Genomic DNA, 57,671 nt, shown 5'->3' with positions numbered 1-57,671 from the left:
GCACAACGTTTTGAGCAACAGAAGGTCCTGCATTGTTGACAACCAATTTATATATCAGTTCGCCACCAGCAACCACTGATGTGGCCGGGGTTGTTTGGACGGTTTTTACAACTGATACGTCTGCTTGGTTTAAAATAGTTATCTGGTAATCCTCAACTTCACCCCAAGTTGTCTCAGGCTGTTCTGAAGCCAGGGAAAGAAAATTCCCAAATCTAAAGCGAGCAAAAGTTGGTGTAGAGGTGATGGCTGATAAAGGCACATTCACAGTTAAATTGATAGTACCTGAGATATTTCCTCCAGCGAATGCTGGTATGAATTGATTTGTTGAAATCCTTTCACCCTCATCCTCCTGAAAAACACCATTTCCATTCCAATCAATCCATGCATTCAGGAAACCGAATACTGAGCCTGGCACAACATTTACAAAATTATATGTGACGGGTATTATTACAGTTGAGCCCACGATAAGAGTCGGAAAATTAACCCCATCATCAAAATTGTCAGCATCTGCATTTGCAGAGGGTTGATAATTTGGTTCAGGATCAACCGCATTTCCTAAGTACATGTAATTCAAGTATTGCGTGTTTGCTGCATTCTTAAATAAATTAATCTCATGAAATACAGCTCCATAAGTTAATGGTGCATCCCCATAATCCCTGGCGCGCACATAAGTGTAAGAACTTACTGCATCATCGTTTGTTGTATTAAAGCCATTCGTATAGGATGGAGGCTGAACATTAACATTAAAACCATTCTGCGGAGTTCCGATGGAAGTATTCTCGGCTACCTTGTAGGCTATGGTAATATTACCCTGACTTGCACCCGGAATTTCCTGATTCTGAATGGCAAAATAGGTCCTTAAACCGGAATTGTATGTCCAGTCAAAATAGCCAAGCCATGTACCTCCAAGTGCAGCAATGGGATCAGCATTGTCCGGAACACCTTTCGACAAGGTGATGACCAGTCCCATTTCCTGATTTGTCACCAGATGCAATGGAGTGATTCCGGTATTACCGACATTAAAAGAAAGCGTCCCAGTTCCGTTAAATTCGGCTGGTAATAACGGCGCAGGGGCAACAATTCCCTGGTTTACATAAGGATTCCAGCTTTGTGCATTTGAAATTAGTGCTGAAATAAAAATAATAATTGTAAAAAGTCCCCTCCTCATAGTACAATGTTTTATTTAGTTTATAAAATAATCAAGCTTTTCCGCGTCTACGTTATTGTCAATGCGGATTTCACCACCACTTCCTTCAACAATTTGGGAAGTAATAGTGTAAATGCCAACGGTTTGTCCTGCATCCCACTTGGCGTTGAATCCAAAGTATGAAAATCCTCCGGCAGGAATCACTGCGGTGGTGGTGAAAATATGATATGTTGCATCGTCTGAATAACTCCAATCCGTATTATTAAGAGGGGTAGTTCCAAGCATTGGTAGGGTAGGATCATAAGGACCATCTAAAATCCAACGTGTGTCTTTCGGAATCCTGACAGTAATCAAACCATTGGTGTTAACATTATTCAATTCAGTAATCCTGACGGTAACGTAAAAATCAGTCGGTCCATTCATCACATTAGGCACAGCTGTGATAATTGGTGTAACATCAGGAAGTGGTGCTAACAGCAGGTAAACCGTCGCCTGATCACAAGCTTCAGGAGTACCATCATCGCAAACCTCGTACACAAACTGGTCGGGACCGTAATAGCCCGGTTCAGGCGTGTACACAAAGTCGCCCGCCAAGGTCACCGTAACTGTCCCATGTTGTGGCTGTACCAGGATCCCACTGAAGATCTGGTCGTCCCCTTCAGGATCGTAGTCATTATCCAAAATATTACCCAAAATCGGATCGTCCTGTGTGCCGATGTAACTGTCATCTACCGCAAACGTGTAGTTCTCACCAAACGGATTCGGGTAAATGTCGATCGTCACTATCGCTTCATCGCAATAAACCGGTGTGCCCAAATCGCATACCTGGTAAGTAAAGCTTACCTGGCCGACAAAGTCCGTGTCCGGATCAAAGGTGAAGGTACCGTCTGCGTTCAGCGTCAGCGTACCATTGGCATCTGCGCTCCCGCCGTCTACCAGCGTGACACTGGCCGGATCCAAATTGCCGTCCGGATCCCAGTCGTTCGGGATCACCGTCCCCAAAACAGGGGTGTTGATCAAACCCTGGTAGGCATCATTCACCGCTACCGGCGGATTGTTGTCCTCTGTGGGTATAGGAATCACCGTGATCGTTACCACCGCCTGGTCGCACAACGGCGGGGTGCCGTTGTCGCATATCTCGTATACAAAACTAACTACCCCTACAAAGTCCGTCTGCGGAGTGTACAGGTAACTGCCATCCGGATTGAGTACTAACGTCCCGCTCGACGGCGGTACTACCGGGGTTGTGTTGATCGTGACCGGATCGCCGTCCGGATCAAAATCATTCGTCAATACATTCCCCGGTACAGGCGTATTAATTAAGGTGTTGTTCACATCGTCCAACGCTACCGGCGGGCAATTGGTCTCAATGCAAACTGCCTGAACCGGTTCCCCGTATGGAGGATTACTAGTGCCTGGAAAATATTCCCAGTTAAATTGTTCAACTTGCTCGTCTGAAGGATAAGATTCAAGCAATGGATCAGGGTCAACCAATGTAATGACTACCCCATCACTTCCTATCAACCATCCTGAAGTCCCCTCTTCGTTAAGTTCCCACACAATACTTGGACAAAAGTCAGTGATCCCAATAAAGGAAGGATCTGAAACTTCAAAACAGATCGAAAATAATTTTGTCCAACCGGATGTGGAAATGTCAATGGCGTTTGCCGGGTTATCCAATTGAATAATCCCATTGATATACTCGGCTGGGCCTGAAAAATTAAACAGGGTCGGGCCAGATGATGCGCCGCCGGTGGTTTTAAGCGGAAATTCAGGAGGATTAGCTGATTGCACAAGTCCGCCCTGAAAATCTGAAAAACCAATCAATTCAAGGACATTATCATCATAAAAAAATCGGGCATTCATCCCAAACAATTGCTGTCCCTCTGTATCAGAATTAAACTCAACATCTAGACAATACGTTTGCGCCTGGCAATCAAATTCTGGGTTAGCAAAACGAACAGTAATTACAGGGTTTTGAGCCGATGCCTGAAGACCCATGATTAACAATGAAATCAGCATGATAGATACACTGATTCTTCTGTAAGAAAGTCTCACGAGGCCTGTAAAATTGCATAAAAAGCGTAAATTTCTTTCCATAAATATAGGGTTTTGTATGGTAATACTATGTAGAATTTTCAAATTCCATCAATTATTTCTCTGATACTGATAAAGGTATTAATGTGCAAAAATAGTATTCAATGACTAAGTGTTTAAAATATTTAAATAAATTATAGATTTTTAATAATTTGAACAGATTATCAAATGACCTGTCTGCTCAAATTTCTACAGTTAATTTCTTGGTACACTCGTAAATTTTCCATTGTTGAACTCCCACATTACGCGGTCATTAAAATTGTTATCTCCATTCATATTATAATCACTGTTGGAATATCGGCCAAATATACCATTGGCCTCCTCCCAAAAACTTCTATCATCAAAGGTGATGTCGGTATCTGATTGAGCATTGACCACTTGTCCGCCATTACCTCCATACATGGCATATTTACCAGATAAAATTTCCTTCTGACGGGCATAAAATCCAAACCCGAAAGGATCATTCAGGTAACTTTGTTGTATACGGAAATCATAAATGATCTTTCCATCAACAATTGCAACAGACTCATGAGACATTACAATCAGGTGATTTCGATGCTCAACAACCACCCAGTAACTTGTATTCATATTAACATCACAGCAAGCCGGGCCTCCTCCAACAAACTCAATTGTACCGTCTTTGTGCAACAAAGCAGCAGCCTGGCAAACCGGTCCGCCTGTTCCTGCAGGATTATCACGTAAGGAAACAAGCACCCAGTCAACAACTGTAGCTGGGTAATTTGCATCGCCATTCAATGGATCACCACCGGAATCATAGTATTCTCCTTCATTTCCATTGTAGCTCCATGGTGGAATATTATAAGGCTGACCTGGAGGAGAATAATATGTTCCATAGAAAAAGTCACTATACATTTGACCCGGTAGTACCTTCAAAAAATTCAAAGTGGTACGCATTGGTAACGTATATATTGATTGACCATCCGGTTTAATTGCAGAGCCTTCAAGATAAACATAGGCTTCAATTTCGACCAGCGGCGTGATTGTAAAAGTTGCTGTATGGATTGAAGTCTCAAAACAGTGATCATTTACCGTCCATGTTACTTCCACAGCGCCACCCTGGTAATTTGGTGCTGTCGGAATACCCGGGTTGGTGCCAAACGTCGGGGTACACCCGCCGCTGACACTGAAACCGCCTAACCATGAAGCAAACGCCTGGTCTGCAGCTTCCTGAGAAGTAAAACTACAAGGTGGAATAATTAGATCTTCCACTTCAGCAATAACAACACCTGGTGGTGGATTAATGGTATAGGTTGCCGAATATGTCGAACCGGGATAGCACTGATCGGCTATCGTCCAAGTAACTACCACACTGCCGCCGCAATAGTCAGGGGCTGTCGTGATGTCGGGTGTGGAGGTCGGTGTGCAGCCTCCACTCACTCCTGCCGTGAGAAGCCATGCATCAAAGTCTGCCTGGACTTCGGTCTGATCGGCAAAATCACAGGCATCAACGGTCTTGTCTTGAGCTTCAGTCACGGTGAGGGCTGATGGTGCAGTGACGGTATAGGTCGCTGAATAAGTTGAAGTAGCATAGCAGTGATCGGCTATCGTCCATGTGACCACCACACTGCCGCCGCAATAATCGGGGGCTGGCGTGATGTCGGGTGTGGAGGTCGGTGAACAGCCTCCACTCACTCCTGCCGTAAGAAGCCATGCTACAAAGTCTGCCTGGACTTCGGTCTGATCGGCAAAATCACAGGCATCAACGGTCTTGTTTTGAGCTTCAGTCACGATGAGGGCTGCCGTAGCTGTGACGGTATACGTCGCTGAATAGGTTGAAGGTGTATAACAGTGATCGGCTATCGTCCACGTGACTACCACGCTGCCACCGCAATAGTCGGGGGCTGTCGTGATGTCGGGTGTGGAGGTCGGTGAACAGCCTCCACTCACTCCTGCCGTAAGAAGCCATGCATCAAAGTCTGCCTGGACTGCTGTCTGATCGGTAAATTCACAGGAGTTGACAGTTTTATCCGTAGCTTCGGTCACTACGACGGCTGATGGTGCAGTGACAGTATAGGTCGCTGAATAAGTTGAAGTAGCATAGCAACGATCGGCTATCGTCCACGTGACTACCAAGCTGCCACCGCAATAGTCGGGGGCTGTCGTGATATCGGGTGTGGAGGTCGGTGAACAGCCTCCGCTCACTCCTGCCGTGAGAAGCCAGTCTGCAAAATCTGCATCGACCGCTGTCTGATCGGTAAATTCACAGGCGTTGACAGTTTTATCCGTAGCTTCGGTCACTAAGACGTCTGAAGGTGCAGTGACGGTATAGGCCGCCGAATAAGTCGAACCAGCATAGCACTGATCGGCTATCGTCCAAGTAACTACCACACTGCCGCCGCAATAATCGGGGGCTGTCGTGATATCGGGTGTGGAGGTCGGTGAACAACCTCCACTCACTCCTGCCGTGGCAAGCCAATCTGAAAAGTCTGCATCGACTGCTGTCTGATTGGCAAAAGCACAGGAAATAACGGTCTTGTCTGTAGCTTCGGTAATTATTAATCCAGGAGTTGCATCTACCGTGAATGTAGATGAACAAATATCGCTGCTGCAAGCATCTGAAGCGATAAAGTTGAACTCCAGATTTGCTCCAGAGCACTCAACATTTATTGGGAGGACAGGAATATCCGCCTTATTATCTGTGACATCACAACCGCCCGTAAAGGTGAATCCATCAATCCAGGTCAAATAGGCTGCCTGGATATCAACTAATGAAGTACATGAATTCAAAGCAATTGGTTGAGAGCAATCAACTTCTATTTGAGTTGCAACTGTCCAGTTGTAAGTAATGCTTACCTCGTCGGCCTGATTGCCGCAGACGTCGGTATAGTTCGCCCTCCACGTCTGGCTGAAACTGCAGCCTGTATTGGTCACTCCATCGGTGGTCACCGTTGGGGTGATCGTCCCCTCACAGTTGTCACTACCCGTGAAGACTGGTGCTGTGATCGTTGGATTACAACCAAAATATTGATTTGTAGCTGTAGTCGTAATTAATGGTTTCTCTGTATCAATAATTTCAAACATTTGTACACAACTGGAGCTATTTCCGGAAGGATCCTTCACCGTCCAGGTGCGGCTTACTATAATCGGGCACAAACCTGAAGTAACATCAATATAGGTCACAGTGACAATCCCGCAATTGTCTTCTGCTGTCCCTGGGAAATCATTAATATCAGACAAAACAACCAAAGTTTCACTGAATGAAAAACCTAAAATAGCATCAGTAGTGCACCCTTCGATGAAATCATCCCCGGTAAAATCCGGAGGGCATATTGAAATCACAGGGTTCTCGTGATCCTCCACATCCGTAATCACAGTAAATGTGTTGTTTCCAGGTGATTCATCATTTTCAGCATTAACGGTAACAGTATTACTTACGGGACTGCATTGATTGATGCTAACCACACCTTTAATATATAAGGTAAAACTTTGATTTTTGACCAGGCTATTCTCAAGCTGATAATTTCCTGGCCAGGTTTCAAAGGTTCCATCAAGTGTTAGCGCATAAAGTGGATTCGGGAAGGCAGTTATGATATCTGTAATAGTAATATTCCTTGCCAATGCAGGTCCATCATTGGTAACAACAATTCTGTAAATCAGCTCACCACCAGCATTTACCGGAGTTGTTTCAACAAATTTTTCAACCCTGATATCAGCAATTCCAGCAAAAACAGTTTCATCATCCTGACGAATAAATTCTTCATCATTGAAGGTAAAGGATGCAGTGGCAATATTATCAACCTGGCCGGACAATAAATCTTCTTCGGTTACAGTGTAGTATGTTGTAATTGATTCTGCATTGGGTGCTCCTGGCAAGAGACTAACTATAGTCTGTTCCAGGTTTGTGAGTGGGTCAGTTACCAATACATTAAATAATATTGCATTGCTGGTATTTGTAACAATAATTTCATATTCAAGAATGTCCCCGATATCGTTGTATTCACTAGCCAGGTTATCGCCATTGACAGCAGCGAGTTGCTTTTCAATAGTCAGGCAAACATTGAGGATGGTCACTTCTGCCGATACTGAACAACCTTGGCTGTCGGTCACTGTTACAGAATAAGTTCCTGCAGCAAGACCTGCAGCAGTCGGATCATTCAGATCGGGGTTATGGCTCCAAACGTACGTATAGGGTGCAAATCCGCCACTAAGTGTAACCGTTGCAGAACCATCTGAAGCACCGCATGATTCATGGGCAATGTTCATCTCGCTGAATTGAGCTGACATCTGTGAAACAGAGATGGTAAGCGTTGATGTGGCTGTCAATCCGTTAGGGTCTTCAATGAAATAGACCACACTAAATATACCGGTGTATTCTGCCGCCGGAGTATAGGTAAAGGTACCGTTAAAAACCAGCTCCCCTCCTATTTCTGAACCCCATTCTATTGATCCTTCTTCTGTTGATGGAAAAGTGACCGGCAGAAATACAAGATCGGAATTTTCGAAATCCGGATGTGCATCATGCAAAGCAACGGAATTGGTAAATGTTCCACACGTTTCATAATAGTATGGCTCGGCTACCGGAGGGTTGCATTCAGGAATGCCAACTGTGCCTGTGTATGTTGCTTCGCAACCATCGGCATCGGTCACGGTAACGGTGTAGGTTCCCACATCCAGTCCGGCGATGAATGAAGTGGTCTGGCCTCCTGGCTCCCAAAGATAAGTGTAGGGTTCTACTCCGCCACTTACTATAGCATAGGCCTCCCCATCTGCCACCAGACACGTCCGGTTGATCACCGTTACCATGCCTTCCATGTCCGGTGCAGTCTCAACCTCTATGCCTCCGAGGGTTGCTGTACAACCCAAAGCATCTTCCACAATCACAGTATAAGTACCGGCTGCAAGACCGGAAATATCCTTTGTGTCAGCAGTATAGCTGCCAGGGCCTGTCCAGCTGTAAGTAAAAGGTTCCACACCATTTTCTACAATAAGTTCAATTTCTCCTGTGTTGCCTTCACACCAGGAGGTATTACGAATAATTGCGTAAAGTTCTATTTCTTCTTCAGGTTCATTGATCTGGATGCTTGAAATTGCCGTGCATCCCTTGGCGTCGGTGACCTCAACCTGGTAAGTTCCTGCAGAGGCTGTCAGGAACGAAGAAACCGTGCCTTCTGACCATAAATAGCTGTAAGGAGGAGTACCTCCAACAGGATTCGCCTGTGCTTCCCCATCATCGCCCCCACGACAGGTCACATCCTTGATCAAATCCACCGTAACACTCAGCTGTGTGGGTTCCTGGACAGGGTCGGAAGTTAACACCGCTTCACAGCCGTTAAAATCTGTAACCGTCACGGTATAAGTTCCAACACTCAGGTCAGTAATATCTTCTGCACCAGCGGTAAAACCGTTTGGCCCTTCCCATGAATAGGTGTAGGGTGTAACTCCTCCGGTGACTGTCAGGTTGATGCTGCCATCGCTGCCGCCAAAACAGGAAACGTCGGAGTTCAGCATCGATAATTGAATCTGGCCGGGCTGGGTGATCGTGAAACCGGCAACTGCAACGCAATTCTCTGCATCGGTTACAGTTACGGTGTAAGTTCCGATGGTCAGACCTGATTGATTCTTTTCTGCAGGTTCAAGCCCGGTTCCAATATCGGTCGTCCAGGAATAGCTATATGCGGCAGTTCCGCCGGTTACGGTGATTTCGATTGCCCCGCTTGCTCCGCCAAAGCATACATTGTTGGTAACACTCCCCGATACGCTCATCAGGGGCGGCTGGTTCACAGTTGCACTGGTTTGTGCTGTACAGCCTTTGGCATCGGTTACAAGAATTGTGTATAAACCGGCAGGCAGGCCCATCAGGTCTTCTAAAACTGATCCATTCGACCAACTAAAAGTGTAAGGCTCTGTTCCGCCTTCCACTGTGATGTCAATGCTTCCATCCGACCCTCCGTAACAACTGACATCTACTTTCAGGGTTACCGAAACATCCAGCAGGGATGGTTCGGTCAGGGTAAAAATGGCTGTAGCGGTACAACCGTTGTCATCCACCACAGTGACGTCGTAATCACCTGCAGTAACCCCGCTAAGATCCTTGGTTGTCGCTCCGTTCGACCAACTGTAGGCAAAAGGGCTTGTTCCCCCTTCGATCGTCAGGGTGATCGCACCATCAGCTCCTTCAAAGCAACTGATATCTGTCGTCACTCCGCTGGCAACCAGTTCGTCCGGCTCAGTGACCTGAATATCCTCACTTTCGTAGGTACATCCTTTCGCGTCGGTGATGGTCACACTGTAGGTTCCGGCGACAAGCCCGGTAATGTCTTTCGAGGTGGCGCTGTTGGACCATACATAGTGATAAGGAGGTGTACCTCCGGAGACGCTCAGGATGATCTGTCCGTCAGAGCCGTCATTGCATCCCACATGTGTGGGAGTGGCAATTGCTGCAAGTGCTGCTGCAGGCTGTGTGATCGTGATCGTTGCTGATGCCGTGCACAAATTGTTATCCGTCACTGTGACCATATAAACACCAGCGGTAATAGCTGTAAGATCCTGCGTATCCCCGCCGAAAGGAGAACCATTTTTGGTCCAGGCGTAAGTAAATCCGGGCGTCCCACCATTGACAATCAGATTAATGCTACCGGTGCTTTCGCCAAAACAGGAAACATTTACCCTGGTATAGTCCAGCGTCAATGGATTGGGCTGGGTAACCTGGGCTGATGAAGCACTAATGCAACCATTGACATCGGTAACCACAACCGAGTAATTACCGGTAATGAGGCCTGAAATTGTGTGCGAAAGATCATTGGTCGTGTGCGACACCCCATTGCTCCAGGCATAGGTAAAAGGAGCCGTACCACCTGATGTTATTTTCGCGGTAACTGTTCCATCTGAACCTGATGAACAGGATACGGGTGTTGCAACTGCCGAGACTACCGGACCAGGTAAGTCAATAATAGTAAAAGTTTCCTCTGTGGTACATCCGGTATTCAGATCCGTGACCAAAACAGAATAATTGCCTGAAAGAAGGTTTTCAATATCCTGCGTGGTTGCTCCGGTATTCCAAAGGTAACTGTAGCTTCCTGTTTCGGGGTCAACTGAAAGGTTGATGGATCCTAATGCCTGACCGCAGGCTGCATTATTGATATTTGCAGCTGATACGGCTGGGGGAATTGAGACACTCACGGTAACGGAGGCCGTAGCAACGCATCCATCAGCATTGGTCACCTCCACGTAGTAATCACCACTCATTGCAGAGGTGGCATCGTAAATCACCGGATTGGCGCTGGTTGAAGTGAATCCGCCAGGGCCGGACCAGCTATAGCTGTCTCCACCGCTCGCATACAAAAACAAGTCGCCACCTTCACATACCGGATCGGCTGCCGCTTCAGCATCTACCGTGATGACATTTACCGGAATACATGTTTCTTCCGACGTTCCGCAAATGTTGTGGGCCACAACACACACCTTGTAGGAACCCACAGGAACACTACCCCAGTCAATGATAACCGATGGTAATGGTCCGGTCCCTCCGGCAGGATTGATGATTGCACTGTTGTAATAATTCGGCGGGGTTTCAAAATCGAGGATTGACCATTCATAGGAGGTAACATCCGGGTCAGGATCAACTGTCAAAATACTTTCATCATCGCTCTGACAAACAGTGAGGCCTTCGCAACCCTCCGGTGCTAACAAGGTGTAGGGAGCCGGAGTAAATGTACAACCTTTTGAATCGGTGACCGTGACGGTATAATCAGTATCTTCGGTGATATTGAGCCCTGTCCGGTTTTTCGGGTTCAAACTCCCCGGCAGATCTGCCCAGTCATAAGTGTAAGGCGGCGTTCCTCCGGTAACCGTCAGGGATATGCTCCCATCACCGAAACAGGTTGGCTGAACAATCGTCTCATCAACCTCAATCTGAGAAGGTTCGTTGATGGTGACATTCGTTGAGGTTTCACAATTATTGGCATCTTTTGCCCATATCGTATAGGTTCCAGTGGCCAGGCCGGTAAAACTGCTGTTGCTTCCATAGCTGCCATCATTCAGTTTATATTGGTAAGGGGGAGTGCCTCCTGAAGCAAATCCTGTAACAGATCCGTTGCTCTGGCCATAACAAACCACATTGCTTTTGTTTGCTGTTAACGAAAGGACCGGAGGCTCAATGATGGTTTGATCTCCTAAATTAACAACACAGTCAGTATTTGCTAAATCTCTAAGTTGAACCGTGTAGGTATCAGCACCCAAAACAGTGAAGTTATATGGAGCTTCCGGGGTGACAGCATACCAATCGGTATTGTTAATTGACGTTTGGTATGTACCGTAGCCACCCAGCGGTAAACTTACGGTGATTGTACCATCTTCCTCTCCGTTACAGGAAACATCAGTAGTTTCTACAGAAGCGCTTAAAACTTCCGGCTCGGTTATGGTTTGATCCCCTAAATTAACCACACAGTCAGTATTTGCGGCATCTCTCAGCCGCACTGTGTAAGGGGCAACACTCAAATCAGTAAAGATTTTTGGATTTTCCGCTGTTACTTCGAACCAATTGGCATTGTCGATAGATGTTTGATAAGTACCATAACCACCCAATGGTAAACTCACGGTGATTGTGCCGTCATCCTCTCCATTACAGGTAATATCGGTTTTCGTAACTGTGGCGCTCAAAACTTCCGGCTCAGTGATCGTATAATCGCCGAGACCAACCTCGCACTCGGTGGCATTTGCATCCCTGATCCATACTGTGTAAGTACCTGCCGATAGCTCTGAAAAAATACCGCTGCTTTGCCATGAGCCTTCATTCAGGCGATATGCATAAGATCCGCTCCCACCGGTCGGGGAACTCACAATTATTTCTCCATTATTTCCGCCGTTACAGTCCAAATCTGACTTGGTTACTTCACCGCTCAGAGGTATGGTATAGTTGATAATCAATTGAGGGCGGCTTGATGGTGTAGCATATTCTCTTGATGCGAAAATTTTCTCCCGGTTTATGGCCACTTCTGTTTCAAACTTTAACAACACCCCGTAATTATCTTCATTCCCCGACACCCACTGCTGGGCAAGTGATGTCAGATCCCAATCATAAACACCCTCTCCGGCAACTGAAGTTGTTGATTCAGGTGTGGAGTTGAAATCTCCGCCTGCGGTTGTCCAAGGGGTTCCGGTCATCCGGTCATTCCAGGTCACGTTCCCGCTGGCGCCACTGCAACTTCCTGAGCCTTCATCCCAAGCATTGGTCAACTGGTGAACGCTTATCGGGTGTGATTCAACATTCCCCCCTACTTTGGTCATTCTCAGGGTGGCTCCTGTAATCACTGCACTGGCAGGTATAGCGGACAGATCGAATTGTAAAAATATCCTGTTTTGATATAAACTGTTGAGGTAAATGACATTACAGGCTCCGAAATTCAAATCTGGAGTATAAGTCCATACATCTGCGTCTGCTGCTGATGTCAAATTCTCACCGTAAACCGGGTTGCAAGGATCACCTGCTTTAATGGCAACTCCGCTGATACTCCATGGTTTACTCCCTGTCCAGCTCCAGCTCATCGTTGTGGAAGTACCACTGAGAGCATCTGTTCTACTACCGGCTCCCCATGGCCCATCAGCACCTACCTGTGCATCAGTATCAATATTCCAAATTGAAGTCTGACCTGAAGTAACATTGCTAACATCCTTTGCTTTTTCGATTGCAAGAACCGCAAAAACCATATCTCCTTCTGAAGACTCAATGGTAGTATTACCTGATGATGCAGTCCCACTGCTGGAGTTGAAAGTCCCAAGCGGATTGTTCAGATCAACGCCGAAAAGTGTCATTACACCAACAACAACCCTATGTTCACCTCCTAATTTTTCGTGATTTACTGTGAGTAAATTAATCCCCTCATCAGGGTTTAGAAGATAATAAATGTATGTGTATGCATTGTTTGTTACCCTGCTTCCCAAAAGGGTCAAATCATCTCCATTATATGTAACACCGTAAACATCTCTCTCCCTTGAAGAAATTCCAACAATCATCAAACAGCTACTTCCATTCCCTGTCTCATGATCAACTGCAGTGGTGGTTGCATCTTTAGCACCAACCGCTGTTGATATTTCATCAACCGTTATTTGGCTGTAAACAGGATCATTTAATCCTAAAAGCAGGAGAATTAAAGTTGTTAAAAACAGAATCTTAGGTATTTTCATCAGATGACAGCCTGAAATTATTTCTATATTTTCACGACACATATAAATTCTTTTCATAATCGAGGTTTTTTGAGTAATAGGTTCATTTCATTTTTTTAATTTCCAAGGCCGGTTGGTTTGGCCGGATTAGGATTCAGGTAAACCAGGGTCACACTGGTTGTGGCAGAACAGCCCTCTGAATCGGTGACGACTACCGTGTAGGTGCCTGCTACCAGGTTGGTGAGGTCTTCCTGATCCTCCTGACCTGTGGGCACTACTCCACCGTTGGTGGCTGTCCAGCTGTAGGAATATCCCGGCGTGCCGCCGTTCACGGTCAGGGCAATCGCTCCGTCGCTGTTGTAAGGATTTTCGGCGTCGGGCGGACAGGTAGGATTGGTTTTTACTGTGTTTAAACTGATCGTTGATTGCTGACTAATGGTCACCTGCAGATTTGCTGTGCAATTGTTGGCATCAGTAACGGTGAGCGAATAGTTGCCGGCAGCCAGGCCGCTGAGGTCCTCCTCCGTCGAGGTAAAGCCACCCGGGCCTGTCCAGCTGTAGCTGTATGAGCCTGTGCCACCGCTCGCTGTCACATTGATCGCACCGGTTAACTGCCCGTAGCATCCCACATCCTCCTTCGAGTCAAGCACTACACTGAGTGCTGCGGCAGGCTCGGTCACCGAAATTCCGCTAAGGGTTTTGGTGCAGTTTTTCGAATCGGTAACGGTCACCGAATAATTGCCGGGCGCCAGGCCGGTTCGGTTCTGGCTGCTGTTGCCGTCATTCCAGAGGTAGCTGTATCCGGGTTTGCCGCCGCTTACGCTGAGTGAGATTTGCCCGTTGTTGAATCCTCTGCACGAAACATGGGTTACCGACGGTGTGATCGAAATGTCATCCGGCTGGGTCACTATCACCTCTTTAGTCTCCTGGCATCCTTTGCTGTCGGTCACCGTAAGGTTGTAGGCGCCGGCTGCCAGCCCGCTCAGGTTGGCCACTGTGGCAGTGAACCCGCCAGGGCCTGTCCATGCATAGGTAAAACCAGGGATGCCGCCACTCACCGTGGTGCTGATGCTACCCGTAGTGCCACCATGACAAATCACCGGAGTGGGAGTTGCCATGATAATGATCTGAGGAGATTGACTGAGGGTTACATTAAAACTTGCCGAGCAACCGCCATTCTCTGAAACATCAACGGTGTAACTGCCAGCCTGAAGACTTGCAATGGTGAATGGTGATGAAGGGGCAGTGCCTGATCCCGAACCGCTTTCAGTCCTGGTCCAGCTGTACGCGTAAGGTGCGGAACCACTGGAAACCGTTACCGTTATTGCACCACCGTTGGGCGTATTATAACAGGGATTGGTTACCGTGGATGAAACAGCAAGATTGCAGGTAACCGTCACCGACTCAGTATCAAAAGTCACTCTGCCACATAAGTCCGTGATCGTAACTGAAATCTGGCAGGTAACCGGTGAAGGAGTTGCTCCGGGAGTAAAGGTAACAGACTGAGAATTATTGTCGGGGGTAAAAACTCCATTGCAACTTGCCGACCACTCGATAGTGTAATTGTTTGGATCTGTTCCTGGGGGAAAACTCACTGATAAAGCTGTCGGATCTCCTGAAAAGATCGTGGGGGGTAAGCTCGAAATGGATGGCAGGACAGTCTTTGAGGAAGAGGTATAAAATGCAAAATTGAAAAATGCACGCTGTGCGGCGACACTGGCCGGATGATTACCCAACTTGGAGATATCGTGGCTGGCTTCGAGCATCACCATTCCGTTGTTGGAATCACCAAATGCAGGCCCCCAGGCGATGATAGCAGGAAAGTGTTTTGGATCATTGGATGCACGCTGTGGATGGTCAGGATCATAAACCCCTACTTTTGTGTTTGGCCACCAGCCCGCTGAAAGTGGAATGAACACCTGTTCGCTGCCGTTCTGCATAGCTGCATCAACCGTACCCAAGAACTGCATGATCGGATCCGTAGGATAATCGTAGGAGTAAGGAACTGTTCCATTGCTGTGATTACCCCATAGAATCAGGGCATTTTCAAAATAAGGGCCACTTCCAGAAGCAATCTGGTTTTTATTCGCCAGAAAGTTGGTTTGCTGAGAGGAATTTGCTGGATTGAACATGTCCTCAAGCGCACTCCCTGCATGACATCCCAGCCAGATAGCGCCTTTACTTTCCTGTATCCAGGTATAAAGATTACCGTGGGTTAACCAAACCGGATCGGCATGAGGCATCGAAAAAACATCGTCGCATTCGTTCAGCTCTGCAGGCGTTTTCCAGTTGGATGGGTCGCCTCCATAAGCAGAGGCAGGAATACCTGCATTTACAAAAAACTTTTGCGCAATCTTACCATTTTGAAAATCCAGCGTAAATCTGGGAAGATTCAAAAAAGTCATAAAAACCGGCACTGTGATCGGCGAACTGGTTGTAACACCAACAACACCCTGGTCTATCCATTGATTAATGATCGTGTTGACTTCATCAGAACGGTATTTCTTTTCAATGATGAATGGCCCGCCTTTATAAGCCACTGAATTGTAGGTAAAATCGTTACCGTCTTTTAATTTTTCCGGATTAATCACCCAATACACCGGGCAACTATTCTCCAGCAACGCATACAGCATACCGTAGGGCTTCAACCCATTGCCAATGTTCTGAGGTGTAACCCCCATGTTAACAATGAATGAACCTGCAGGAATGGTTATATCCTGAGTTGTCTGAGCAAACAAGAAGCTGGTTCCTGAAAATATCAGGATAACCATTAAACGAAAAATCAGCCTTACATGCTTCTTTGTAAAACCGAATTTTTTAATAATGTTTTTCATAACTTGTAGCTTGTAGATAATGTATTCGATTTTCACTATTTAATTTACTTCATACTCTTTGTAATCCAGGGACATTTAACTTTGTCTTCGATTCAGAAAAATGAATTGAACTGTCGTTATTTAATTGTTCAAACTTGAGATTTTTGCTGACGATGGGGAAGAAAAAACCAAATCTGCTCAGATTCTTTGCAACCGGAACCCTAAAAAAGTTAGGGAATTCTTCAGTATCAGGCAAATTTAAACCATCCAAAATCATTCGATTTTGACAGCCAACAGCCATGAATGTGATAAAAATCACTACTGGCAATGAAAATATGAACAAAGATGCATTATGTAAAATGCATGAACAATAATTAATCAAGAGATGTAACATTTCATTTCTTAAAGAACCGGGTAAAATTACAATAAATGCAAACAAATTCATTCGAAATTAGCGTTAAAAAAACACAAAACACGATGACTAATCACATTACCTAATAAAACAATCGGCAAAAACCTGATATTTTTAGCAGATTATGTTGTCATCCGTTGAAAATGAACATAAAATTAATCCTTGATAATTAGGCTATAATGGTAACTCATTACTTATTTAAAAATACAACGGCCTAAAAATCAGAATTATTTATAAATCAATGAACTAAAATCTAAGCCTATTTATCCATAATAGGCAAAAGGATTGCAAATATAATTTTATTCGTTAATTCACACTTAGGCAATTCATTTTTTTTTGAACATTTGTTGATAAATAAATGATAGACAAATTTATTGAGAATTGGCCCTATTCTGATTCAACATTATTTAAACCGTATTTAATTTACGCTAAATGTCATCTCATCAAAGGTGCTTTTCGTAAGTTTGCAGCCTGAAATTAAAACGAAGGATTGTTGGAATGAACAAAAAAATTGGAATCAGGCACGAAGACAAGTACCTGATGGAACGCAGAACAGCATTGCCACCCCGGCATGTAAAGAAGTTGACTGAACAAGGATTGGAAGTGTATGTTGAACGCTCAGCCAAGCGCATTTTCACAGAATCGGAATTTAAAAGGGCTGGAGCTGTAATTACAGAAAATCTCGCCGAGATTGCGGTGATCTTCGGCGTAAAAGAAATCCCTGTTTCATGGTTCGAAGAAGGTAAAACCTATGTTTTCTTTTCACATGTAATTAAGGGTCAGCCTTACAATATGCCGATGCTGGCAGCAATGATGGAAAAAAAGTGCAACCTGATCGACTACGAAAAAATTACAGATGATGAAGGCAAACGCCTTATCTTTTTTGGGAAATATGCAGGTTTGGCCGGTATGATCAATTCGTTGTGGTCATATGGTGAACGAATGAAGGTGCTCGGCAAGAAAACCCCGTTTTCCCGGATTAAGCAGTCGCACAAATACCATTCGTTGGCCGATGCAGAGCAAGCCGTAAAAGAATTAGGCGAACTCATCCGGGCACACGGTGTACCGGATGAAATGGCGCCTTTCACAATTGGGTTCACCGGCAACGGAAATGTCAGTAAAGGCGCCCAACACATTGCCAACCTGTTACCTGCCGTCGAAATAACTCCGGAAGAATTATTGAACCTTCAAGCGAAAAGAAATTATTCGAACAGGCTGGTCTATAAAATTATTTTCAACGAAGGCGATCTGTCTGAACCCATTGAATCAGGGCTACCTTTTATTTTGCAAGACTATTACAACCATCCTGAAAAATACCAAAGTCAGTTCGAAAAGTACCTGCCTCATCTCACAATGTTAATGAACTGCATGTATTGGGACACACGTTACCCGAGAATTGTTACCAAAGAGGCCATTGAAAAGCTTTTCCATCAGGGCGAATTGAAACTGAAAGTGATTGGCGATGTTACCTGCGATCCGGATGGCTCTATTGAGTTTACCCATAAAGGAACAGAAATCGAAGATCCTGTGTTTGTTTACAACCCGGTCAAACAGAAATCAACGATGGGATTCGAAGGGGAAGGCATACTTGTTATGGCAGTGGATATTTTACCAAGCGAACTTCCTCGCGATTCATCCGAAGGTTTCGGGGATGCGCTGATTGAGTTTGTACCGGCTATTGTTCAGGCTGACTACAATGCTCCATTTGAAAATATTGACCTACCGCCGGAAATTAAACGGGCCATGATCCTTCACCAGGGAGAACTCACACCGGATTACAAATATATTCTGGAACACCTGAAAAGAAAGAATTCACTTTAAATAAATTCCAAAAACATCATTTTCAATGAACAAAGTATTGATTTTAGGCGCCGGGCTTGTGGTTAAGCCTATCGTAACCTACTTACTCGAACATGGCTACCATGTAACTGTTGCTACACGTACAAAATCCAAAGCCGAAGCAATGATCGGTGATCATAAAAATGGATCGGCTGTTGCCTGGACTGTGGAAGATGAGTCAACCCTCAGCGAAATGGTAAAAAACCATGACCTGACCGTAAGCCTCCTTCCCTGGGTTCATCACGTTATGGTTGCTGAAATATGCATTACCCACAAAAAAAACATGGTGACCACATCCTATGTCAAGCCTCCAATGAAAGCGCTGGACGAGAAGGCTAAAGCCGCCGGCATCATCATCCTCAACGAACTTGGCCTCGACCCGGGTATCGACCACATGTCGGCCATGCGCATTATTGACTACGTTCACAACAAGCAGGGAAAAATTGAAGAGTTTTACTCACTTTGCGGCGCCTTGCCGGCGCCAGATGCCTGTGATAATCCATTCAATTACAAATTCTCATGGAGTCCGAAAGGTGTGGTGATGGCTGGAAATAACGACGGGCACTTCCTCAGACGCGGTGAAGAGACTTATGTTGAGCCGATTGACTTATTCAAAAACCCTTTCAGCGTCGACTTTCCGGAAGTTGGGAGGCTGGAGGTTTATCCCAACCGTGACTCCATTCCCTACATCGAACTCTATGGCATACCCGAAACCAAAACCATTTTCAGGGGAACATTCAGATTTCCCGGTTGGTGCCAGACTCTCGACGCCATGAAACGACTTCACCTGATCACCAGTGATGAATACGACTTTACCGGAAAAAGCTATGCCGGTTTTGTTGCCACCCTGATCGGCGAAACTGACCCGTCGGACATCCGCAAAAAAGCCGCTGCTTACCTTAACCTCCCTCCCGGCAGTTATGCCTTTGATGCCATGGAATGGCTCGGGCTGTTTGACGAAAAGACCATGGGACGTGGAAAAGACACCCCTTACGAAATCACTTCCGACCTGATGATCAGCAAAATGATGCTGGGTGAACACGAACGCGACATGGTGGTGATGCAGCACACTTTCCTCGCTGCCTACCCTGACGGGTCAAAAGAGGTGATCAAATCGCGAATGCTCGATTTCGGAACGCCGGCCACCGACACTGCAATCGCCCGCACCGTTGCGCTGCCGGCAGCCGTCGGCGTGGAAATGATTCTCGAAAACAAGATCCATGCCCGTGGCGTGCATATCCCGGTAATTCCCGAAATCTACAATCCCATCCTCGACCGTCTCGAAGACCTCAACATCCGCATGATTGAGGAATACGGCCTGCCGGAGAGTGAGAATATAAAGTAGCATTCAATTTACTGATTAACTATTGAAAATCAGCACAATCCTAAAAATTTGAGTATAACTGATTTTCAATAGTTTTTTTTGACTTTTCAACAAATTCTTTGGTAATTGTAATGAAGGGTTTTCAATCTGATCCACAATCCGAAATAATAATCTGTTTTGCTCCACTTTTTTACAAACAGTTATTCACAATTTGAACAAATCAAACTACATTTGCGGTTACTATTCTAAACAAGTTGATGAAAATAAATACAGACATACACTTTGGGGATTGTAGAAAAATATTGCCCAAGATCCCCGATAATTCCGTGGATCTAATTGTGACTTCCCCACCCTACGCTGATCAGCGTAAGAATACATATGGTGGTATTCATCCGGATAATTACGTGGATTGGTTTCTGCCAATTACCGAACATTTACTAAGAGTGCTAAAACCTTCCGGAACCTTTATTTTGAACATAAAAGAAAAGGTTGTTGATGGAGAAAGGAGTACCTATGTAATTGAACTCATACTCTCAATGCGGAAACAAGGATGGTTATGGACTGAAGAATTTATCTGGCACAAAAAAAATTCCTATCCCGGAAAATGGCCAAATCGTTTCAGGGATTCCTGGGAACGATTGCTTCAATTTAACAAAAGCAAGCAGTTTAACATGTACCAGGAAGAAGTTATGGTACCAATGGGTGACTGGGCTAAGTCAAGGCTAAAAAAGTTGTCGGAAACAGATAAAATTCGTGACAATTCAAAGGTTGGTAGTGGATTTGGTAAAAATATTTCCAACTGGTTAGATAGAGAACTGGCATATCCAACAAACGTTCTACACTTGGCCACCGAATGCAACAATAAAAACCATAGTGCTGCATTCCCCGAAGGACTTCCTGAATGGTTTATCAAACTTTTTACAAAAGTAGATGACACTGTTCTTGATCCTTTCGCAGGTTCAGGCACAACCCTTTTTGTTGCAAAGAGAATGCATAGAAATTCGATTGGTATTGAAATCGTTCCTGAATATTATCAAATGGTTAAGAGTCAACTTACTCAACCGGAACTTATTCTTTTTGAACCAAGGCATCCATATTTAACTACGCCATCAATTCCTCACCAAGATGAAGTAATCAACGATGAAAAAAATATCTATACCTGAAGTTACTCAATATGTTGAGCAGCACATCGGCACTTTTCATAATAAGCGTATTGAAAGTATTAACAGTCTTAAACTTGCAAGTGTTTTAAAGCGCAAAAATCCCTATTTGTTTAAGGCAAAACATGTTTTGACTTCAGAGCAAATTATCAGAGGACTTGTAGATGCCCATATTTCATCAAATGAAGAAACAATTTTTGGTGACTGGCTCGAAGGCCTTGCCATTTTCGTAAACTCAAAAGTTTATGGAGGCTACAAATCAGGTATTCCCGGAATTGACCTTGAGTTCGACAAGGATGGCATTCGCAATATTGTTACGATCAAATCAGGGCCAAACTGGGGAAACAGTGCTCAAATCAAAAAGATGATTGCCGATTTCAAAACAGCAAAAAAGACCCTCAGAACAAGCAACTCAAATTTAAACATTGCAGCGATCAACGGCTGTTGCTATGGACGCGACAACAACCCTGACAAAGGAGATTATTTCAAATATTGCGGACAGCGTTTCTGGGAGTTCATCTCAGGAAACCCTGAACTCTATCTTGATTTGATTGAACCGCTCGGTCATAAAGCCAAAGAAAAAGATGAAGATTTTCTGATCGCCTATACCCAGATGATCAATAAGTTTTCCAGGGCTTTTGCCAATGATTACTGCAACGACAAGGGTCAAATTGAATGGGAAAAACTTTTGAGGTTTAATTCCTCTGCTCAATAACCTGATAGCCGGTAAATCAATAATATTCCATTCCCATCCCCCATTCTCGTGCTTTCGCTATTTTTGCCGGCAAATATTTAATCTAAACAGCACCTAAAATGAGAAAAAAAATAGCAGCCGGCAACTGGAAAATGCACACCACCCTTGAAGAAGGCAAACAACTGATTTCAGCGCTCATCAATGGAATTGAAGAAAACCCGCCAAAGCAAACCCCCGAAGAAATGCTTGTGGTACTCGGGACTCCGTTTGTAACCCTTGAAAGCGCCGTCAACCTGACAAAAAACCACCCACAGATAAAAGTATCAGCCCAAAACTGCTACAAGGAAGAGAAAGGCGCTTTCACCGGTGAAATCAGTGCGCCGATGATCAGATCCACCGGCGCTGACTATGTGATTATTGGGCACTCCGAACGGAGGGAGTATTTTGCCGAAAGCCATGCGACATTGGCAAAAAAAGTTGACCTCACCCTGAAATATGGGTTGATCCCCATTTTTTGTTGTGGTGAAAAATTGGAAATCAGGGAGAAGAACGGCCATTTCGACCTGGTAAAAAGGCAAATAGCCGAATCATTGTTTCACCTTGATCCGGAGTCATTTGCCAAGGTTGTGATTGCTTATGAACCCGTGTGGGCTATTGGTACCGGGGTGACAGCATCGCCGGAGCAGGCACAGGAAATGCATGCATTTATCCGGAATTTACTTGCCGAAAAGTATGGAGCTCCGGCTGCCCAAAACACAACAATCCTATATGGTGGCTCCGTGAATGCCAAAAACGCCCGTGAACTCTTCTCTCAGCAGGATGTTGATGGTGGACTGGTGGGAGGCGCTTCATTAAAAGCCGATGAGTTTCTGACGATCATCCATTCGTTTTAAAGTGGAAAAAAATTAAAAACTCATTGAAAAGCGGACTTCTTTACTTTTCATCTTCTCATTAATATGCCGATCAAGAAACCGATTACCACACTTATTTTCGACTGGGGCGATACTATTATGCAGGACTTTGGCTTACCCGGACCAATGTATAGTTGGGAGAAGGTGGCCTGGATTCCTGGTGCTGAAGAGGCTTTAAAGATTCTATCCCTGGCTTATCCCTGTATTATCGCCACAAGCGCCGATCATTCGGGGGTTGAAGAGATGAAAGCAGCACTGGAGCGCGTAGGTGCAGAAAAATATTTCAGCCATTTCTTTGCAGCCATCGATCTTGGACACAAAAAGCCTGATCCCCGTTTTTTCCTGGCCATCACCCAAAAACTGGACCTTATACCTGGAAAATGCGTGATGATAGGCAATATGTATGAAAAAGACATTGCTGGGGCAAAAAAAGCCGGATTACAAACCGTGTTTTTTAACCTGGATAAACACTCTGGCACTTTCCCGTCTGCTGATGAAATCATTGTCGATATGAACCATTTATCACGTGTAATTCCATTTTAAACCGATGAACAGACTAACCTCAGCAGTTCTGCTGATCCTCCTGGCCGTATCCTTACAAATTACCGCTCAGGAAAAGTACCCGATTGACTATTTTGATTCCCCGGTTGACTTTCCGATTTTACTGTCTGGAACATTCGGCGAACTTCGCACCGGTCATCTGCACTCAGGAATTGACATCCGCACCCAGGGTGCAGAGGGGAAATCATTAAAAGCAGTGGCCGACGGTTATGTTTCAAGAATTGTTGTTTCACCTGTTGGATTTGGAAAAGCGATTTATATCGATCATCCGAACGGATACACTTCAGTATATGCCCATTGCCAGAGCTTTTATCCTGCTGTTGATACCTATGTAAAAGAAGAACAGTACCTGGAAGAATCCTTTACAATTGATCTCCTTCCTGAACCCGGACAATTTCAGGTAACAAAAGGTCAGGTTATTGCCAAATCGGGGAATTCTGGAAGTTCAGGAGGACCGCACTTACATTTTGAAATCAGAAATACTGAAACAGAAAAACCGATTAATCCGTTGCATTTTGGATTTACAGTAAAGGACTTTACACGCCCCCAGATACGAAGATTAAGGGTTTATCCCTATGGCGCAGCATCTTTGGTAGATGGTAAAACCAAACCGAAAGAGTTCGAACTGGCGGGATGGGGACCGAATTACCGGATGAAATCAGGCGACACCATCAATCTTTCGGGGGATATCTATTTTGGCATTGAAGCAGTGGATCAGCACAACGACTCCAAATACAACAACGGCTTTTACTCGCTTCAACTACTGATTGATTCAGTGCTGGTTTACAGTCATGTCATGAACGAGTTCTCGTTTGACGAAACCCGTTATATGCAAAGCCTGATTGATTATCCCTATTTTGTGAGGAACAAACACAAAATTCAACAAACACGTATTCTGCCAAACAATCCCCTGTCAATTTACGAAAAAGTGAAAAACAAAGGGGTCTTCAACTTCAACCATTCAAAACTCTACAGGATACAGTTCGTTGTGGGCGATTTTCATGGAAATGAGTCCATCCTTACGTTTCATGTAAAAGGAGACCCTTTTAAAGGCGAAATTAAACCACCTGACCAGTCTGATTATTTGATGTATTGGGGAGAATCCAATCAGTTTGAACAGGATGGATTGCTCCTCGAAATACCGGAAAAAGCGCTCTATGACACAATTCATTTTCAATTCAAAACCAGCCCGCCAATCAAAAAAGGCTATTCACCGCTTTATCACCTTCACAATAAATACACCCCGCTCCACAAGTTTTGTGATCTCTACATTAAACCGGAAAAGTTCAGGCCAGAACTCAAGGAGAAGTTACTGATTGTACGTGTTGACCCGGCTGACAATAGCCTCACAGCCATCGGAGGTAGCTGGGATGATGATTACATCACGGCAAAAATCAGGGATTTCGGAAATTATACAGTAGTTGCCGACACCTTGAAACCAACCATCACACCGGTCAATATCCAGAATGGCAAAAACATTTCTGCGCAGAGCAATATCCGTATCACGATTAAAGATGACCTGGCTGGCATCGAATCTTACCGAGCAACCATGAACGGAAACTGGATCCTAATGGAATGGGACCCAAAAAACAATTTACTGGAATACAAAATTGATGAACATACCAAAAAGGGCAAAAATCAATTCAGGCTATCGGTAAAAGATACAAGAGGTAATGAGCGGGTTTATGAGACCAGTCTGACACGGTAGGTGTTTAGTTAGTGCCCGCCAGAAAACTCTTAATGTTGAAAATCAATGAATGCCCCAGCCCTCCCGAAGTCTCGGGATAAATTCCGGGAGCATTGATTTTCAACGATTTACTCCCTTTTCCCGTAGGGATCCCCTTGGGAAGGGTGGGGTAAATAAATCGTTGAAAATCTATTTTAGGGAGTTTTCTGGCGGGCACTAGTTAGTAAAACTAACTCGATTGCTTACACTGATGAATCTTTACCTAACCGTCCGGTCAGGCTGCCTACTAATCCATAAAAGACTTTTCTCTGAACTGGAAAAAGTTTTTACTCTGCGGTTCTTTGCGTCTTCTTTGCGTATCTCTGCAGTAAAAAGAGGTTGAACCGCAGAGGATTGCAGAGTTTTTACGCAGAGAGCCGCAAAGCTACAATTTGATAATTCCCAAAGGGTTTTTCAATTACGTGGACAAATATAGGAACTTAAAAACCAATTTTCAACCCAATCCAAAAGCTTCTTCCATAGCCATCAACACCTGACCCGTGGGTGCGGAAAGCTTCGTTGAACATGTTATTCAGGCCTGCTGTAATTTCTGCAAATTTCCACTGGTAACCAAACCTGAGATTAAGCACATTCCATCCAGGAGTGCCCCCATCAGGGATCCGGGAATCGTTTTTATCCCCCTCCGAAAGGCGATCCTGCTTTCCGGCGGAAAGCAGTTCAAGCAGGCTCCAAAATCCCGAATGATGACTGTATCGGATTCCAATGCGCCCAAATAGCGGGGGAATCCTTGTCATCGGCTCATCGAGTGTCTTATTTTGTCCATAAGTATAGGTCATATTCCCTGAGGCCATCAGCCCGGCAGTTACCTCGTATTGCCCATTTACTTCGATCCCCCTGATGTATGCTTTTGCGAAGTTTTCCTTACGATACACCTTTTCACCATCGATCGAATCCTGGCCGTTCCAGGTTGCGGGCGCCCTTTCGATCAGGTTGTTCAGGTTGTTCTGAAAAATAAATATGGCCCCGGTAAATCGCTCATACCGGCTTTTCAGTCCCATTTCGGCAGTAAAGGATTCTTCGGGATCCAGATCGGGGTTTGGAACTTCAATGCCATAATTGAAGGAGCCAAAACTGCTTAAATCATTGATGTTTGGCGCCCGGAAAGCCGAATAAGCAGAACCGATCAACTGGTAATTTTCTGTTAATTTATAAGCCACCGATGCATTACCAACCAGAGCAACCGGACGGCTGTCAACATCGCCAAAAACAGCGTCCTCCACAGATATCTGATTAGCATTGACCCTGGCTCCAAGAGTCAGGATAAATTTGTTCAACGTTATTGCATGGGACGAAAAGAGGGCAAAACTTGCAGAGGTTGACCCATCGGGATAATAACCCCGTTTTTCGGTAATGTTTCCATTTTGATTTTCAATTTTACTGCTTCCTACTTTGTCGTAATAAAAATCCACTCCTGACGTAAAATTCCATGTATCTGACGGTGCTGAACTAATTTCGACTGAACCGCCAAAAGTATCTACAACATCCTGTTCGGTGGTGATTTTTTCTTGTCCTTCCTTTTTCAGCAACCGGGTTTCATCGGATTGACCATATGAAATCAGGTAATTTATTTTTTTTATCCATTTGTTTTCATTGATGGTTTTCAGCTGCAAATACCCCAACTGCCTTATTTGCGGATCAAAATGGTACTTCTCGTATCCGGTAATAATTTTATCATACCGGGGAACATCTTCCTGCTTGGAATATTGATAAACCATCACCAACTCCTTTTGCCTGTCGAGCATCATTCTGAATTTACCATCCCCTGAGATTCCCGAGTATCCGGTTGGATGCTCTTCACCAATGCCCTCTCCTGCTACAATATCTCCAAAATCATTGTAGGTAATCCCACCCAAAAATGTAACCTTTTTACCGGCAAGTTCCAACTCTCCCCTTGTTGTTTTCTCCATATCATCACTTATCCATTTCCCGTAAATATTACCCCCGATTTTAAATCCCTTTTGCCGGAAGGTTGGGTTTCGGGTGAACAGATGCACCACACCACCCAGCGCATCACTACCATATAAAACTGAACCGCTTCCCCTTACAATTTCGATGCGATCGGCCACGTATGGGTCAACTGTGGCAAGGTACTGGTTGGGACCGTACCTGAAAGTAGCGTTATTCAGACGGACGCCATCTACCATTGTCAGCGTTTGATTTCCGGTCAAACCCCTGACAAAAGGTGAACCACCACCATGATTGGTTTTTTGAATAAAAACAGCGGTAGCACCGGAAAGCGCCTCAGGGACAGTTCGGGCAGACTCATTGGAAATTGTCTGATTGTTAATCACGGTAATGGCTTCAGGGGCCTGAAACTCCAGTGATTCAATACGCCGGGCACTGATCACTACCTCATCACCCAACCTGATATTCACGGGCTGGAGATAAATATTTATTTCTAATTCAGCATCCGGCTTCAATTCGATTCTTTTTTCGAAGTCAAGAAAACCGACTGCCGTGGCCCGCAACAAATAATCCCCCGGACCGATTTGGCCAATGCTGAAAAACCCAAGTGAATCAGATTTTGCGCCGATATTTTCACCTTCTACAGTGATGTTTACATCTGAAAGTGGCTGGTCAATCTTTGCATCAAAAACATGACCGGAAAGTTGTTGGGAAAAGGCTGATGTATTGATTAGAACAAATAGTAAAATACTAAAGATTCTGACCATAAAAAATGTTTTTAAATGTTGATTATTAACCCACCACGGACGAACCGGCCAACAGCTGGGTACAGGTATTTTGTTCCATAATACAGGTAGCCGGTCGAATTGTAGGTTTTGTCGAACAGATTATCCACATCAAAATAAACTGTAATAAAGTCAAACGTGTAATTAAGTCTTGCGCTGAAGATCGAGTAAGGATCAAGTTTGGTTGTATTTTCATCATCGAGAAAAATACCTGAAGCGCCATTCATCGACAAACCTGCCCCAAAACCCTGATCAGGAGCATAGGTTATACCCAAAGTGTGGGAAAGCCGGGGTATTCCTTTAAGGTACTTCCCTTCATTTTCGCCAGAAGCAAATTTTACATCGGAGGAGTTCAGGTTGATCAATGCGCGCCAATTGGATTTGTACAACAGATTCACTGATGTTTCAAGGCCGTTATGCCGGCTGCTTTGAATGTTCCGGTATTTGAATTCGCTGAGGTCAAAATCAATTTCATCTTCAACATCAATCAGGTAGCCGGTCAGGCTTATTTCAGCGGCAAATTTTTCGGAAAACCTGTAAAACTGGTAGGTTCCGAGTTCATAATTATTACTGCGCTGCGGCTTGAGGTCAGCATTGGAATATGGATTTCCATCAATAACCATCATGCTGTAGGTTGGGCCGGATTCGAAAAATACGGCTGCGCTGATTGATTTCAAATCGGTTCGCTGATCAATGGTGGGTGCTTTAAATGCCTGACTGAAACCGGCGAAGATGCTGCCTTTGTAGTTGGTGGTTTCACCTGTGCTCAGATTGAGGGCTAATTTTGGACTGAGGGCATTGTAAGATTTATCCAAAGAGGTGTCTGCAACAGGAATATTGCTGCTAAAAGCATCTGAGATAAAATCATATCTCAACCCCGCAATCAGCTTCAGGTCATCGAAAATTGGAAGTTCTCCGCTAAGGTAAGCAGCTGATTTGAAGCGAAAACCATCACCGGCAAATTCCAGGTTTTCAGCTTTCAGATAGTTGTTTTGATAATCGTTTTCAAACCCCTGGTAGTGATCAAAAACCTTGTTGTCAAATCCACCATAATCCACTTCAATTCCACCTGTGATCCTAGTATTGATCTGGGGGTCAAAAGTGAGCAGTCTCACGGCAAATCCGGCCTGGTCGGTGGTCAGTTCCCTGTTTTTAGAATTTCCAAACTGTGTGGTGTCATAAACTCCAATCGGAGTAAAAGTGAACATATCGAGAATTACGGGTGGTTGAGTGTAGGTGGTTGTTGCTTTCGAATTTTTGTGCTGATAGATCATCGAAATGCTAAGGTCTGTTGTAGGATTTACTTTATGGCGAAAATCGGCATTCAGTAAAAATTTTTTGTAATCCTTTCCATCCTCTCTGTAGTAGGGAGTTGACAACAACCTGTCAGATGCAGCCTGGCTTTCGCTGACCGGCCCCGGGTCATCATTTTGCAGCAGTTGATTGAAGGAGTTGATGGCCAGTGTTGAATTTCTTCCAAGGAATAATTTTAATTTTCCGCCAAAGGTTACCGAGTTCCAGTTGCTGTGCTCGCGAAATCCGTCGGTGCCCTCATTGTTGGCATATAATTCATAAAATCCTTTTCCTGCATTTCCGCCATGATTGACCCCGATATTAAAGCTATTGAAGTTTCCATATCCAAAAGTAGCATTGGTAAAGCTTTTATCCGGCTTGTCGGTGATCAGGTTTAAAACACCGCCCATTGCTGCATCCCCATACAGCGCTGATGATCCGCCCCTCAATACTTCCAAGGAACTCAGATTCGCCAAAGGCATCACGTTCCAACTCGCAAGCCCGTTTTCCAGGTCATTCACCGGAATCCCGTCAACGAGCAAAGTGAGGTACTCTGCCTCACCCCCTCCATAAAAACCACGTACATTCACCTGAGGGGTCAACCCCATCCCATCGGTGGAAACCATATAAACCCCCGGAATAAACTTCAACGTATTTGACAACATGTTTGCAGGTAATCTCCTGATATCCTTCGCCCCCAGTGAACTCACCGAGGCGCCGGAATTGATAATTTTGTTCTCATACCTATTGGCAATGATTACCACCCCGTCGATAGAAATGGAAGTCAGGGTGTCAGCCGCCTCAAACTGTTCCTGAGCATGGGTAAGTTTGACATTTATCCCTATACAGACAAAAGCAATAATTACCGAAAGTAAACGAGCACTATAGAAATGTAGGTTCATAACACAGGATTTCATTAAAATTTGAGTGACAAATTTAGGTTAATTCGAACAACTGTTTTTTTGTTGAAAAAAAATTTAATAAAAAAATTGCCGGTTTTATTGCAATTAAAAAAATATTATCAGACCTTTGTCAAATATTTTAATCCTGAGAGTTATGAACTTGAGAAATGACAACAGAATCACAGTTTTTGTTTTTATAACTTTCACCCTCCTGTTATTTTTCCATTTTCTTCCATCCTATGGTCAGAATCCAAAGGATATTCTGATGAAAACCAGCGAAGATACCTATTTGCTCAAAGACATTGAGATCAATACACTGGCCAAAACAGTAACACTCCCCTGTACTGTTAACATGGATTCAGGATTGATAGAAGTGGTTTTATGCAGGCCTGAAGGGAAAACACACGAAAGTCTGCTAAAGACAAACGTCACCCCGTTAGAATTTCAAACTGCCCTGTTATTGCTTGGGCTTGACCCTGTAAATGAATTACCGGCAGATCCAAAAGATGAAGATCCCCTTAGCCCCTACCTCACTATTGAAACGCCGGGAGATAGCCTGCTTATTTTTATTGAATTGGATGTAAATGGAGAAAACTCCCGAAAACCTGTTGAATTTTATATCCGCGATGAACGTACACAAAAACCAATCCCATCGTGCAGCTGGCTTTTCAGAGGGGCGGTTACGCACAGGAGCGGGCATGTGATTATCGATCCGGAAATGACAATGATTGCAACTTACCACGATCCGCTGGCACTAATGGAACTCAACAATGCAGATAAATTTGATGATGAATTGTTCTACGTAAATACTTCTGCCGGATTAATAAAAGGACAGGAATCAAAACTGATCATTCAACTCATTACAAAATAAATTGTCCGCCTATGTTTAAAAGATTCACATTACTTCTCGCATTATTCATTTTCATCAACGGTTTTATCCGACCTGAAGATGATTTGACGTCAAAAATTGATCTTTCTTTAGCAAAAGAGGTAGATCATTCGATCAAGATTGGCTTGAAATGGCTCTATGACCAGCAGGAAGAAGATGGTTCATGGCAGCATTATCCGGCAATCTCAGCTCTTGTGCTTTCCGCATTTTTACGCGCTCATCCGAGCATTACAACCGATGAGCCGGTAATTGATAATGGGTTCAAATTTTTGAAAGCCTGCGTAAAACCCGATGGCGGGATTTACCTCGACGATTTGCCGGCCTATAACACGGCAATTTGTCTGGCAGCATTCAAAGATGCCAATAATCCTGAATTTAAAACCATCATTTTGAATGCTGAAAAGTTTCTGATGGGCATACAAATGGATGAAAGTGAAGATTATACTAGCGATAGCCTTTATTACGGAGGCGTGGGTTACGACAGCGACAACCGTCCTGATCTGTCCAACCTTCACTGGGCAATCGAATCCCTGTCGATGGACGATGTAAAAACCATTGACCCTGAGATGAAATTTTCTGATGAAGAACTGCTTAGAATGCAAAGTAAAAAGCTCTTTTATGACAAAGCTTTGGTATTTCTTTCCAAAGTTCAAAACTTACAATCTGTCAATCCGGAATCCTACGCCGTCGACGACGGAGGTTTCATGTATGAACCCGGCGCCAGCAAAGCCGGGGGAACAAGTTCTTATGGCAGCATGACATATGCCGGATTAAAAAGTCTGGTTTACGTAAAGGTGGATAAACATGACGAACGTGTGGTGGCTGCCTACAACTGGATCAAATCGCATTTTACGGTCGAAACAACACCTCTGATGAAGAACCAGGGGTTGTTCTATTACTATCAAACCATGGCCAAATCACTGAATGCCTATGGTGAAGAAATCATTACAGATAATGCTGAGACAACCCATGCCTGGCGGCAGGAATTGGCCAACCAGTTATTAAAAATCCAATCACCTGAAGGATTTTGGGTAAATGAAAACGGGCGATGGTGGGAAAATAACCCTGTGCTCGTTACCGCTTACAGCATTCTTGCACTCGAGGAAATTGCAGGATTACCAGAGTCCACAACCATTAAAAAAAGAAAAAGCTACTTTTTGAATTAATCACTGTTCAATCATTTAATTAATAATCAAAACATGGAGGTTTAAATGAGAATCAAGTTACTAACATTAATCTTCGCAGGATTGTTTCTCAGTACTGCCATTTATGGCCAGGAACAGAAATCAAATATCCTGATTGAAAAGGGGCTGGCCTACCTGGCATCAGTCCAGAGCACAACAAAAGATCTTACACTGATCGGTACAACAAGTATCGATCCTAATGGCATTGAGCCGTTAGACAGCAAAACTCCGGGCAACTGGGGCGGATCTGGTATTACAGCATTATGCCTTCAGGCATTTTTACAAAACGGGCATAACATTGATGACCCTGTGTATGGAACTGTGGTGACCAATGCCATTAACTACATTCTTTCGACACAGGATTTGTCTGGCGGTTACCATCACGGAGCATTTTATGGATGGGGAGGAGATTCAAGAGGATATGAAACTGCCATGTCAATTTTTGCACTTCACCTTGCCCTCAAAACACCACTCAGCGGAGGGGGATACATCTCAGGCGCATTCAAAACTACGATCGAAAATGCCATCGCGCTGGCGGTAAATTACTACACACAGGATGTCAATGTAGCATGGACACGCGTAAGTTGGAGGTACAATAGAGGAAATACAAGCGAAACAGGCGGCGACATGTCTGTTAACCAGTGGGTCTATCTTGCCCTCGATGCTGTTGACTATGAAGACAAGGACATTTGGAATAAAATTTACGGCTACCTCAACTGGCAGAAATGCACCTCAGGAAATGCTTCCAGAGTGGGGTACCAGGGTTGTAATACCCGCCCGCAGGGGATGACCTGCGCCGGAGCGTGGGGCGCCGTATTGGCTGCCGACCATGGTGTCGCCGCAGCTTCCACATTGAAGGATCAGTTTTATAACTACCTTGGAGGTTTCACACTGGCCCAATTGGTAAATCCGGGCAGCATTGGTAGTAATCAGATATATAGCGGCGGTGGCTATTACTACTACCTATATGGTTTTGCGAAAGCAATGGCATTAGGAAACAAAACCATCTTTGGAGGTGGAAACTGGTACGATTACATGTACTCTGCCATCGAAGGTCAGAGAATCATAGACGGCAATGGAAATTTTTACTGGAACGGATGGGGTGGAGATGGCGGCCCAAAAATGGAAACCGCTCTAGCGCTGCTTTGTTTGCAAACCGGAACAGTACCTCCTGGCAGTCAGTTTACTATTTCGCTCGATTCGGATCTCACCAAAGATGATTGCCTTGAATTCATCATCACTGATGAATTGGGAAATGAGGCTGGTATCAACAGCACCTCTTTCTACAACAACATAGCCGGAGCAGAATGGACCGAAACCGGAGCAGATTTCTGGGAATGGTATAAGCTACTTGAAACAGCCGGTAATTTTAATACGCAGATCAAGAACCTGTGTCCGACTGCTAAAGAAGTTGAGCTTTGCTTCAGGGTTTACAACCTGGAGGATGTGCTGGTCGATGAAGAGTGTTTCCTCATCACCATTGATCCTTACAGGACCATAGCAGCCACTTCATTTGTCAATGCTATTGGTGGACTGAATGTTATCATAGTTAATCCGCCAGCCGAAATCCCCATTATGGAACTTGACCCGGATGTAATTGGATACAATCCCTTTGAGTACAGCCAGACCTATAATTTCACTTTTAATGTAATTGAAACCGGCGGCGAATCACCGTTGCTCAATGTGGACCTTTTTGCCTCTCCGCTTACTGATGAGTTTGGCAATGTGATCCCTGCCAATAGTTTTACTATAACTCCAAACTTCATTGCAGCAATTCCTCCCGGAGGCTCTGTGCCCGTTCAGGGTACACTTGTTACTCCGGCTTCATTCGGGAAGAACGGGGTAGGGTTGTTCCAGGGTGTAATCACAGCCCAGACAACCCAGCAGGCAAAAGCCATAAATTTTGAAATCGGAAAACCAACCATGTCAGCCAATCCGGATATCATCAACGCAGGGTATCTGGCAGGTTCATCTGCATTTGATCTTGATTTCTCAGGCTTTATTGGCGTCGACTGGACCATCGAAGTGGTTGACCCCTGGTTAACGGTTAACCCGTTGGGTGGTAACAATGATGCTGTGATTACGGTAAACTTCGATGAAAACAATTCAGGGTTTGAGCGCACGGCCTTCATCACCATAACAGCCCCGGATGCTTTGAACCCGGAGGTCGTTGTTACAGTGATCCAGTCCGAAGCCCCATTCCCCTTCTTCATTGATGCTGAGCTGATTGTATCGACGGATAAAGCCAACTGGGAACCCGCAGATGGAAATCTTGCTGATGGATTCATCGTGGGTCTTGATGCCCTGATCGAATATTACTACCTCGATCTTGGAGAAAATACCCAAACAAATGTTCCATTGATGAATGACTATTTCCCATTCTATCTCGATCCGGAAAATGTGCCGGCCGGTTTCTTCAACTTCTGGGCCAACAAAGGAGTATTTGAGGGTTGCACAGGGGTTTGGGAACCCATCATGTGGCAGATTATCAACGGTGAATTGCCAACCTTCTACATCCGTTACGACACCGGTCCAAAAGTTTATCCTTTTATGCTGGTTGACGGACTGCAGAAACTGCTTGGCCAGCCAGATGATTACCTGAGGGTAAATGGCGTTTATCCTTTTGGTACCTATCACTACACTGGCTTTATCCAGGATATAGCCGGCAACATGTCCGGCGAGGTGTTAGTCAAGATTACCTTCACCAGCGAAGTATTCCAGCAAATTGAGCTCCCCGCCGGCTGGCTCGGAATTTCGAGTTACATTGTGCCGGAAAATCCGGATGTAGAAATTATGCTCGATGGTATTGAGGAGTACATGGAGATCATCCTGCGTTTTGGAGGGTTCTACTGGCCGCCGCAAAACATAAACATGTTCGGTGACTGGAACGCCTATGAAGGGTACAAGATTAAAATGAACCAGGGTGCTTTGCTCGAAGTATTCGGCGGACCAGCCGAACCTGCTGTATCATTCCCCGCCGGATTGCATTATCTGCCGGTACTCAGTCCGGCGCCGGTGGATGCAGAAGACGTGCTTGGCGCTGTGGGAGATGCATTGCTATTTGCATTCAATATCCAGGAAGGGTTGATTTACTGGCCACAGGGCGGTCTTGCAACACTCGAAACCCTCGAGCCCGGCATCGGTTACCTGATCAGGCTGCTTGAACCGGCAACTTTCGAGTTCGTTGGAAAACAAGCCGGAATCCCACAGGAAGTAACGTCAACAATGAATGTTACACCATGGAATAACGCCGTCAATACAGGGAATCCGCATATTATTTCCATTACTTCTGCAGCCCTTGCCGAACTTGAAGCGGGTGATGTGATCGGAGTATTCAATCAAACCGGAACCTGCGTGGGGATGGCTAATTTTGACGGCAGTGAAGGAAACCTGGCATTGGTCGCTTACGGGGATGATTTCACCACCGCCGTTATTGACGGAATGAGTGAAGGCGCCGCATTCGATCTCAGACTCTACAGACCTGGCACTGACCAGCAAGCCGATCTTACAGCAACCTTCGATCCTTCTTTCAATACCGGAACATTTGAAACCGGAGGATTATCCATCATCAACACATTGAAAGTTGGTTCACTGGCAACCGGCAATATCCAACCCGATGATTTTTCAATTTATCCCAACCCATCCACGGGCTTGTTCAACATCGTCACAACATTAATAGCTGATGTAAAAGTGCTGGATGTAAAAGGACAAACCATTATGGAACGGCAAATCAACGGAAATACTCAACTCGATCTTTCAACTCTGAGCAAGGGGATTTATTACCTGAAAATAAGCAATAACGAGGCATTGAGAATTGAAAAGATCATGATCAAATAGCGTTTAAATCAACCTTAAAAAAAAATCCCGGACATCCGGGATTTTTTTTTAAGGATTTTTAATTACCGGAATTAAAATAATTCGTAAACTTGCTGTTCGAAAAGTTCAGGTAGTCAATAACGTCAAAATTCAGAAATGCCTATGGAGAAATAACTACACTTCCCAAATAAAATCTGTTCCAACAACCACAAAAAAAATAAAAAAACATTCAATTTCAATTCATTACTAACTAAAAATTTACGTTTATGAAAAAAGTTACAAGTTTATTTTTTATGATTGTTCTTCTGCTGCTTAGCGGCAACCTATGGACGCAATGCCTCACTGCCCCTAATGGACAATGGCCTTCATCTACCTATACAAATACGGTTTGTGACGGTACGATGCAAGTCATCACCACTTGTGCCTACACTGGAGAGTATTCAGTTGTATCAGTGATTGAAGGCAATGAATACCAGTTCCAAACTGCTGTGGCCACCAATTATCTCACAATCAGTAACAGCGATGGAACTGTAGCCTATGCATTCGGCACAACGCCGGTAACATGGACAGCGACATTTACAGGTGATGTCAGGTTTTACCGGCATATTTCCGATGCATGTGACTATGCATCAGGATGCATTGTTGCAAGCGTAAGTTGTACTGAACCACTTGCTGCGTGTTTAGATGCTCCTAACGGACAATGGCCTTCATCAAATTATTCAATTATCAACTGCAATGGCACACCAGAGCTCATAACTAGTATTGCATATACCGGTGAATACTCCCTTGTAAACGTGGTTGAAGGAAATACCTACGAGTTTTCAAGTTCAGTGGGAACTGATTACCTGACGATTGCTAATGAAACAAGAACGGAAGCTTATGCTGTTGGCACAACTCCTGTAACCTGGGAGGCAGCTTTTTCCGGAGTAGTAAGTTTCATCCGCCATCTGGACGACGCATGTAATTACAGCAGCGCCAGCAGATCTGTATATGTCAGTTGTGCTGAGCCTTCAATCCCTGTTTGCCTTGATGCGCCGAACGGTCTCTATCCAAGTACCACATTTACAAATTCTGTTTGTGATGGTACGTTTCAAACTGTTACCTCTGCAGCATGGGGCGGTGAATATTCGAAAGTAAACGTAATTGAAGGAAATATTTACGTTTTCAATAGTTCGGTGGCAACTGATTACCTCACAATTGCTGATGAATTGGGTACAGAAGCCTTTATTGCCGGAACTACGCCGGTGGAATGGACAGCCGATTTTTCAGGAGTCGTGAGATTTTATCGCCATTCAAGTGATGCCTGTGATTACGAGAATGTAAGCAGAACGGTGCAGGTAAGTTGTGCTGAGCCTCCTGTCCCTGTATGCCTCGATGCGCCAAACGGTCTCTATCCAAGCTCAATATTTACAAACTCTGTCTGTGATGGTACTTTTCAAACTGTTACCACAGCAGCATGGACTGGGGAGTATTCAATGGTTAATGTAACTGATGGAAACACATACGTTTTTTCTAGTTCAGTTGCAACGGATTACATTACCATTGGAAATGAGTCAGGCATAGAAGCGATTACATCCGGCACAACTCCATTGGAATGGCTTGCTGATTTTACTGGAGTGGTAAGGTTTTATCGCCATTCAAGTGATGCCTGTGATTACGAGAATGTCAGTAGAACGGTGCGGGTAAGTTGTCTCGCCCCTCCTCCGGGCGATGATTGTAATAACCCAATTATTGTTGATACATACCCATACATGGACCTTGGGCAAACCACCTGCGGACATGGAAACTCTTATGATGCAACGTGCCTCGGTTCCTATGATGGCGGTGAAGATATCATGTATGAGTTTACACTTACTGAATCCTGGATAGTAACTATTACAATGGATCCAAAATTAACAACCTGGACAGGTATGCTGTTGACTGATATTTGTCCTCCGGAAGCAACCTGTATTGCAACAGTTTCAAACAGCGGAGCCTCTGTGAGGGAAATTGAACAATTGCTGGAACCGGGTACTTATTACATTATGATAGATACATGGCCAGATCCTGATTGCATCCCTGATTTTGATCTTTCAATCACACTTACAAGTCCAGTTCCACCAGGGATCCTTAGTGGTACTGTTACCGATCTTGACGGTAACCCGCTGGAAGGAGTTACAGTTAACGCAGGCCTTGCAAAATTTGAGGCAACGACCAATGCATCCGGTTTCTACGAATTCCTCGGACTTGAACCGGGTTTTTATGATGTGACTTTTGACTTCGACTTCTATGAATCTCAATTGTTTGAAGGTGTTGAAGTGGTATCAGAATTAACTACAACACTTGATGCGGTAATGCTGCTATCTCCCCCACCATTCTGCCCGGATTTGGTTTATCCTGGCAATGATGCCACTAATATTCTGCCAAATGCAACTTTAGAATGGGCGCCTGCCGGACCCTATGCTGCATCTGGATACAGAATCTATTTATTTAATACGACTACTGGTGAGTGGGTGGAAGAAAATACAGATCTTGGAAATGTTACCACTTACACACCTGCTGAACCGCTGGATTGGGGGTCTTACTATGCCTGGCTGATCGTGCCATACAACCTTTCGGGCGAAACACTGGGTTGTACCCCCTGGTTCTTCTTCACTTCTTTCAATGGAACCATTGCCGGAACGATAACTGATACCAACACCGGATTGCCGATCGAAGATGCTACCGTCTTGTTTGAAAGTATTTTCCCCAATCCCGGTTTTACTGCCACTGAGATGACAGAACCTGACGGGACTTATGCTTTTAACTGGGAATCTGGAACCTACAAGGTTACTGTTTCAAAATTCGGGTATCAAACCAAAGTGTTTAATAACATCGTGATGCAGCCCAACCAGACAACTACCCTCAGCACAACGCTTACCCCTTATATACCTTACACTATCCCGTTTGTTGAAGGCTGGGATGCTTTAACTTTCGCAGCGCAACAATGGAGTTCGGTACCAAACTGGTTGGTTGGAACACTTGGCGGCGAGCCGGTTGCAGCCTTTATAGATGAGCCAAGAGCTTTCAATTATTCCAGAGTGCTGCAAAGCTTTTTCATCGATGGCAGAGATGAAGAACAAATTTATGCGCAATTCGATTTGGACTTTTTGAATTATTCAAGTTCAACTGTCGAATCCCTCACATTCATGGTAAACAGCGGTAACGGATGGCAGGATATTTACACATTCGACAACCAGGATGGTAGTATCCCGTGGTCCAAATTTACCTATGATATTTCCGGTGAAGTTGCCGGTAAACTCTTTTTATTGGGTTTCAGGGCTGAAGGAGCAGATTCCTGGAATATCTGGTATTGGGTTATTGACAACATTCTGGTAACTACTGAATTTATGGATGTTAATCCATCAGCTCTGTATGAGGCACTTCCGTTAGATGGAAACGCAATACAACAATTTAGTATTACAAACCTGGCCATCAATGATCTCCTCTGGGAGGCTTCATTTGATCCACCCGCCCCATGGCTCATTTTAGGTGAGATGAATGGCAGTGTACCCGGATTTGGGATGTCAACCGTTGATGTTACATTTGATGCTATTGGATTAGCTCCAGGTACTTACAACACTATACTTACTATCTCCGCAGCCAATGGCCTTGTTGAGCAATCAATCCCTGTCACCCTTGAAGTTTACGATGAAGCCTTCCAGAAAATCATGATCCCGGGAGCTAACAGCTGGGGCTATGTCTCCACCTACGTTAACCTGGACAGCAAAATGATGCTTGAAACCGCTCTGGCAGACATTCTCGAAGAGATGATCATCATGATCGGAACCGACGGTATCTTCTGGCCTGGCCAGAACATCAATACGCTCGGCGAATGGGATACCTACAAAGGTTACAAACTGAAAATGGGCGAAGAAGGATTGCTTGTTTTCTTCGGCGATGCTGTAGAGAATAAAACAGTAAGTTTCCCCGCCGGTGTGCATATTATTCCGGTACTGAGCGAATTCCCTGTTCCTGCCGCAGATATCTTCGGCGGACACGATATCGAGTTTGCTTTTGATCTAAACGGTGGAATCTACTGGCCATTCGGACAGATTTACACACTCGAAACTCTGGAGCCGGGTTACGGTTACCTGGTAAAATTCAATGCTCCGGCATTACTCGACTTTGATGTTGCAAAGAGCAATGCAATTCCAAATCTTTACACATCATTTGAAAATACGACTCCCTGGAATAATGTTTACAAAACAGGTGATGTCCACATTGTAGGTATTTCTGCTGAAGCAACCTCAGCTTTGCAGACTGGCGATGTTGTTGGTATTTTCAACCCGGATGGCGTTTGCACCGGTATGTCGTTGTACACAGGCAAAGCCATGGCCATTGCAGTATTTGGCGACGACTTGACATCTTTCTCGAAAGATGGAATGAGTGCAGGTGAACCAATGAGTGTGAAGGTATTCAGCAACGGAGAAATCATTGAAGTTGAACCTGTTTACAATAACCAACTTCCAAATGCTGACGGACTGTTTGCCATTAATGGCCTCTCTATGATCACCTCATTTAAGGGTGCTACCGGAATTGGCAATGGAGATGCACAGTCAATCCGCATCTATCCGAATCCATCAAATGGCTTATTCACCATTGACGGCATTGACAACTCATACAAACTGGTAGTAATGAACTCTCAGGGTCAGCTTATTTACACCAGCGATAAAATGAGTACAAATACCATTGATCTTACTAATCAACCAACAGGCGTTTACTTTATCAGGCTGATTGGCAATGACCAAACCATTTCACACAAAGTGATTATACAATAAATCCTTACGGAATTCTGATAAAAACCTGTCCGGCAACCGGGCAGGTTTTTTTTATCCTCATTAGTCGCTTGAATCGATGCAAACCACTTTCGGCAAGTTTAATATTTTTGCCGCTAAATAAACATTCCAAATTTCTTCTCATGACTTCACTTCCAAACCAAACCAGCTACGAACTTCAATCCATCGCCACCGGAGCAATTTTTCAGGATTCCGGCTGGATGCTCGATGCGCCCGGTGAAACCTCACCAACGCTAATCAGAGCAATATATCAGCACCAGCAATTAAATGTAAAATCTGAAAAGTTTGGCATTTACAGATTTGCGGACTGGCTGCCGGTAAATCGGTTTCTTAAAGGCTCTGCGGCTCCTGTAACTTACAAGAGCGAGGGATTAGCAGAGTTTTTAGGGCTTCAAAATCTTTACATCACTTTCAGCGGTTACTGGTCCGAAAAAGGGATCGAAATGCCAACCTGCTCATTCAAGGAACTTGAGGCTTACACGGTATGTGCACGGATGAATCCAACCAATCAAAAAGTGTTGGTGGTTGCTTCTGCTGGAAACACCGCAAGGGCTTTTGCCAGGGTATGCTCGGATAACAATATACCTTTATTATTGTGCGTGCCGGAAGATAACCTTGATGCCCTCTGGTTTGATACGCCAATTAAAGAAAATGTCAAACTCATTGCTTCCCGCAAGGGAGGCGATTATTACGATGCCATCCACCTGTCTGCACTCGCGAGTCGCCTGGAGGGATTTATTGCCGAGGGTGGCGCAAAGAATGTCGCCCGCAGGGATGGAATGGGAACTACAGTCCTTTCGGCAGCCACCGCAATCGGGAGAATTCCGGATTACTATTTTCAGGCCGTCGGAAGCGGAACCGGCGCCATCGCTGCATGGGAGGCCAACCTGAGGCTGATTGCTGATGGCAGATTCGGAAATCATAAAATGAAACTGATGGTTTCGCAAAACGAACCATTCATCCCGATGTACAATGCATGGAAAGTGAAATCCAGAAAACTGCTCGAGTTTGATGATGATGAGGCACGTTTAGAAGTGGAACAAATTGACGCCAAGGTGCTTTCGAACAGGCGCCCCCCCTACTCTATCGCCGGTGGTTTGTTTGATGCCCTGACAGATTCACATGGCGACGTTCTCACTGCCAGTAATGACGAGGCACGCGAAGCAGCAGCATTGTTTGAAAGATATGAAGGCATTGACATCCACCCGGCTGCTGCCGTGGCAGTAGCCTCGCTGGTTAAAGAGGTGAAAAAAAATAAAATTGAAAAGGATGCTGTGATAATGCTCAATATCACCGGCGGAGGGGAAGAACGGTTTAAATCTGAAAAGAAACTTTTTTACCTGAAGCCAAACCTCGTGTTTGATATCAATCCAAACACTGATGAAGTAAAAGAGAAATTAGAGCGACTTTATTAGTTTCTCCGTCTATTGTTTGTAATGAACTGGCAGCTTTTATTAATTAGTGCCTGCCAGAAAACGCCTTGAATGTGATTTTCAACGATTTATTTACCCCGGAATTTATCCCGAGACTTCGGGAGGGTTGGGGCAACAATGATTTTCAACATTAAGAGTTTTCTGGCAAACACTAATTACAAACCGGAACTGTTACCCCTGCCCTCCGGGCTGTTTTAATGTTTCCAGTTTCAAATCAATTGAAATAGAGCCATTCTCGATCACCCTGATAAAATAATAATCATCGTCATAAACCGATGCATCGAATTCAAAGGAGAGTTTGTGGTTTCCCGGGGGCATTAAAGGATTGTTATATAGCTCCCTGACAATCACGTTATCCTTATTGAACATGGCGATGCTGACCGCCCTTGTGTCGGGGTATGAGCAATTGAATTCACCGCTCATAGTTCTTTTATAGTTGGTATAATAGTAATTTCTACGATAATCATTTGGATCTCGTGGTGGTGGCGTTTCCTGTTTGGTCACATCAGCAAGATAATGAATAAAATCATTCACTAGCAAGGTATCGAAGCCAACAATATCTTCAAGCCTCCTGTTACAGGTTAATGCCCACACAGCATATTGGGCTTCTGCATTATACAGCGAATCCTTTTCGATCCAGCGGGTTAACCCGACAAGGCTGGAATCCGCTTTTTCCCCTGCAACATAGGTGAACTCATCATAGGGGTTACTCAATGAAGAATTAGTGCACATACCATATAGCTCCCTCATGACCTGTTGGCCAGGATTTAATGTAATCACCTCCTGCCGGGTGATCACAAAAGGCTGAAAATCTTTATCCTCCGGAACAAATATTAACCCGTTATCTATTGTCACCACAATTTTCATCCCTGAAATATTTTTGGCATTTATTACCAAAGGCCTTATGTAATGCGTACTTTCGGGGTTACTTGTTATGGTAAAATTCAGGTGTTGTTTCAGTTCAGTGTCGGTCAGATTGTATGCCTGTGCATAGCAACTGTAGCTGACCATCATGGTGGCCACAAGTAACAAAATTGATTTTCTCATACCTCAAAAATTTTATTTGTTAATGATTTGAATTTACAAGCTCATTGTAAAGGTATGATCATGAGAGAGTTTTTTGAATGCTGAAAAAACGAACCGGAAATTTTATTATTACTAATTTTGGCTGTATTTTTCTTATTCTTCATTGAGAAATATAGTTTAAGTTTTCATCAAAATCCGGGGTATGCGAATACAAACCTTCACGATAATTATCATTTTTTGTCTCAGTTTTCATCTCAATGCCCAAAAACAGGTTGTGGGCTACTATCCCAACTGGCAATGGTATGATCGCAGCCAACTGGTGAATCCCGAAACCATTTTTTATGAGAAATACACGATCATCAATTACGCGTTTTTTCGTCCGATGGCGAATGGTGAGATTACCTCGACTGATGGTTGGGCGGATGAAAACCTGTTATTGGGACCGATGGTCTGGTGGCCGGTTCAGTACCATGATTCAACCAGAAGTCTTCCCTATCTTGCCCGGCAAGCCGGAGTAAAGTTATTGCCTTCGATCGGGGGTTGGAATGATTCCAGTACTTTTCCGGACATTGCTGCTAATCCGGACAAAAGACAGGTTTTTGTAAACTCGTGTCTTACCCTGATCAACACCTATAAATTCGATGGCATTGACCTCGATTGGGAATATCCGGGCTATGCGCCACATGGAGGATCGGCAGCCGATAAAGCCAACTTCACCCTCTTGTTACAGGATTTGCGGCTGGCACTGGATAATCTCTCCACCCAAACCGGAAAAGAATACCTGCTTACCTCCTGCTTTGGCGCGGCTCAAACGCACATGCAGCATATTGACTGGGAAGGCGTTTTGCCGCTGGTGGACTATGTTAACCTAATGACCTATGATTTTCACGGCTCCTGGGATCCCGAAAGCAACCATCACACTCCCCTTTATTCACCGGCTGTTGGTGATCCTGACTGGTGCTTTCATGGTGCGTTCACACTGCTTACCCAGACTTATGGAGTTCCCACTGAGCAGATCAATATCGGGGTTGCATTTTATGGTAAAGGACTGGCTAATTGCACACAACTTTATGGTTCACACACCGGTTACGACGGGTCAACTTTTTGGGAAGATGAAGGACAGCCGTTGTTTTACAACATCTTGAAAAGGATGAATTTATTCACCAGGTATTGGGATGACCAGGTAAAATCTCCATATTTGCTTGGCAATACAATCAATACGTTCGTTACTTACGACGATCCGGTTTCGATTGGGCATAAGGCAGAATATGTGATGAATAATGATATCGGGGGTGTGATCATCTGGGAAATTACGGGCGATTACATTGAAACATCACCGGGATCGGGAGTGATTGCAGGAACGCCTTTGCTGGATACACTGTTGTTTGTTTTCAACAATACAACTACCATCAACAAACCGAAACATGATTCAGTAACCATTTATCCGAATCCGGCAAAAGATTTTCTCAGGATAATTTCAGCATACCCGGTTGAGCAGATTCAGCTGATGACCATGACAGGTCAGGTGGTTACTGAGAGGAAAAACAACTCAATCATTGATGTTTCCGGTGTTTCTGATGGAGTATATCTTGTTGTGATTAAGATTGGGAAAGAGACATATACTCAAAAGCTGATCGTTACCAGATAAATACAGTTTAGTAATACTCATGTTCGTAAATGACCATGTATTTTGAAGGTGCGCCGCGATTACCTTCGGTTTGAAATGCCCTCATTTCTGTCAAATGGCCGTGCTCATTCATTTGCCGCTCAATGCGCCGGGTAAGCTGTCCCAGGTTATTATACTCTATTTCTATGGACGAGTTCAGCACGTTTTCATGATAAACTGATTCAACGCTGCGCTTTGTCAATTGATCTTCCGAATTGATGCTCACACGGTTGTTATGCTCATCGTATCCATAAACAACCTTTTCGACCAACTTGTCATCCTCATCATATTTCAAAGTTTTCACCAGGTTGCCCTGGTCATCATACCCATACGTTTCTTTGTATTCCCCGTTTTCATCCGAAATGCCGGCTTCGGTCAGGTCTCCTTTTTCGTTGTATTTGAATCTGTTGTTTCGGACTTCCTCACCTTCTTCAGTCAAAACATTGGCTATCAACCTGCCATCTTTATATTCAAACTCTTCAACACGCTCAGTTTCACCTTCATCATTCATCCACTTCTTACTCGCCAACTCATTGTTGACGTTGTATTCGTAAACAATTGTATCGAAACTGCCGTCAACATAGTGAATCAATCCTTTTACCACTCTTCCTTCGTCATTGTATTCAAAAGTTAACCGTTCCTCAAGGTTGTCTTCCGAATCGAAGGACTCTTCGCTGACCCGCAAACCCTTTTCATTATAAGTATAAACTACCCTGGCTGCATTTTCCCCGTTGTAGTCATACTTTTTCTCCACCAGCAGGTGTCCTTTTTCATCAAAAATCTCTTCCTGGAGTAATATCCGTCTTGTTTTATTCCTGTATTCCTCGAACTCCCCATCCGGGGGCAGTTGAATAATAAATGCTTTTGATGTTTTGATCTGTTTCATTGTGGATAAATTTTGGCAAAATTTCTTTAAAGTATGATCAGGCTGCAAGAATAAGAAAAATTGGCTTATTGAATCCTGTTTCTTCGCGCATCCACAAAACTTTTAATGTAAACAGCCATTGCAACGACTCCTGCGATCATCATGAGTGCGACCCTGAATATGGCAGCATTGTCGGCACGCTGCAGAGCACCACGCAGGGGCATTACAAGCATGACAACGACGAGCAGGGTTAATACTACGACGATGTGGGCAACCGTTTTGTTGCTCTTCTTCATGGATGAAGTCATTGCCAGAAAAACACCTCCGAATAGAGCCGGGATGAAAGCGGTTAACGATGGAGATTCAGAGGAAAAGTAACTCCAGATACTGATAAGGATCAGAAGTGTTCCAAAAACAAAATTGATTTGATAAGGTTTCATATTGATTAAATTTGATGGTAAAACAACAGCTTTGGTCATTTTGTTAAATTTGCCCTTCATTAAAAGATCAACCCCATGAAAAGGTTCATTCCATTTATCCTGTTTTTTGCCTCACTTCAAATCCTGGCACAATCCTACCAGATCGGCAACATTTCAACAACCTACGTTGATCCTGAGCGAAACAACCGCAACATCCCCACTGAGATTTTTTATCCTGCCAGTCAGGCAGGCGCCAATGTGCCAGTGGCTGACGGAATGTTTCCTGTAATTGTATTCGGCCATGGGTTTGTGATGGTTTATTCGGCCTACCAATATTTGTGGCAGGCACTTGTTCCTCAGGGTTACATTGTGGTTTTACCCAAAACCGAAGGCTCCTTTTCACCTAATCACCTCAACCTGGGACTTGACCTTGCTTTTTTAATCAATAAAATGAAAAGTGAGGGAATGAGCGAAAGTTCTGTTTTTTATGGAAAAATTTCTGCCAATTCCGCCATGATGGGACACAGCATGGGCGGAGGCGCCTCTTTCCTTGGTGCAGCCAGCAATCCTGCGGTGACCACGCTGGTTACCTTTGCAGCCGCCGAAACCAATCCCTCTGCTATTGCTGCCGCTGCCAATGTGCAGGCAGCTACCCTTGTCTTTGCCGGCCAGAACGACTGTGTCACTCCCCCACCCCAGCATCAGATTCCGATGTACCAGGCACTTCAAAACGAAAAAAAGATCATGATCACGATCAATGGTGGCGGCCATTGTTTTTTTGCCGATTATAACTTTTTCTGCTCAATTGGGGAAGGCACATGCTCTCCTTCGCCAACCATAACCCGGGAACAGCAACAACAGACTGTGCTGTCGTTTTTATTACCCTTTTTCGATTTTCAACTTAAAGGAAACTTCAATTCATGGCAAAACTTCCGAAACCTGCTGAGTTCAAGCCAGACCATCACTTATCAGGATGGATGGACCAACCTTCCGGCGCAGCAGGGTAAGTTGCTCAATGAGGGATGGAACAGTCTCTCCTACCCGGTTAATCCTGTTGAACACACATTTAAACTTCAGTTTGCGGGACTAACAGAGCATATTGTCAGGTTTACAGATTATGCTGATATTTCCTTTTCTGGCGAAGATATTCCTTCCAACTTTTTCATTTCCCCAGATGAGGGTTATGTGCTGAAAATGACTCAGGAGGCCATGTTGCATTATGCCGGCTATGAACACGCCAACAAAACATACACGCTCGAGGAAGGCTGGAATATTCTTCCGGTGTTATCCACCACTCCTGCTGATCCTGCTCTTTTATTTGCCGCCGGAATTGACCATCTGGTCATGGTTAAGGAGATTGCCGGTAATAACCTGTATTGGCCTGAGTTCAACATCCAAACCCTTGATGAATTAATACCGGGAAATGCTTACTGGGTCAAGGTTGATCAGCAAATCACAATTGAATTTGAATAACCTGCCATTAACTCCTGCCCATTTGACCAGATCCGTTAAATTATTTTTTCCCATATTTGCAGCCTATTTCACTAAAATTCTGGAAACTAAACCGGCTTAATCAACTCATTTCAAAAGGATTTTCTTTGCAAACATCTTCATAATTATGATTAAAAAAATTTCCGTTATTGCTCTTTTTACCCTGATTTTTGCAGGTATTGCTTTCATCTTTTACCAGAAACAACCGGACAACCGTAAACCGGACACACTGGTTACGCAAAACTTACCCGAAACCAAAGAGCCAAAAATGGCCCCCAACGACTGGCTGGCGCGTCAGAAACTTTATCCGAACGCCGGCTTCAGCTACGAGCATTACCTTCACGCATTGAGACAGGCTGACGCGTTGCATAAATCTTCACCGGCATTGCGGGAAGGCTGGCAACCGGCGGGGCCTTTCAATATCGGTGGCCGGATTACGGACATTGCTATCAACCCGGCCGTTCCAACCACAATGTATATCGGCGCTGCTTCCGGCGGGATTTTGAAAACAACTGATAACGGGGCTTCCTGGCAAAATGTGTTTACCGATGCACCGGTGATTTCCATTGGCGCCCTTGCGCTCGATCCTGTAAACGACCAGGCGTTGTATGCCGGTACGGGTGAAGCCAATGCTTCGAGCTACAGCTTTATCGGAAACGGAATTTACAAAACTACTGATGGTGGACAAAACTGGGAACATATCGGCCTGGAGCAGTCGGCCTACGTTGGCCGGATACTCATTGATCATTCCAACAGTCAGCGGGTGTTTGTTGCAGCCTGTGGAACGCTTTTTACACCCAATGATCAGCGGGGAATTTATCGCAGTGAAGACGGAGGAGGAAATTGGGAACAAGTGCTTTTTGTTTCCGATTCCACAGCAGGCGTTGACATTGTTCAACACCCGACCAATCCTGATATCCTTTATGCTGCAATGTGGGAAAGGATGAGGGGAATCACTTACCGCCGTTCACATGGACCAACGTCAGGCATATACAAATCAACCAATGGCGGCGACACCTGGACGTTGCTGCAAAACGGGCTTCCGGGAGGTGCGGAGAAAGGACGCATCGGACTCGCCATTGCAAAAAACAACCCGGAACTTGTTTATGCCTTCATCGACCGGAACCAAAGCGGGTATTCTTATGCCACCGTTTACAAAACCACCAACGGCGGTGCTAACTGGCAGCAAACCAACGATGGTGCACTGCAGGATATGAACAGCTCTTTTGGCTGGTATTTTGGTCAGATCAGGGTTGATCCGCAAAACGACAACCGGATTTTTTTACTCGGAGTTGATATTTACAGGTCGGAAAATGGTGGAAATTCTTACACCCAGATAGCCGGGTATTTCAATATAGATCAGGTTTATGTGGACAATCATGCTATGTTCATCCATCCCCAAACCGGTTTCATTGTTCACGGAAACGATGGAGGACTTTATACCAGCAGCAATTACGGCAATTCCTGGTCAAAGATCAATAACCTGCCACTCACACAGTTTTACGCCATCGAAGTAGATTACCTCAATCCGCAACGGATTTACGGCGGTACACAGGACAACAACACGATAAGAACCTGGACCGGTGCGCTGAACGACTGGGAGAGGATTTTGGGGGGAGATGGGTTTTACGCACTGGTGGATTACACCAACTCAAATACTGTGTATGCTGAGTCCCAATGGGGAAACCTTTATCGTTCAAACAATGGCGGAAACAGTTTTTCATATATCGCTGATGATATGTCAGGCGATCGCACCAACTGGTCATCACCGCTGGCCATGCATCCACAAACCCCGGCAACACTTTACTTTGGAACTTACAGAATTTGGAAAACAACCAATAAAGGAAACAACTGGACTCCGATCAGCGGCGACCTCACCTTCAACCTGAGTTCATCAGGTTACAGCACCATTACCACTATTGCTGTTTCACGGCTGGATCCACAAAAAATTCTTGCAGGCTCCGACGACGGCAGGGTGCACATCACTACTATCGGCGGTGATATCTGGACCGATATTTCAGCCGGTCTCCCGGTAAGATGGATCACAAGAGTAGCTTTCGACCAGTTTGACGGCAATACAATTTACGCCACTGTTTCAGGTTTCAGGTGGGATGAGCCGCATCCTTACGTTTTCCGCTCAACCGACCTTGGCCAGACATGGGAAAGTATTTCGTCGAACCTCCCTGAAATGCCGGTAAACGTGATTGTCACTGATCCAGGACAGGAAGGACAGCTATTTGTGGGAACTGATGCAGGAATCTTTTTCACAACCACCGGCGGGCAGCAGTGGTGGAGCCTATCTCAAGGTATTCCCAACGTGCCCGTCACTGATTTAAAAATCCACGACCCGACAAGAACCCTTGTAGCCGGAACCTATGGCTGTTCGGCTTATCGTCTTGACCTTGATGTGATGACATCGGTTGCTGATCCTCACTTCACTTCGCAAAGCAGCAATGTGTTGATCAGGCCTGTTTATCCAAATCCTTACAGCAACAGCAATGGAAATAATTTCCTTTCGGTCGAAATCTACCTTACTTCTCCTGCAGAAGGAGCGCTTGAAATAACAGATGTTTCCGGCCGCAAAATTCACACGATTCATTCAGGTCAATTCAGCAGTGGCGCAAAGATTTACCAGTGGAATGGGAATGGGGTCAATACCGGAATTTATTTTATCAGGCTTGTCACGGATAAAGGAAATGCACAGCAGAAGTTGCTGGTTACCGGGTGATTCAAATGAGAAATATCAAATTTGTGGTAACAAACTGATCAGATCAGCCCCAATTCAATCATCCTGACAATAGTTTCGATGCTTTGGTCTTCGCCGTAAGGGTCATATTTCACTTTCAGGTTCAATCCAAATAGTCTGGCAAAGGACTGGTAAAAAAAAGCACGGAAACTCCCGCGAAGCTCCTTCACAAGGTCAAATGAAGACTCCCCCGTTTGCCGGTCAATGAGTTTGATGAGAATTTTCCCCTGACTGAAAGTAAGCTTTTTTAATTCCCCACCATACTGCCGGTTCAGATCTTCTTCAAGGTCTTTCATGATTCTCCGCCGCTCGTTATCATTTTTGGCCCTCAGCAGAATCTGCTCATATTCGCTGAGCATTTCACCGGCCAGCCGCGCATAGGGATAAACAATTCTTACATTCCTGACCAACCGGTTGTATTGCCGTTCTTCCCGGTTGCTCTTAAAAATTTTATAACCAAATACTTCAGCTTCTGAAAGCCGGACATAGGGAATGGTATCGCCATCAACAACGCTCACCGGAACAACATGGAGGTTGTTCTCCTGCCCGATACTGAAAAATCCGGTAATGAGCATTAAGAAGAGAGTTATCGTTAGCCGTTGCATCCCATTCTGAATTATTGCACTTTAACGAAACAACCGGCAGGATTATTTGGTTTAAGCATCATCCTCATTGGCCTTAAACTATATCATTCATTTGCAGTTTAAAAATTTTCATGTACCTTTGCGCTATCAAAATCCAATAGGGGTGCCCTAAACAAACGGGCTGAGATCATACCCATTGAACCTGCTCCGGATAATGCCGGCGAAGGGAATAATGGTTCAGGTGACCTTGTTTATCCTCTATTGATTTTTAATTCAAACGATTGTTGGACTTAAAAATCAATTGAACGATGAAAAATTTAATGATGCTGGCATTGATCATTCTGATGCCAATGATTGCCTTCCCACAGCTTATCCTTACGGGAAAAGTAATGGACTCGCAAACAAATTCAGTGCTGGTCGGGGCGCATGTAATCCTCCATCCCACTTTCCTGACCGCCGTAACCGATCACAATGGTATGTTCCGCTTTACCAAATTGAAGCCGGGAGAATATACATTGAATATCTCCTTTCTCGGTTTCTTGGAGCAGTTTCAACAGGTTGTGATTTCGCAAAACACCGAGGTTGATATCCTGCTTTTACCCCGACAGATTTTGGAGGAAGAAGTGGTGATTTCATCTACAAGAATACCGGTGAACTCTCCGGCAACTTTTACCAATATTGATAAAGAAGAAATCAGGAAAGTCAACCTGGGACAGGATTTGCCTTTTTTGCTCGAAACCACACCCAGCCTTGTGGCTACTTCCGATGCCGGCACAGGGATAGGTTATACCGGAATGAAAATACGGGGAACCGACATCACACGGATCAATGTTACCATCAACGGAATCCAACTCAATGACCCCGAATCACATGCCGTTTACTGGGTCAACCTGCCCGACCTTGCCACCTCTGTCGAAAGCATTCAAATTCAGCGTGGGGTTGGAACCTCATCAAACGGTGCAGCAACTTTTGGTGGAAGTATCAATATCCTGACACAATCCTTAAGGGATGAGCCTTACGCCGAAATCAACAGCTCCGCCGGCAGTTTCAATACGTTCAAAAATACCCTGTCGATTGGCACTGGTTTGTTGAATGGTAGTTTTTCCGTTGACGCCAGGTTATCCAAAATCACCACCGACGGCTATGTTGATCGCGCTTTTTCCAATCTGCAGTCCTACAATATTTCAGGCGGGTATTTCAGCGACAAATCGGTGATAAAGCTGAATCTGATTTCAGGAAATGAGCGCACTTACCAGGCATGGAACGGAACCCCTTACGACAGCCTGAAAACCAACCGCACTTTCAATCCATCGGGTATAATTTATAATAACGACGGGTCAATCTCCTACTATGACAACCAAACCGACAACTACCGGCAGGATCACCAGCAGTTATTTTTCTTACACAGCCTCAATCGCAAGCTAAACATCAATCTTTCACTATTCCATGTCCGGGGATTTGGTTACTACGAAAACTATATACAGAACGAAGACTTTGAGGATTACGGCCTGGATGATGTTATCATTGCAGTTGATACCGTCAACAGCACCGACCTGGTCAGGAGGAAATACCTCGACAATCATTTCTACGGATCAACCTTTTCGCTTAATTACAACTCGCAAAAGAGATTAAGCGGATCGCTCGGCGGTGGGCTTGATTATTATGAAGGCGATCACTATGGCAATATCATCTGGGCAGAATTTGCAGGCAACAGCACGACCGACTTTCGCTGGTACGACAACACCGGCATTAAACGGCAGTACAACATTTTCGGAAAAGTTTATTACCAGCTAAGTTCAAAGGTAAATGCTTTCGCTGACCTGCAGGTAAGGGGAATTGACTATACCATCGAAGGGACACATGACAATTTGATGGATATTTCTCAAACCCATGATTACCTGTTTTTCAACCCGAAATTCGGAGCATTGATGGAATTAAACCAACAACATCAACCCTATTTTTCATTTGCGGTGGCCAACCGTGAGCCCACGCGCAGCGACTTCAGGGATGCTGACGACGACAATCAACCACGGCCTGAGAGACTTACAGATATTGAAATTGGTCACAATTATGCAAGCAACACCTTCAGGCTAAACGCCAATTTCTACTTTATGGACTATAAAGACCAGTTAGTGTTGACCGGAAAAATCAACAACGTTGGCAGTCCGATCTTTGTCAATGTACCTCGTAGCTACAGGATAGGCATTGAAATGATCATCGGATGGAAGCTTTCGCCACAATTTCGGTGGGATGGCAATGCCACATTGAGTAACAACAGGATTAAAAACTTTACCGAATATGTTGACAACTGGAACCCACCCTATGATCAGATCGAACGAAACCTGGGCGATACGGATATCTCATTTTCTCCATCGGTCATTGCAAAAAGCGTTCTCAGCTATGAGCCGGTAAATGGATTGAACCTGACCCTGGTTTCGAAATATGTCGGAAAACAATTTATTGACAACACCTCTGACAACAGCTGTTCACTCGACCCCTATTTCGTGAATGACATCAGGTTAAACTATTCTTTTTCAATCGCTTTTGTGAAGGAATTAAGTCTGTACCTGATGGTCAACAATGTTTTAAACACCGGCTATGTGACCAACGCATGGGTCTACAGGTACCTCGAGGGAGGAAATGAGTACCGCATGGACGGTTATTTTCCGCAGGCAGGGATCAACTTCCTGGGGGGTGTGTCGGTGAGGTTTTAGGAAGTTGTCGTGTTGTCATGGTTGTCATGGTTGTCATGTGTTGTTGGTTTTTTATTTGACAGAAGAAGTAAACCTATGTACATCAAAAAGCCATTGAGAATCAATAATTCAAATCCGAATTTATAGCCGCCAAACCACGCAACGGAGTTTTTGCTGATCACATAACAGATCAACGGTGAAAGGATGGCAATTGCAGGGGTAAAACGATCGTTGACCGAACGGTTGGTGAACAACCCAAATGCAAACAATCCCAATAATGGCCCGTAAGTATAGCCGGCAATAGTGAACAATTCGGAAATCACTGCCTCATTGTTGATCATATTGAAAAACATAATCATTAAAATAAGCGCAAAGGCAATCCCAAGGTGCGCCCATTGACGGATACTTTTCCTTTTTTCCTCCGTCAGTTTTCTGTTGCGTTTAATTCCAAGGAAATCAACAGTAAATGAGGTAGTCAGGGCGGTCATGGCACTATCGGCACTCGAATAGGCCGCCGAAATAATCCCGATGATGAAAACAATTCCAGCAACGGGTTTCAGGTGATTAAATGCAATTTCCGGGAACAGTGTATCCGAAGTTCCGGGCATCACGACACCTTTGGCCTGGGCAAAAAGCACGAGCAGCACGCCAAGACCGAGGAACATGAGGTTAACGGGTATCAGCGCCCAACTGAGACTGATGATATTTTTCTGTGCATCTTTCAGGTTCCGGCAGCTCAGGTTTTTCTGCATCATGTCCTGATCAAGCCCCGTCATCACAATAGCGATAAAAGCCCCTGAGAAAAACTGTTTCAGAAAAAAACGCTTATCCTGCCAGTCTGTGAAAATCATCCTTGAATATTCACTTTCAAAAATGGATTTAAACATATTGCCGGTAGTCATCATCAGCTCATCACGAATGAAAATGACCGTTATCACAACAGATGCCAGCATAAATGTGGTCTGGAGCGTATCGGTCCAAACGATGGTTCTTATCCCTCCTCTGAAAGTATACAGGTTTATCAGAAGGAGAAAAATCACTGTTGTAACCCAAAAAGGGATCCCCATTTCGTCAAATACAAAAATCTGGAGGATGTTAATCACCAGAAACATCCTGAAAGAAGCGCCGATAATACGGGATAGCAAAAAGTAAAAAGCGCCTGTTTTGTATGACCAAAAACCAAAACGCTCATCGAGGTATGAATAGATGGATGTGAGTTGGAGACGGTAATAAAGCGGCAGAAGGATTTTGGCGATCGTGAAATAGCCCAGCAGGTATCCGATCACCAGCATCATGTAAGAAAATTGCGAATCCGAAACCCAACCCGGAATAGAGATAAAAGTAACTCCTGAAAGAGAAGCCCCGATCATCCCGTAAGCCACGACAAACCATGGCGATTGCCGGTTCCCAAGAAAATAGGACTCATTGTCCGATTTCCTTGCGGTAATGAGGCTTACAGCAAACAACATGGCTGTGTAGGCTAAAAAAATGAAGAGGATCAGTTGAGGGGTCATCAGTAACAAATTAGTTTTGTATCTTAATTTTTAATTTCTTGCTTTTTTTTGCAGAATTTTCTGCCGAAGGCATCCATAGGAAATTGTCAATAGATAAAAGACAAATAAATTCAAAAATCAAAATAAACAAATTCAAAATATTTCCAGAGAGTTAGCTCTCTTCTTTTTGCATTTTTGGTCATTAACATTTGAGATTTATTTGTTTTTTGATGATTGATTTTTGTTATTTCCAGTATGTACAGGTTAGGAATTTGGTAAGTTTTTTAGAAAATCAGCGAACTCCAGAAGGTTTTTAAACCAAAGGTCAGTGAGGTTGGGGTGTTGCCGAGCCATGGTGTTTGTAGGAGCAATAAGCACGGTTTTCATGCCAAGTCGTTTTCCAAACCTGAGATCGCTGAGGGAATCGCCAGCCATGACCGATCGTTTGAAATGGATTTCAGGGAAATCACGTTTTGCCTGCAAGGCCATACCAGGATTGGGTTTACGGCAAAATGGCCGCTCGTGTTCCAGTTTTGTACAATAATAAACTTTATCTATCCTTCCCCCTTCCCGGTTAACTGCATTTACCATTTGCGAATGAATCAGATTGAGCTCATCTTCGGTCATCAATCCCTTGCCAACACCTTGCTGATTGGTCACTACAACGATCTTTCCGAAAGCAGCATCAAATTCACGAAAGGACTGCAAAGCGCCTGGGGTGAATACAAAATCCTCCCACCGCTTCACGTAGTCGTCCACCAGCCGCTCGTTGATCACCCCGTCGCGGTCGAGAAACAAAGTCCATTGCTTAGAAATACCTGAAATAACTGAAGTCATCCTGTGTTTTTGCATATTCCTCAGGCACGCCGATATCGATGAAATAGCGGCGGCAGAGCATGCCATAAATTTTATGTTGTGTATAAACCTTTTCAAAAAAATCTTTTTCAAGAGAGAATTTTGCCGGCAGATCCTGTTCTAAAAGGAAATTCTTGTCAATCAGGTAAATCCCACCGTTGATCTTCCCCTTTCCGCCGGCTTCGGATTTTTCATAAAATGCAGTGATTTGCCCGTCCCAGTCCACTTCAATGCCGCCATAACGGCTTACATCGTCCACTTCGCGCATGGCGATGGCAAGTTTTGTGTCACGCATCCGGTAAAAATCGTGGAACTTTGGAAGGTCTAACTCAAAAAGGGTATCGCCGTTGAGCACCAGTACCGTAACGCCCTCCGCTTTTGTGATAGCCTGCTTTACAGCCCCGCCGGTTCCCAGCGGCTCCGTTTCGATGGAATAGTCAATCCGGATATCCCCAAAGCGATTGCCAAAGTGTTGTATGATTTGTTCGTGCAAATAGCCGACAGCAAAGATCACTTTTTTAATTCCGTTAAAAGCAAGGTAAGCGAGCTGATAATCAAGGAACGGCCTGCCATTGACAGGCGCCATGGGTTTTGGAGTGCCCTGAAGCACACCACTCAGGCGCGTGCCAAATCCGCCGGCAATGATTACCGCTTCTTTAATCATTTGGGGAAAAGCGTAGATTCAACAATCTCACAGATGATATGTCCCAAAAGGATTTGGGCTTCCTGTATCCGGGGCGTATCGCCCGAAGGAACATTCAGCAAATGGCTGCAGAGGGATTTCATTTTCCCTCCTGATTCACCTGTTAATCCAACGGTGATCATTCCCAATTCGTTTGCTGCTTCAATGGCCTTTAAAATGTTTGGAGAGTTTCCCGAAGTGGAAATCGCAATCAGGATATCCCCCTTCTCCCCTTTAGCCCTCACAAGACGGGCATACACCTCGTCATAACTATAATCGTTGGCCACGGCAGTAAGGTAAGAAGTGTTCACGTGCAATGCCTCAGCATCCAATGGCGGACGATCGAAATAAAACCGGCCTGTAAACTCGGCTGCCAGGTGCTGCGCGTCGGCGGCACTTCCTCCATTGCCACAAAGCAATAACTTCCCGTTGTTCCGGTAGGTATCAACCACCAATCCGGCAACATCATTTACCCTGCCAAGCAGCAACTGATCATTCAGCAACCGCTGTTTGACCTCAATAGATTGTCTGATGCGTAGTTCAATCATGATTCGTTGTTTTAAAACGGGGCAAAAGTAATGTTTTTGAGGTTGATGTGAAGTAAATCAACTACCACTGATCCGGGAGCTTGATCCCTGGCAGTGAATCATCCCACTGTTATTTTTTCTTAAATTTAAATCCTTTGTGCCATCATCATTGTTACCTTTGACAACACTAATTCCAAATACTTATCATTATGAAAGAATTTATTCAAACTGCAGAAATGAACAGGCTTCTGGAAACCATCAAATCCAAAGGTCTGGACAAGAAAGTCTATTCGGATGTAATAGACGAAAACGGAAACCAATATGTTGACCTGGTGCAGGAAGGCGGCGGCGTACTGGGCATTGCACTGGTAGGCTACACATATATCCTCGAAAAAGCCGGAATCCGCTTTTTCAGCCTGGCCGGTACTTCGGCAGGAGCCATCAATACAATGATGATTGCCGGAATAGGAAAGATCGGAGAGCCGGTTTCGGAAAAAATCCTGAAAATCCTTAGCGAGCAGAACCTTTTTGATTTTGTTGACGGCCCATCCAAAATCAAATCACTGATTCAGCGCTATATCGAAGGTAAACCGTTTATGGCCATTTCGATAGCACTCAATGCAAGCCTGATTTGGAAAACTTTAAAAGGGAAACTGGGCATCAATCCGGGGCTTACTTTTGAAGAGTGGATCACAAAAAACCTTTCAGCAGCCGGAATTAAAAATATGACGGACCTTGAAAATCTGCGGAAAGTAGTTCCCAAACTGATTGAC

General features: G+C 44.6%; 31 protein-coding genes and 1 riboswitch (1 of these 32 running past the window's edge). Of the genes, 17 read left to right on the top strand and 14 right to left on the bottom strand.

The features are described from left to right. The 4 genes from IH598_13425 to IH598_13410 form a co-directional block, all read right to left on the bottom strand. Window positions 1–1,168, bottom strand: part of the annotated coding region (locus IH598_13425) for a DUF11 domain-containing protein (protein ID MBE0639512.1) (this coding region is incomplete at its 3' end). Its footprint begins 662 nt before the window's first position; 1,168 of its 1,830 annotated nt are in view. Window positions 1,169–1,183: 15 nt separating this feature from the next. Beyond that, a complete protein-coding gene (locus IH598_13420) occupies window positions 1,184–3,247 on the bottom strand; it encodes a tandem-95 repeat protein (protein ID MBE0639511.1) in 2,064 nt (687 codons plus the stop codon). Window positions 3,248–3,439: 192 nt separating this feature from the next. Further along, complete coding sequence (locus IH598_13415) at window positions 3,440–13,444, bottom strand: DNRLRE domain-containing protein (GenBank protein MBE0639510.1); 10,005 nt, start codon at window positions 13,442–13,444, stop codon at window positions 3,440–3,442. A 38-nt stretch (window positions 13,445–13,482) separates the two neighbouring features. Further along, complete coding sequence (locus IH598_13410) at window positions 13,483–16,200, bottom strand: hypothetical protein (GenBank protein ID MBE0639509.1); 2,718 nt, start codon at window positions 16,198–16,200, stop codon at window positions 13,483–13,485. Between the two features lie 889 nt (window positions 16,201–17,089). Between IH598_13410 and IH598_13405 the strand changes: the two genes are divergently transcribed. The 7 genes from IH598_13405 to IH598_13375 all read left to right on the top strand — a co-directional run bounded on the left by IH598_13405 (window position 17,090) and on the right by IH598_13375 (window position 24,788). Continuing rightward, window positions 17,090–18,412, top strand: coding sequence for a hypothetical protein (locus tag IH598_13405; GenBank protein ID MBE0639508.1), 1,323 nt, complete (start codon window positions 17,090–17,092; stop codon window positions 18,410–18,412). Between the two features lie 25 nt (window positions 18,413–18,437). Next, the gene (locus IH598_13400; GenBank protein ID MBE0639507.1) at window positions 18,438–19,775 is read left to right on the top strand and encodes a saccharopine dehydrogenase NADP-binding domain-containing protein; all 1,338 of its coding nucleotides are present in this window, start codon (window positions 18,438–18,440) and stop codon (window positions 19,773–19,775) included. 236 nt (window positions 19,776–20,011) lie between these two features. Next, a complete protein-coding gene (locus IH598_13395) occupies window positions 20,012–20,917 on the top strand; it encodes a site-specific DNA-methyltransferase (protein MBE0639506.1) in 906 nt (301 codons plus the stop codon). Beyond that, window positions 20,895–21,629, top strand: a complete 735-nt coding sequence (locus IH598_13390; GenBank protein MBE0639505.1) for a cytosolic protein — start codon at window positions 20,895–20,897, stop codon at window positions 21,627–21,629. Before IH598_13395 ends, IH598_13390 begins: the two co-directional genes overlap by 23 nt. A gap of 98 nt (window positions 21,630–21,727) precedes the next feature. Beyond that, the gene (locus IH598_13385; GenBank protein ID MBE0639504.1) at window positions 21,728–22,501 is read left to right on the top strand and encodes a triose-phosphate isomerase; all 774 of its coding nucleotides are present in this window, start codon (window positions 21,728–21,730) and stop codon (window positions 22,499–22,501) included. 63 nt (window positions 22,502–22,564) lie between these two features. Continuing rightward, window positions 22,565–23,062 carry an HAD family hydrolase gene (locus IH598_13380; protein ID MBE0639503.1) on the top strand — a complete coding sequence of 166 codons (498 nt, stop codon included), beginning with the start codon at window positions 22,565–22,567 and terminating at the stop codon, window positions 23,060–23,062. Between the two features lie 4 nt (window positions 23,063–23,066). Beyond that, window positions 23,067–24,788 carry a M23 family metallopeptidase gene (locus IH598_13375; protein MBE0639502.1) on the top strand — a complete coding sequence of 574 codons (1,722 nt, stop codon included), beginning with the start codon at window positions 23,067–23,069 and terminating at the stop codon, window positions 24,786–24,788. Between the two features lie 458 nt (window positions 24,789–25,246). On the opposite strand, the gene IH598_13370 is transcribed toward IH598_13375, so the two are convergent. Together IH598_13370 and IH598_13365 are read right to left on the bottom strand one after the other, a co-directional pair. Beyond that, the gene (locus IH598_13370; protein MBE0639501.1) at window positions 25,247–27,499 is read right to left on the bottom strand and encodes a TonB-dependent receptor; all 2,253 of its coding nucleotides are present in this window, start codon (window positions 27,497–27,499) and stop codon (window positions 25,247–25,249) included. An 11-nt stretch (window positions 27,500–27,510) separates the two neighbouring features. Next, on the bottom strand, window positions 27,511–29,712 hold the full coding sequence (locus tag IH598_13365; GenBank protein MBE0639500.1) for a TonB-dependent receptor: 2,202 nt from the start codon (window positions 29,710–29,712) through the stop codon (window positions 27,511–27,513). 154 nt (window positions 29,713–29,866) lie between these two features. Between IH598_13365 and IH598_13360 the strand changes: the two genes are divergently transcribed. The 5 genes from IH598_13360 (at window position 29,867) to IH598_13340 (ending at window position 41,833) form a co-directional block, all read left to right on the top strand. Then, window positions 29,867–30,583 carry a hypothetical protein gene (locus IH598_13360; GenBank protein ID MBE0639499.1) on the top strand — a complete coding sequence of 239 codons (717 nt, stop codon included), beginning with the start codon at window positions 29,867–29,869 and terminating at the stop codon, window positions 30,581–30,583. An 11-nt stretch (window positions 30,584–30,594) separates the two neighbouring features. Then, window positions 30,595–31,767: a terpene cyclase/mutase family protein gene (locus IH598_13355; GenBank protein ID MBE0639498.1), complete on the top strand. Its 1,173-nt coding sequence runs from the start codon at window positions 30,595–30,597 to the stop codon at window positions 31,765–31,767. A gap of 45 nt (window positions 31,768–31,812) precedes the next feature. Further along, on the top strand, window positions 31,813–35,622 hold the full coding sequence (locus IH598_13350) for a T9SS type A sorting domain-containing protein (protein MBE0639497.1): 3,810 nt from the start codon (window positions 31,813–31,815) through the stop codon (window positions 35,620–35,622). A gap of 245 nt (window positions 35,623–35,867) precedes the next feature. Next, on the top strand, window positions 35,868–40,400 hold the full coding sequence (locus tag IH598_13345; GenBank protein ID MBE0639496.1) for a carboxypeptidase regulatory-like domain-containing protein: 4,533 nt from the start codon (window positions 35,868–35,870) through the stop codon (window positions 40,398–40,400). 140 nt (window positions 40,401–40,540) lie between these two features. Beyond that, complete coding sequence (locus IH598_13340; protein MBE0639495.1) at window positions 40,541–41,833, top strand: cysteate synthase; 1,293 nt, start codon at window positions 40,541–40,543, stop codon at window positions 41,831–41,833. Between the two features lie 189 nt (window positions 41,834–42,022). Here the strand turns inward: IH598_13340 and IH598_13335 are convergent, their stop codons facing one another. Then, a complete protein-coding gene (locus tag IH598_13335) occupies window positions 42,023–42,898 on the bottom strand; it encodes a hypothetical protein (GenBank protein MBE0639494.1) in 876 nt (291 codons plus the stop codon). Window positions 42,899–43,079: 181 nt separating this feature from the next. Between IH598_13335 and IH598_13330 the strand changes: the two genes are divergently transcribed. Next, complete coding sequence (locus tag IH598_13330) at window positions 43,080–44,525, top strand: T9SS type A sorting domain-containing protein (GenBank protein ID MBE0639493.1); 1,446 nt, start codon at window positions 43,080–43,082, stop codon at window positions 44,523–44,525. Window positions 44,526–44,532: 7 nt separating this feature from the next. On the opposite strand, the gene IH598_13325 is transcribed toward IH598_13330, so the two are convergent. After that, complete coding sequence (locus IH598_13325; GenBank protein ID MBE0639492.1) at window positions 44,533–45,429, bottom strand: hypothetical protein; 897 nt, start codon at window positions 45,427–45,429, stop codon at window positions 44,533–44,535. Between the two features lie 65 nt (window positions 45,430–45,494). Further along, the gene (locus tag IH598_13320) at window positions 45,495–45,848 is read right to left on the bottom strand and encodes a hypothetical protein (GenBank protein MBE0639491.1); all 354 of its coding nucleotides are present in this window, start codon (window positions 45,846–45,848) and stop codon (window positions 45,495–45,497) included. Between the two features lie 75 nt (window positions 45,849–45,923). On the opposite strand from IH598_13320, the gene IH598_13315 reads away from it, so the two are divergent. Both IH598_13315 and IH598_13310 read left to right on the top strand, forming a co-directional pair. Further along, entirely contained in the window at window positions 45,924–47,300 is a 1,377-nt protein-coding gene (locus tag IH598_13315; GenBank protein ID MBE0639490.1) for a dienelactone hydrolase family protein, read from the top strand. Between the two features lie 145 nt (window positions 47,301–47,445). Beyond that, window positions 47,446–50,046, top strand: a complete 2,601-nt coding sequence (locus tag IH598_13310) for a T9SS type A sorting domain-containing protein (protein ID MBE0639489.1) — start codon at window positions 47,446–47,448, stop codon at window positions 50,044–50,046. A 38-nt stretch (window positions 50,047–50,084) separates the two neighbouring features. On the opposite strand, the gene IH598_13305 is transcribed toward IH598_13310, so the two are convergent. Beyond that, entirely contained in the window at window positions 50,085–50,639 is a 555-nt protein-coding gene (locus IH598_13305; protein ID MBE0639488.1) for a DUF4294 domain-containing protein, read from the bottom strand. Window positions 50,640–50,797: 158 nt separating this feature from the next. Next, a riboswitch (TPP riboswitch) is annotated at window positions 50,798–50,896 on the top strand. A 60-nt stretch (window positions 50,897–50,956) separates the two neighbouring features. Here IH598_13305 and IH598_13300 point away from each other — a divergent pair. Continuing rightward, window positions 50,957–53,362 carry a TonB-dependent receptor gene (locus tag IH598_13300; protein MBE0639487.1) on the top strand — a complete coding sequence of 802 codons (2,406 nt, stop codon included), beginning with the start codon at window positions 50,957–50,959 and terminating at the stop codon, window positions 53,360–53,362. Here IH598_13300 and IH598_13295 read toward each other — a convergent pair. From IH598_13295 to IH598_13280, 4 genes are all read right to left on the bottom strand, one after another. Further along, window positions 53,359–54,855, bottom strand: a complete 1,497-nt coding sequence (locus IH598_13295) for a sodium:solute symporter (protein ID MBE0639486.1) — start codon at window positions 54,853–54,855, stop codon at window positions 53,359–53,361. The two genes, IH598_13300 and IH598_13295, sit on opposite strands and share 4 nt — an antisense overlap. Before the next feature lie 243 nt (window positions 54,856–55,098). Then, the gene (locus tag IH598_13290; protein MBE0639485.1) at window positions 55,099–55,671 is read right to left on the bottom strand and encodes an HAD family hydrolase; all 573 of its coding nucleotides are present in this window, start codon (window positions 55,669–55,671) and stop codon (window positions 55,099–55,101) included. After that, window positions 55,643–56,353, bottom strand: a complete 711-nt coding sequence (locus IH598_13285; protein ID MBE0639484.1) for a nucleotidyltransferase family protein — start codon at window positions 56,351–56,353, stop codon at window positions 55,643–55,645. The genes IH598_13290 and IH598_13285 overlap by 29 nt, the downstream gene beginning before the upstream one ends. Next, window positions 56,350–56,919, bottom strand: coding sequence for a D-sedoheptulose 7-phosphate isomerase (locus IH598_13280; GenBank protein ID MBE0639483.1), 570 nt, complete (start codon window positions 56,917–56,919; stop codon window positions 56,350–56,352). Before IH598_13280 ends, IH598_13285 begins: the two co-directional genes overlap by 4 nt. Before the next feature lie 188 nt (window positions 56,920–57,107). Between IH598_13280 and IH598_13275 the strand changes: the two genes are divergently transcribed. Then, the coding region (locus IH598_13275; protein ID MBE0639482.1) for a patatin-like phospholipase family protein at window positions 57,108–57,671 on the top strand (564 nt) is incomplete at its 3' end.

It is taken from the genome of Bacteroidales bacterium (assembly GCA_014860585.1).
Lineage (GTDB): Bacteria > Bacteroidota > Bacteroidia > Bacteroidales > 4484-276 > RZYY01.
Note: the sequence above shows the minus strand (reverse complement) of the source record. Positions and strands in the feature narration are given on the sequence as shown.

What these genes read in the sequence shown, in the direction of transcription:
- IH598_13345 (MBE0639496.1), top strand. Translation starts at nt 35,868, where the DNA reads ATGAAAAAAGTTACAAGTTTATTTTTTATGATTGTTCTTCTGCTGCTT.
- IH598_13350 (MBE0639497.1), top strand. Translation starts at nt 31,813, where the DNA reads ATGAGAATCAAGTTACTAACATTAATCTTCGCAGGATTGTTTCTCAGT.
- IH598_13310 (MBE0639489.1), top strand. Translation starts at nt 47,446, where the DNA reads ATGATTAAAAAAATTTCCGTTATTGCTCTTTTTACCCTGATTTTTGCA.
- IH598_13290 (MBE0639485.1), bottom strand. Translation starts at nt 55,671, where the DNA reads ATGACTTCAGTTATTTCAGGTATTTCTAAGCAATGGACTTTGTTTCTC.
- IH598_13415 (MBE0639510.1), bottom strand. Translation starts at nt 13,444, where the DNA reads ATGAAAAGAATTTATATGTGTCGTGAAAATATAGAAATAATTTCAGGC.
- IH598_13335 (MBE0639494.1), bottom strand. Translation starts at nt 42,898, where the DNA reads ATGAGAAAATCAATTTTGTTACTTGTGGCCACCATGATGGTCAGCTAC.
- IH598_13365 (MBE0639500.1), bottom strand. Translation starts at nt 29,712, where the DNA reads ATGAACCTACATTTCTATAGTGCTCGTTTACTTTCGGTAATTATTGCT.
- IH598_13285 (MBE0639484.1), bottom strand. Translation starts at nt 56,353, where the DNA reads ATGATTAAAGAAGCGGTAATCATTGCCGGCGGATTTGGCACGCGCCTG.
- IH598_13300 (MBE0639487.1), top strand. Translation starts at nt 50,957, where the DNA reads ATGAAAAATTTAATGATGCTGGCATTGATCATTCTGATGCCAATGATT.
- IH598_13360 (MBE0639499.1), top strand. Translation starts at nt 29,867, where the DNA reads ATGAACTTGAGAAATGACAACAGAATCACAGTTTTTGTTTTTATAACT.
- IH598_13410 (MBE0639509.1), bottom strand. Translation starts at nt 16,200, where the DNA reads ATGAAAAACATTATTAAAAAATTCGGTTTTACAAAGAAGCATGTAAGG.
- IH598_13385 (MBE0639504.1), top strand. Translation starts at nt 21,728, where the DNA reads ATGAGAAAAAAAATAGCAGCCGGCAACTGGAAAATGCACACCACCCTT.
- IH598_13315 (MBE0639490.1), top strand. Translation starts at nt 45,924, where the DNA reads ATGAAAAGGTTCATTCCATTTATCCTGTTTTTTGCCTCACTTCAAATC.
- IH598_13375 (MBE0639502.1), top strand. Translation starts at nt 23,067, where the DNA reads ATGAACAGACTAACCTCAGCAGTTCTGCTGATCCTCCTGGCCGTATCC.
- IH598_13370 (MBE0639501.1), bottom strand. Translation starts at nt 27,499, where the DNA reads ATGGTCAGAATCTTTAGTATTTTACTATTTGTTCTAATCAATACATCA.
- IH598_13400 (MBE0639507.1), top strand. Translation starts at nt 18,438, where the DNA reads ATGAACAAAGTATTGATTTTAGGCGCCGGGCTTGTGGTTAAGCCTATC.
- IH598_13305 (MBE0639488.1), bottom strand. Translation starts at nt 50,639, where the DNA reads ATGCTCATTACCGGATTTTTCAGTATCGGGCAGGAGAACAACCTCCAT.
- IH598_13340 (MBE0639495.1), top strand. Translation starts at nt 40,541, where the DNA reads ATGACTTCACTTCCAAACCAAACCAGCTACGAACTTCAATCCATCGCC.
- IH598_13280 (MBE0639483.1), bottom strand. Translation starts at nt 56,919, where the DNA reads ATGATTGAACTACGCATCAGACAATCTATTGAGGTCAAACAGCGGTTG.
- IH598_13380 (MBE0639503.1), top strand. Translation starts at nt 22,565, where the DNA reads ATGCCGATCAAGAAACCGATTACCACACTTATTTTCGACTGGGGCGAT.
- IH598_13390 (MBE0639505.1), top strand. Translation starts at nt 20,895, where the DNA reads ATGAAAAAAATATCTATACCTGAAGTTACTCAATATGTTGAGCAGCAC.
- IH598_13295 (MBE0639486.1), bottom strand. Translation starts at nt 54,855, where the DNA reads ATGACCCCTCAACTGATCCTCTTCATTTTTTTAGCCTACACAGCCATG.
- IH598_13395 (MBE0639506.1), top strand. Translation starts at nt 20,012, where the DNA reads ATGAAAATAAATACAGACATACACTTTGGGGATTGTAGAAAAATATTG.
- IH598_13405 (MBE0639508.1), top strand. Translation starts at nt 17,090, where the DNA reads ATGAACAAAAAAATTGGAATCAGGCACGAAGACAAGTACCTGATGGAA.
- IH598_13330 (MBE0639493.1), top strand. Translation starts at nt 43,080, where the DNA reads ATGCGAATACAAACCTTCACGATAATTATCATTTTTTGTCTCAGTTTT.
- IH598_13355 (MBE0639498.1), top strand. Translation starts at nt 30,595, where the DNA reads ATGTTTAAAAGATTCACATTACTTCTCGCATTATTCATTTTCATCAAC.
- IH598_13420 (MBE0639511.1), bottom strand. Translation starts at nt 3,247, where the DNA reads ATGGAAAGAAATTTACGCTTTTTATGCAATTTTACAGGCCTCGTGAGA.
- IH598_13320 (MBE0639491.1), bottom strand. Translation starts at nt 45,848, where the DNA reads ATGAAACCTTATCAAATCAATTTTGTTTTTGGAACACTTCTGATCCTT.
- IH598_13325 (MBE0639492.1), bottom strand. Translation starts at nt 45,429, where the DNA reads ATGAAACAGATCAAAACATCAAAAGCATTTATTATTCAACTGCCCCCG.